Below are 49,474 nucleotides of genomic sequence, written 5' to 3'. Positions count from 1 at the left end.
AATATGCTTCGACGTATCCATTCCAATGCGGATAATCTGCGTCACGGACGGCTCCCTCGTTTGAGATTTCGACAACCTCATTCTGGCACAACTGATGCCGTAGGGGGCCGTCCACCCCATCAACCACCGATGCGGGTTGTGGCGCGAGCAAGCGGTTGCAGCTTTGCGCATCACATCCGCCTGTGGTTATGGGTCCCGGGTCAAGCCCGGGACGACACCGGTGTGCAGACAGCCTTCGCTACCACGCATCGACGCAGGGGCGCTTGCGGTGGGTGCGCGGCTGAGGCTTCGGCACCGAGCGCAGGCCGGACATGATCCAGTGGCGGGTTTGCGCGGGATCGATCACCTCGTCGATCTCGAGCACGGAAGCGATCGAGACCGCCTTGCCGTTGGCATAGAGCTCGGCGACCTTGGCCTGGTAATATTTTTCGCGTTCGACCGGATCCTCGATCGCTTCCATCTCCTTGCGGAAGCCGAGCCGCACGTAACCTTCCAGGCCCATGCCGCCGAACTCGCCGGTCGGCCACGCCACGGTGAAGAAGGAGGCATGGAAGCCGCCGCCGATCATGGATTGCGCCCCTAAGCCATAGCCTTTGCGCAGCACGATGCCGAACAACGGCACGGTGAGGCTCGCGCCAGTGACGAACATGCGCGAGACGTGACGCACGATCGCGGTCTTCTCGGCTTCAGGTCCCACCATGAAACCGGGCGTGTCGCAGAGCGAGATGATCGGGATGTCGAAGGCATCGCAAAGCTGCATGAAGCGCGCAGCCTTGTCGCCGGCCGGCGCATCGATCGCGCCGCCGAGATGTTTCGGATTGTTGGCGATCAGGCCGAAAGGCCTGCCTTCGATACGGATGAAAGCGGTGATCATCCCGACGCCGAAGTCGCGGCGGATCTCGAGCACCGAGCCCTCGTCGGAGAGCAGATCGATCACCTTGCGGATGTCGTAGACACGCAACCGGTTTTCCGGGATCGCGCGGCGGAGCAGCCGCTGGTCCGGCGCCTTCCAGTCGCTGACGGTGCCTTGGAAATAGGACAGATATTTTTGCGCGACAGTGGTCGCTTCCGCTTCATCTTCCACCAGGATGTCGATGACGCCGTTCGGCGCCTGGAACGACACCGGGCCGACCTCGGCCGGATGATAGATGCCGAGCCCGCCGCCTTCGATCATCGCCGGCCCGCCCATGCCGATCGACGCATTCTTCGTCGCGATGATGACATCGCAGCAGCCGAGCATCGCGGCGTTGCCGGCAAAGCAATAGCCGGAGACCACGCCGATGACGGGGACGAGGCCTGAGAGCCGCGCGAACTGCACGAAGGACGGGCCGTCGAGCCCAGTCATGCCGAGCCGGTCGGTATCACCAGGGCGCCCGCCGCCGCCCTCAGCGTAGAACACCAAGGGCAATCGCCACTGCTCGGTCAGCGAGAGCATGCGGTCGATCTTCTTGTGGTTCATATGACCCTGCGTGCCCGCGAGCACGGTGTAGTCGTAGGCGATCACCATGCAGCGCGCGGCTTCCGCGCCGAACTTGCCGGCGTTCACGGTGGCGACGCCGGTGATCAGGCCGTCGGCCGGCGTGTTGTGGATGAGATCGTCGATCTTGCGCCGGCGGCGCTGGGCGGCAATCGCGAGCGCGCCATATTCGACAAAGGAGCCTTCGTCGACGAGGTGGGCGACATTCTCGCGCGCGGTGCGCTGGTTGGTCTTGCGCCGGCGCTCGACCGAAGCCGGCCGGTTCTCATCCAGCGTGATCGCATGACGCGCAATTACTTCGGCGAGATCGGGGCGGATGTAGTCGAGGTCGATCTCCGCCTCCTCCGCGACATGGTGGATGTCGACCTCGGCGGGCTCGAGGAACAGGATCGCCTCGCCATGCATCAGCGTGACGCCGACGCCGCCCGCGACCTTGGTCACCCTGCCGCCATGCGGCGCGGTGACGAGATGCTCCATCTTCATGGATTCAAGCACGGCGATCTGCTGGCCGGGACGGACCAGATCGCCCTCGGCGACATCGATCGCGACGATGGTGCCCTGCAGCGGCGCCGGGACGGCGACCGAGCCTTCCGGGCCGGATTCGCTCGTCGACGGTCCAGCAACCGTACCGGCTCCGCCATTCACTTCGACCAGCACCGGTTCATCGGCCTCCTTCGCCGCGGCGACCAGCGAGCCGGCATGCGCATCAATGAAATTGGTGCTGACGCGGTTGGCGGCAAAATCCTGATGCGCAAGGATCGCACCGAGGAACGGGATATTGGTGGCGACGCCGCCGATGCGGAATTCACGCAGAGCGCGCAGCGCCTTCTGCACCACTTCGGCCCAGTTCGCGCTCGGCGAATGCACGATGACTTTTGCCAATAGTGAATCGAAAGCGGCGCTGGTCCTGTAGCCGGTGTAGCCGAAGGTATCGACCCGCACACCCGGGCCCGACGGCAGGTCGAACACCGACAGCGTCCCGCCGGTCGGCTTGGTCTCGCCCTTCTCGTTCATCACCTCCATGTTGACGCGGAGCTGCATCGCGTAGCCGCGCGGCGACGGAACCGCAGCCTGCGCGAGACCGAGCGAGGCCAGCGTCGCGCCCGAAGCGACGGCGAGTTGCGCCTTCACGAGATCGATGCCGAGCACCTCCTCGGTGACGGTGTGCTCGACCTGCAATCGCGGATTGGCCTCGATGAAGGCGAAGTCGCCCGCGCCTTCACGGGCGTCGTCGTCGACAAGGAATTCGAAAGTGCCGAGATTGTCGTAGCGCGCAGCGGCCGCGAGCCTCGCTGCGGCTTCGATGATGCGCGAGCGCAGCGCGTCACTCAGCGACGGGCTTGGCGCCACCTCGATCAGTTTCTGGTTGCGCCGCTGGATCGTGCATTCCCGCTCCCACAAATGGCTGATCTGGCCGGAGCGGTCGCCGATGATCTGCACCTCGATATGACGCGCTTTTCGGATCAATCGCTCGACATAGACGCCGTCATTGCCGAAGGCGGCCTTGGCCTCGGACTGGCAGCGCGCATAGGCCTGTTCGAGCTTGGCAGCGTCGTCGACGATGCGCATGCCGCGCCCGCCGCCGCCGGCGATCGCCTTGACCATGACGGCGCCGCCGGGGCCGAGTGAGGCGAAGAATGCCTTGGCCTCTTCAAGGCTGGTCGGGCCGCTGGTGCCCAAAATGATCGGCACGCCGCAGCTTTTCGCCAGCGCCTTGGCTTTCGCCTTGTCGCCGAACAGTTCCAGCGCTTCCGGCGACGGGCCGACAAACGTGATCCCCTCCTCCGCGCAGCGCCGCGCCAGCGCCGCGTTCTCGCTGAGGAAGCCGTAACCTGGATGCAGCGCGTCGCATTTCGCAGCCTTGGCGGCGCCGATCACCGCTTCGATATCGAGATAGGCGCGCGCGCCGCGGCCCGGAATCTCCTGCGCTTCGTCGGCCGCACGGACATGCCGCGACGTCGCATCATCGGCCGGATAGATAGCAACGGTGGCAAGCCCGCTTTCGCCTGCAGCGCGGGCGATACGGATGGCAATCTCGCCCCGATTGGCGATCAGCAATTTCTTGAAAGGCATGAACGTTTCCGTCGACAAAAGAGCTAGCGATCCTTCATGGTCGGATCGAGCACGATGCGCAAGGACTCTCCGAGCGCGTTGAAGGCCAGGGAGACCACCAGAATGGCGAGCCCGGGCGCATACATTTGCTCCGGCGCGATCTCCATATATTGGTAGGCGCGCGCCAGCATCGCGCCCCAGCTCGGGTTCGGCGGCTGGATGCCGAGGCCGAGAAAGCTGAGGCTGGCTTCCGCCAGCAGCGCGGCGGCCAGCAGCAGCGTCACCTGCACGATGACGGGCTGCAGCGTGTTCGGCAGCACGTGCCGCCACAGGATATGCCAGGCCGGCGCGCCGAAACACCTGGAGGCATCGACATAAAGTTCCTGCCGCACCACCAGCGTCCGCGCTCGGACGATGCGGGCCAGCGCCGGGAACATCACGATGCCGACCGCGATCATGCCGTTGGTGAGCCCGATACCGAGCGCACCGGTCACCGCAATCGCCAGCACGATCGCCGGGAACGACAGGAAGGTGTCGATGATCCGGCTGATGATGTCGTCGGTCCAACCGCCGAAGAAGCCGGTGACAAGCCCGACCGGCAGGCCGATCGCAACTGCGACACACACGGCCAGCACGCTGGCATAGACGGTCGCCGGCGCACCGTAGATTAGGCGGCTGAAGATGTCGCGGCCGAGATCGTCGGTGCCGAGCAGATGCGCCGGACCCGGCGGCGCCAGCATGTTGTTGACGTCCTGCGCGGTCGGCGAATAGGGCGCGATCCAGGGTGCGCCGATCGCGACGATGACGAGCACCAGCAGCACGAGGATCGCGAGCGCGGCCCGAAGATCACCGGCGAGCCAACGGAGGAAGCGCCGCGACCGGGTCGGCTTGGCGGGCAATCGCGGAGAGGCCAGCGCGAGGTCGGTCATTGCTCGATCCTCGGATCAATGGCGGCGCAGAGCAGATCGGTGATCAGGTTGACCAGGATCACCACGATCACCATCGTGAACACGACGCCCTGCACGATCGGAAAATCGCGCTGGATCGCGCCGCGCACGATCAGGCTGCCGAGACCGGGAATGGCGAACACCGCCTCGATGACGACGGTCGCGGCCAGCATCCGGTTCACGAGCAGGCTGATGATGGTGAAGAGGTTGACGCTGACATTCTTCAGCCCGTGCTGCCAGAGAATGCGGCTCATCGACAACCCCTTGGCGTGCAAGGTCCGCACATATTGCGACGACAGCACTTCCAGGAGCGAGCCGCGAAGCTGCCGCGCCACCTCGGCCATGCCGTAGGCCGCGATCGCAATCCCCGGCAACAGCGCGTGCCTGATCGCCTCGATCGGAGACGCGGTGAGGGATTTGGCGCCGGTCGCCGGCAGCCAGTTGAGCCTGAGCGAGATTTCGGCGACCAGGATCATCGCGAGCCAGAAACCGGGAATGGCGACGCCGAGCGAGGCGATCATACTGACGGCCTTGTCGACCCAGCCGTTGGGTTTGATCGCCGCGATCACGCCCATGGGGATGCCGGTCAAGAGCGCGACGAGCAGCGCGATCACCACGATCAGAAGCGTGTTCGGAAAGGCGCGGCCGATCGAGGTCGCGACCTGCTCGCCCGTCAACAGAGATTGCGAGAGGTCGCCCTGGATGACGTTGCCGAGCCAGACGCCATATTGCACCAGGAACGGCCGGTCGAGCCCGTAGATGTGGCGGATTTCGGTGATGCGCGCATCCGAGGCGTTGTCGCCCGCCAGCGTCACCGCGATGTCGCCCGGCACGAGCTTCAACAGCGCGAACACCATGAAGGTCGCGAGCACGATCACGGGCAGCGCCTGCAACAGGCGGCTGCCGACGACCTTGACCGGACTGCGTCGCGCCATCTCCCTCAGCTCTCCAGCCAGACGTCGTCGTATTTCGGCTTGCCGAGAAGGTTCGGCCGATAGCCCTGCACCTTCTTGTTCATCGCGACCAGCTCGTACTGGAAAGCGAGCGGTGCGACGAAGGCGTTCTCCATCACCAGCCGCTGCACGGTGGCAAAGGCCTTTCGGCGCTGCTCGATATCTTCCGACGCCCGCGATTCCTTGATCGCGGCCTCGAGCTCCGGCGGCACCGGCGCACGGCCGGCATTGTAATAGGCGTCCTTGGTGAACATCAGCGAATAAGTCAGGCTCGGGTCCGGCCGCCCGGTCCATGCCGACAGCAGGCCGGAGCCGCGCTTCTCGCTGGCGAAGAACGCGGCGGAGGCTTCCGCGATCGGCGCGTTGGCGAAGCGTGCAGTCATGCCCGCCTTCCTGAGCTGCTCGATCAGGATTTCCTGGCGCTGCACCGAGTCCTGATCGGGATAGCCGAGGAGATCGAGCGTGAGGCCATCCTTGAACCCGGCTTCCGCCAGCAGCTTGCGCGCCTTGTCGGGATCGTAGGGGTAGAGCGCGGCGACCGATTTGTCATAGGCCCAATGTGCCTTCGGCAGGTTCATGTAGGCGGGCTCCGCCAGCCCGGCGAGCGCCGCCTTCACGAAGGACACGCGATCAATCGCAAAGTTGAGGGCCTGGCGGACCTTTGGATTGTCGAAGGGCGGCTTGGCCCAGTTCAGGAAGATCTGCAGAACATAAAGCGTCGGCCCGTTCGCGACCTTGATGCTGCTTGCGCGCTCGATGATCGCCTTCTGGCGCGGCGGCAGTTGATAGATCAGGTCGTTCTGTCCGGCGGTGACGGAGCGCGCGCCGGTGGTCAGTTCCGGGATGATCGAAAACTCGATGCCGTCGGGAAGAGGACGGTTCGGCTTCCAGTATTTCTCGTTGCGCTTGACGACGATGCGCTCGCCGTCCGCCCAGCTCACGAACCCATAGGCGCCGGCGCCGACCGGCTTGCGCGCGACAGTACCGCCTTCGGCCGCCTTCAGCGCTGATGGCGAGACCATCATGCCGGCGCGGTCGGAGAGGATGAGAGGAAGCGCGGTGTCGGGCGTGCTCAGCTTCAGCGTGACCTGCGTCGGGCTGGTGACCTCGACCGAAGCCACGGAGCCAAGATCGGCCTTGATGTTGGATTTCTGGTCACTCTTGTTGCGCTCAAGATTGAATTTCACGGCTTCCGCATCGAGCGGCGTGCCATCATGGAAAGTGACTCCGGCACGGAGGTTGAGCACCAAGGTGTTCGGATCGGTGAACTTCCAGCTCTCGGCAAGGCCGGGTTTGGGCGCCAGCGTCTCGAAATCCCATTCGATCAGCGTGTCGTACATCGTGAACAGGAAGGCGTGGTCGGAGCCGGCGCCGCCGGTTGCCGGATCGAGGCTCGAAGGATTGGCGGGCGCCGAGATGCGCAAGGTGCCACCGCGCTTCGGGGCGACATCCGCCCATGCGCGGCCGCCGAGCGTCACGCCGGCAATCGCGGCCGATGTCAGCGCGATAGCCTCGCGTCGCGTCATCTCTGTCATGTGATCTCCTCCCGGCAATTCTTGTTAGTTTGGTGCAAAGTTTGGATGTTCGGCGAAGTGGCAGGCAACCCAATGGTCCGGTTGAAGCTCGCGCCAGTCCGGCGTCTTCTGGGCGCAGAGCGGCTGCGCGTAGGGGCAGCGGGTGCGGAAACGGCAGCCCGAGGGCGGATCGATCGGGCTCGGAATTTCTCCCTGCAGCATGATGCGGCCGCCCTCACGCAAGTGTGACGGCAATGGCCGCGGCTCGGCCGACAGCAGCGCCTGCGTATACGGATGCAGCGGATGCTCGGAGACGCGCTCGGTAGGCCCAAGCTCGACGAAGCGGCCGAGATACATCACGGCAATGCGCTCGCTGATGTGGGAGACCACCGCGAGGTCGTGGGTGATGAAGACATAGGTGAGGCCGAGTTCGCGCTGCAGGTCGGCGAAGAGGTTGAGCACGTCGCCGCGAATGGACATATCCAGCGCGGCCACCACCTCGTCGCAGACGATCAGCTTCGGCTTCAGCGTCAAAGCGCGGGCGATGACCACGCGCTGCTTCTGGCCGCCGGAAAGCTGGTGCGGGTAGCGCTCGCCGACGTCCTGCGGCAGGCCGACACGATCAAGCGCCTCCCTCGCCTGCCGCTCGCGCTCGGCGCTGGTGCCGGCGCGCGCGAGGTCGAGCGGTTCCAATACCGACGAGAGGATGGTCATGCGCGGATTAAGCGCCGCATTCGGATCCTGGAAAATGATCTGATAGTCGCGGCGGTGGCTCTGGAATTGCCTGCGCGGCAGCGTGAGCGGATCGATTCCGTCATGCCGGATGGCGCCCGCGCTCGGCTTCAGCAGGAACATCAGGGCGCGGCCGATGGTGGTCTTGCCCGATCCGGATTCGCCGATGATCCCAAAGGTCTCGCCGCGGCGGACGTCGAAATTGACGCCGTCGACCGCCTTCACGGTGGCGCGGCGGTCGCTGGTCTGAAAGCGCACTTCGAGGTCGCGCACCGAGACGATGGTGTCCTGCGTGATATCGGGAGCAAGCGGCATCATGGCGTTCCGGCCATCGCGGCGATCGGCGCTGACGCCGCGTGCTGCAGCGCGCCCGGCAGATCGAGCTCGCGGAAACGCCAGCAGCGCACCTTGCGTCCACCTCCCGCGTCGAGCAATTCCTGCTCGGCCTCGCAGCCCTGTGCCGCATGGGCGCAGCGCGCGCGAAAGCGGCAGCCGTTCGGCATGTCGACGATCGAGGGCACCCGGCCCGGGATCGACGGCAGCCGGCCGTGACGCGGGCTTAAGTGCGGCAGCGACCGCAAAAGGCCGGAGGTGTAGGGATGCAGCGGCCGCACCAGCGCCTCGTCGACCGGGGCGTCCTCGATCACCTCGCCGGCGTACATCGTGATCATCCGCGTGCAGGTCTCGGCGACCACGCCGAGATCATGGGTAATCAGCATCAGCGCGGTATTCGAGGTCTCGCTGAGCTCGCGCAACAATTCGAGGATCTGCGCCTGCACGGTGACATCGAGCGCCGTGGTCGGCTCGTCCGCGATCAGAAGCTGCGGGCCGCAGATCAAGGCGGCTGCGATCATCACGCGCTGGCGCATGCCGCCGGAAAGCTGGTGCGGGTAGTCGTCGATCCGACGCTCGGGCGAGGCGATGCCAACCCGGCGTAGCATCTCGAGCGTCTTCGCCCTCGCCTCCTCCTTGCCGACGCCGGTATGAACGCGCAGCGTCTCGGCGATCTGGTGGCCGACGGTGAAGACGGGATCGAGCGCGCTCATCGGCTCCTGGAAGATCATGGCGATCCGACGTCCGCGGATCGCGCGCATCGCCCGCGCGCTGCTGGAGACGAGATCTGTGCCATCGAACAGGATCGAGCCGTCGAGGCCGGCGAGATTGCCCGGCAAAAGCCGCAGGATCGAAAGGCCGGTGATGGTCTTGCCGCAGCCGCTCTCGCCGACGATGCCGACGCGCTCGCCGGGCGCGATATCGAAGTCGATCTTGCGCGTCGCCTGCCAGACGCCGAGCGAGGTCTTGAAGCGGATGCCGAGGCCGCGCACCGACATTAGCGGCGCAGAACCGCTGGCCGCGGCTTCCGATCGGCACTTTCTTGGTGCAGCCGCCGGCATCAACCCGCCGCCTGCTTCTTCTTCACGAGTTCTTCTTCCATCAGCATCTCGGTTCCGATGATGCCGTCGCGCTCAAGCTGGTCGATCTCGGCATCCGACAAGCCGAGCATGCCGGAAAGAATCTCGTAATTGTGCTCGCCGAGCGTCGGCGGTATCCGCCGGATCGGGAACGGGTGTGCGCTTTCACGAAACGGCATCGACGGCTGCGGATGCTTTCCGATGAAAGCGCGGTTGACCTCCTGGATGAAGCCGCGCGCCTGCAGTTGCGGATCGTGCAGGAGATCGATCGGCAGCCGCGCGACACCGGCGGCAACGCCCGCGGTCTGCAGCAGGTTCATCGCCTCTTCCGCACCGCGCCCGGCGGTCCAGGCTGCGATAGCCGCTTCGATTTCGCTTTCGACCCAGCGCCGGCCGGCGGCCGTCTTCAGCGTCTCGTCGCTGGCCCAGTCGGCGCGTCCGAGCAGCGTTGCGAGCCTCAGCCACATCGCATCGCTGGATACCGCGATCACGATCCAGTTGTCTTCGCCCGCAGAGCGGAAGCAGCCATGCGGCACGAAATCCGGATGGCGGTTGCCGTATTTGGTCGGCGGCTTGCCGTCGATCGAGTGCGCGATGATCCAGGGCGCGGCGAACGGCATCATGCACTCGATCTGCGCGAGATCGATGAACTGGCCCTCGCCGGTCAACTTCGCATGGATCAAGGCGGTGAGCACGGCGGCGCAACCATTGAGACCGCCGACGGCGTCGCCAAAGGCGGTATGGCTCATGACCGGCGGCCCGCCGGCGTCGCCGACCACACTCGGCAGCCCCGAGCCTTGCTCCAAGGTCGAGCCATAGGCGCGGCAATCGCGATGGACGCTGCCCGCGCCGAAGGCTGACATCGACATCATCACGAGCTTCGGGTTGAGTTTTCTCAGGACGTCATAGCTGAGGCCGAGTTTCGGCAGCACTTCGACAGAGTAATTGTCGACGACGAGGTCCGCATCCGCCAGCAGGCGCTTGGCAAGATTGAGCCCTTGCGGCCGCGTCAAATCCAGCGTGATGGCGCGCTTGTTGCGGTTCATGATGCAATAGCGCACCGACTTCTCGTACATCTTTTCCAGCACATAGGCCGGCCGCCGGTCGACGCCGCGCCACCAATCCGGATATTGGATCGCCTCGATCTTGATGACGTCGGCACCGAGATCGGCGAGCGTGCGGGTGCAGATCGGGCCGGCCCAGCCCATCGAGAAGTCGACAACGCGAATGCCTTCGAGCGGCAGGCGATTCGGTCCGCTCTGCTCCGGCAGCGGCACGCGCAGCGGGCCCTCGATCTGTTGCTGCTCACCGATGGCGGGAACCTTGCCGCCACGACGCGGCGGCGTGCCGGTCAATCGCTGCATGGAGCCGGCGGAAAAACCGCGCTCCTCGCCGACCGTGACGGGAACGATCGCGCCGCGCGCCTGCTTCTCCTCATCGGCGATCAGCTCGGCGATTTCGGGCACCGGCACGATCGGGGACTTTCGCTTCAGCCCTTCGGCAAACCATTCCTGCGCGGTGCGCTGCTTCAGGCGGGGCAAGAACTTGGCTTCGATTGCCTCGACATGCTGCAATCGATCGACGCCGAGGAACAGCTTTGGATCGTCGCGCAGCCCGAGCAGTCCGAGCATCTCGCAGAACGAGCGCCATTGCGCTGGTGTCACCGTGGTGACACCGAGCCAGCCCTGCTTGGTCTCATAGATGCCCACGGGAAAGGTCGGCCAGAAGCGATTGACGCCGATCCGCCGCATGACGTCGCCGCGCGAAAACGACTCGAACATGATGTATTCGGTCACGGCGATGGTGGATTCGAAGATGCTGAGGCGGCTCGCGCGCCCGCGCCCATCCTGCATCTGGCCGAGCACCGACGATGACGCAGCGATGAAACCCCAGAGCCCTGCCAAAATGCCGGTCTGGAAATCCGGCGCGTGCATCGGCGGCCCTTCGATCGGCCCCACCAATTTGATCAGGCCGGTCAGCGCGCGAATGGTCGAGTCGGTCGCGGCAAAGCCGGCGTAAGGGCCGACATCGCCGAACCAGTCAGCTTCGAGATGGATCAGGCCGGGATGCTTCTCCTTGATGGCGGCGAGATCGAGGGGCGGACAATCCGCCGCATCGATATCGCGGCCGTCGAGCAGGATGTCGCAGCACTCGATCAGTTCCGTGAGGCGGGAGGATGCGCTGGTATCCCAGCGATCCAGCATAACGCTCGACTTGTTGAAGTTGAGGAACGCAAACCAGGCGCTCTCGCCTTTCGGCGTCAGCGGCGCCGCGCGGCGAAGCGGATCGCCCGCCGGCGGCTCGACCTTCTGCACGGTGGCGCCGAAATCGGCGAACAAACGCGCGCAATAGCTGATCGCAGCCGCGCTCCCGATCTCGACAATCCGCAGATGCGACAACGCGCCCATCACGTTTCCTTAAGACCCCGCATGGCCGGCGCGAACGACACACCGGCTCAGTTTTTTGTTGCGAACATCAAACCTTGCGGGCGCGATGATGCAAGCGGAAAGTTCTCCCGCGTTGCGGAATTCGCTTTGAGGTGCTTGCGTTTAGCGACAGTCGAATTGCGCTTCGAACCAGTTTTCGAGCGAAGTCGAAAGCGGCTGCCACACGCGCTGGAAGTGCGAGAGTTTCGCGGCGCTGCCGCGATAGATCGCGCGCAACTCCTGTTCAATCGCAGGAAGATCGACACCGGTGACACGACCTTCGCTGACGATCGTGCGTCCATCGACAACGACGTCCTTGAGCAGCGACGCATTGCCGCGCGCGAACAAAAGATCGAGCGGATCGACCGGCAGAATCTGGTCGCGATCGAGACGATCGAGATCGAGCGTGACGAAATCGGCCGGCGCACCCGGCTTAAGCTCACCGCTTCCCGGCGCGCCGATCGCGTGGCGGCCGTTGCGGATGGCAAGCGCGAAGAACTCGGCCGGCGTCCAGGTCCGCTTGAAACCTATGCCGCCGTGCATCATCTGCACCAGCCGCATCTCGCGCAGCACGTCGTCGTCCTCATCGAGCGCGAGCCCATCGACACCGACGGTGACCGCGCAGCCGCATTTGTGTGCGGCGGCGATCGGCGCGAGGCCGGAACGCAGATGCATGTTGGAACTGAAATTGGTGACAATGCGCGCGCCGGAGGCTGCGATCATGTCCAGCTCGTCGAGGCGTGCATGGATGCAATGCGCGAGCGTCAAGCGTTCGGAGAGAAAGCCGATCTCGCGGAGATAGCGGACGATGCCATCAGGAAAGTTCTGGTCCGCCCACGCGCGCTGGTAGATCGTCTCCAACAGATGCATGTGAATGCGGCGGCCGGTCAGCGCGGAATTCTCGGCGACGGCCTCCAGCAGCGGTTTGGAGCACCATTGCACGCCGGCCGGGCCAAGCTGCACATCGATCTTGGGGCCGGCAATCGCCGCGGCAATCGCGTCGGTCAGTTCGATGTAGGCGTTCGGCGACATCGGCGCGCGGACGAACAGTTCCTCGATCGTCTTGCGATCGTCGCAGGACAGATTTGAGAGCACCGGCTCGGCATCGCCATAGACGACCGGATTCTGGTCGCGCACGGCGATCGCAAAGGCGATGCGGATGCCGACGTCTGAGGCCGCGCGCGCGATCTGCTTTGCTTCCTCCACCAGCGGCATGGTTCCGCTCGGGCGGGTGTAGTGCACCATCATCGCCGCGCAGCCGGCACGCGCCGAGCGCGCCAGCGCGGAAGTCGCCGTGAGATAGGGATCGACCGGCGAGCCCAATACGGAGCGCAGCAGCCAGCTCTCCAGGGGCATGCCGAGCGCGCCGAAGGACGATGCGGCCGGCCGCGCATGATCGTGGGCGTTGACGAAGGCGGGAAGCACGAAGGAGCGCGGCCCCGCCGGCGGCGCTCCTTGATCGATTTGATCGATGGAGGTGATGATGCCGTTGTCGTGCCGGAGCACGACGTCATGAAGCACGCCGCGGTCAGAGCCGGCGAATAGGCAGTGGGCCGGAACTTCGTTCGCCATGACCGCAAATTATCTCAGTTGGTGACGTAGACCAACTCCCGCTCGGCGCGCGGCGGCAGGAACTCGCGGGTGAAGATTTCGGACGGCGTCGGCGTGCGCGTGAGCTGATAGCCTTCGACGATGATGCCGATGGCGCGGGCCATGCGGTCATCCTTGACGTCGCCGACGCCGATCTCCTTCATCTCCGGCGAGACGATCAGCTTGTCGAAGGAATATTGCAGGCGGCGCTTCTCGACGTCGACATTGATCAGATTGTCGAAATTCACCGCGGCCTTCATGCCGGCGTTCTGATCCTTGGCGACCGCGATCAGGCCCTTGTTGATGGCGCGGACCAGGCCGGCGACGGCCTTCGGATTGGATGCGAGCAGTTTGCGCGAGACCATCACGCCGTTGGAATAGAGATCCATTCCGTAATCGCCGAACGAGAACCATTTGAAGTCTTTTTCCGGATCCTGGCGGTTCAGGACGAGGTTGAAATAGCTGGTGATGTTGAAGACGAGCGCGGCGTCGATGTCGCCCTTGATCAGCATCGGTTCCTGCAGGTTCGGCGCCATGTTGGAGATCTTGATCTTCTCGCCATCGAGCCCGTTCTTGTGCACGAACACCGGCAACAGCCGCGTGGTCGGCGTGCCCTGGGCGCCGCCGAGCGTGTGACCTTCGAAATCCTTGATGGTGTTGATGCCGCTCGACTTCTTCGCGACGATCGCGAACGGCGGCTGGTTCCAGATCATGTAGACCATCACAGGCGCATCCTGCGGCTTGGTCGCGGCATTCTGGATGATGGCGTTGACGTCGCCGAAGCCGGCGTCATAGGCGCCGGACATGATCCGCGTCACGGTCGCGCCGGAGCCTTCGCCCTGGTCGATGACGACGTTGAGGCCTTCCTCTTTGAAGTAGCCATGGTCCTTGGCGTAGAAGAAGGCGGCATCCGAGCCTTGCGTCTTCCAGCCGAGCGTGAACTTGATCGTGGTTTCCTCGGCCGACGCGGGTCCTGCGAACAGGGCCAATCCCAACAGCGCGGCGCTCACTTTCTTCAGCATGACGACCTCACAGACAATGGTTGACGAAATTCTTTCTCAGGTGGCAATCACGTCGTTCTTGCGCGTGGCCCAGCCGGTGACCTGGCCTTCGATCAGCGAGAACACCACGTAGAGCGCGACGCCGAGGCCGGCGAGCACGAACAGTCCGGCGAACACCAGCGGCACGTTGAAATTCGATGACGCGGTCATCATCACGTTGCCGATGCCGCGATTGGAGGCGACGGTCTCCGAGAGAACCGCACCGACAAAGGCGTAGGAGATCGCGACCTTCAGCGAGGCGAAGAAGAACGGCATCGTCCGCGGCAAACCGACATTCCAGAGGATGTCGAACTTGCTGGCGCCCAGCGCCTTGAGCACGTCCTCGAGCTCGGGCTCGGTGGTGGCGAGGCCAGTCGCGATGTTAACGACGATCGGAAAGAAGCAGATCGAGAGCGCAGTGAGAACCGCCGGCACCGTGCCGGAGCCGAACCACAGCACGAAGATCGGCACCACCGCGACCTTCGGGATCGAGGAGAAGCCGATCAATAGCGGATAGGCTGTGTCATAGGCGGTCTTCGAGACGCCAATGAATGCGCCGAGCACGACGCCGAGCGCGACGCCGAGTACGAAGCCGAACATCGTGGTCGCCAGCGTTTGGATGATGTGCGGCCACAGCACCCGAAAACGCTCGACCAGCGTCACCAGGACCTGCGAAGGCCGCGGCAGCACCAGGTCGGACATGCCGGTCATCAGGCAGAACAATTCCCAGGCGACGAAGAACAGCACGATCAGCGCCGCTGACCACGCCTTCTGCCTGATATCGAGTGCAGACATTTCAGGCCGTTCCTTCCTGCACCGCACTGCGCGCATCGACGATCATCGCGCGCAGCTTCTGGTTCAGCGCGACGAAATCAGGCTCGAAGGTCATCGCCACCGTGCGCGGCCGGGCAAAGCCGACATGGCTGTCGTCGAGGATGCGACCGGGACGCGCGCTCATCACGCAGATGCGGCTGGCGAGAAAGCCGGCCTCGCGCAGATCATGGGTGACCAGCAGCACCGTCGGTTTGTGCGTCATCCAGAGCCCTTGCAGGATCGACCACAATTCCTCGCGCGTGAACTGGTCGAGCGCGCCGAACGGCTCATCGAGCAGCAAGAGGCGCGGCTCATGGATCAGCGCGCGGCAGAGATTGGCGCGCTGGAGCATGCCGCCGGAGAGCTGCCAGGGGAAGCGACCGCCAAATCCCTTGAGGCCGACCTGCTCCAACAGCGCATTGGCCTTGTCGCGGAATTCGGTTTTTCGCAGTCTCCGGAATTTTGAGCGGAACGGCTCGACGATCTTGAGCGGCAGCATGATGTTCCGCTCAATCGTCATCCACGGCAGCATGGTCGGATTCTGGAAGGCCATGCCGACCCGCATCGCGCGTGCCGCCACCTCGCGGCCGCCGACGATGACGACACCAGTGGTCGGCTGCACCAGGCCGCTGACCAATCGCAGGATCGTCGATTTGCCGCAGCCGGACGGACCGACCAGCGCGACGAACTCGCCCTCACCGATCCGCAAGGTCGTCTTCGACAGCGCCGGCACCGCGCGGTCGCCGCGACCGAACGTCACCGAGGCATCGGACAGCTCAATGGCAATCGGCACGCTGTCGGAGGGAACCGGCTCGCCCGAGAAGTCGGAATTTGCTTGCATGCGCATCACGGCAGAAAGTGCATGCAAGCCAGATGCCAGCCGGACTTTTCCGCGGAATCAACGAGATCAGGGAAATCGACACCGCTCGAGCGGATTCAATTTAGGCAATCGGCCTATCAAAGTGCATGCAATTCGTGCGCACACTTATTGGACGCCTATGCTAAGAATGCGGCCGCAAGCACTTACGGGACCAACCGATGGCGCCGCGCGCGGCCAGCAAGACGGCAGAGACTTCCGACAAGGTCAGCGTGATCTGCCGTGCGCTCCGCCGCGCCATCATCGAGCAGGCGCTGGAGCCGGGCGCGAAATTGCCGGAGGATTCGCTCGGCGAGCGCTTCGGCGTCAGCCGCACGATCGCGCGCCACGCGCTCGGGCAATTGGCGGCCGAGGGGCTGGTCGAATTGCGCCGCAACCGCATCGCGGTGGTGGCGACGCCGAGCTGGCAGGATGCGCGCGACGCCTTCGATGTCCGCATTCAGTTGGAGCGCCTCGTGGTGCGCCAGCTCGCCGGCAAGCTCACCAAGGCGCAGATCGCGGAATTGAATGCCCATGTCGATGCCGAGGACCGCGCCCGCGGCGGCTCGGACCCGGTCTCGATCCGGCTCGCGACCGAATTCCACATCCTGCTCGCGCACATGACGAACAGCCCGATCCTGATCCGTTATGTCAGCGAGATCGCCTATCGCTGCTGCCTGACGCTGTCGCTGTTCAGCCGGCCGCATTCCTCGGAATGCGCGATCAACGAACATCGCGCGATCATCGCGGCGCTGGTCAGGGGCGACGAGAACAAGGTGATGAGCCTGATGCACAGCCATCTGGACTCGGTGGCGGGCCGCGCGCTGGTCGCTCCCGTCCCGCAGCGCGGCCGCGACCTGCTCGACATTCTCGCGCCCTATGCCGAAGAGGCGGAGAGTGGCCGCGTCGTGAAACTGCCGAAGGCGGCGCGCGGACGCTAGCGACGATGCGAACTGCCTTCGATCTCATCTTCCGTAACGCGCGCACGCGAAATGCGAGCACGCCGGTCGATATCGGCATCGCCGGCGGCCGGATCGCAGCGATCGAAGCGCGCCTCATCTGCGAGGCGGCGGAAATCGATCTCGGCGGCAGACTGGTGCTGTCAGGATTCGTCGACACCCATATCCATCTCGACAAGGCTTGCCTGCTGGGCCGCTGCGCCCATGACCATGGCAGCGTCAGCGAAGCGATCCGCGCGGTGGCGGCGATGAAGCGCGATTTCACCGTCGAGGACATCTATGCCCGCGGCGCGCGTGTGATCGAGCGCGCGATCACCTTCGGCACGACGCGGATGCGCACGCATGTGGAGATCGATCCGCGCATTGGCCTGCGTGGCTTCGAGGCGATCAAGGCGTTGAAGCGCGATTATGCCTGGGCGATCGATATTTCCCCGTGCGTGTTCCCGCAGGAAGGGCTGATCAACGATCCCGGCGCGGAGGAATTGCTGATCGCGGCGCTCCGTGACGGCGGCGAGGCGATCGGCGGCTGTCCCTATGTTGACACCGATCCGACCGCGCATATCGAGAAGATCTTCGATCTGGCGCAGGAGTTCGACGTCGACGTCGACCTGCATCTCGACTTCGACCTCGATCCGTCATGGTGGCATATGGAAGAGGTGTGCCGCCAGACCGAACGCCGGAATTATCAAGGCCGGGTCGCCATCGGCCACGCGACCAAACTATCGGCGCTGCCACCGGATCGGTTGAAGGCGGCGACCGAACGATTGGCAGGGGCCGGCGTTGCGGTCACCGTGCTGCCCGCGACGGACCTCTATCTGCTGGCACGCGACGCGACGCATAACGCGCCGCGTGGCCTCACCGTCGCGCACAAACTCGTCGCCGATGGTGTGCTGTGTTCGGTGGCGACCAACAACGTGCAAAATCCGTTCACACCGTTCGGCGATGCTTCGCTGCTGCGGATGGCCAATTTCTACGCCAACATCGCCCATGCCGCTGTCAACGAGTTCGACGCCTGCCTCGATCTGGTGACGGACCTCCCTGCGCGCCTGATGAACCTGCGCGATTACGGCATCAGCGTCGGCAATCCCGCCGACATCATCGTGCTCGATACCGATAGCGGCCGCGGCGCGATCGCGGAATTGCCTGACGTCCTCATGGGTTTCAAGAGCGGACGCCAGACCTTCGCGCGGCAGCGGCCGATGCTGTTTCCGCCAAAGAGCTAGTCGCGACCTGCCGATCTGGATTGCCTCGACCGTGATTGACGCGCCGGCCGTTCCATTGTTGTTATCGATCTCAACAAAACAACAGCGCCGGGCAGGAAACCATGAGCAAATCATCCAACATCAGAAGCATCGAAACGCTCGCCTGCGATGCCGGCTGGCGGAATTACCATTTCGTCAAGATCATGACCGAGGACGGCATCGTCGGCTGGAGCGAGTTCGACGAAGGTTTTGGCGCGCCCGGCGTCACCGCCGCGATCGAGCGGCTGTCGACGCGGATCATCGGCAAGAACGCGCTGCAGCATGAGCGCATCTATGCGGAATTGTTCTCCGCCACCCGACCGGCCGCCGGCGGCGTAGTGGCGCTGGCGCTCGGCGCGATCGAGAACGCACTGCTCGACGTCAAGGCGAAGGCGCTCGGCGTACCCTGCTATGAGCTGCTCGGCGGAAAAATCCGCGACCGTATCCGGGTCTACTGGTCGCATTGCGCGACCTGGCGCATCAACCATCCCGACTGGTACAAGCCCGCCATCACCGATATCGACGGGGTGAAGGCGATCGGCCGCGAGGTGCGCGAGAAGCGCTTCACCGCGCTGAAGACCAACATCTTCGTCTATACCGACGGCAAGCCACAGGGCTGGCGGCCGGGCTTCGGCGCGCCGTTCGAGCCCGAGATCAATGTCGACCGCAAGGTGCTGCGCAATCTCTGCATGCATTTGGAGGCGATCCGCGACGGCGCCGGGCCCGATGTCGATCTCCTGCTCGACCTCAACTTCAATGCCAAGACCGAAGGCTATCTCAAGATCCTGCGGGCGATCGAGAAGATGGACATGTTCTGGGTCGCGATCGACACCTTCAACCCGCAGGCGCTCGGCTATATCCGCCGCCAGAGCCCGCATCCGATCTCATCCTGCGAGACGCTATTGGGCCTGCGCGAATTCCTGCCCTACTTCACCGAACAGGCGATGGACGTCGCGATCATCGACACGCCCTGGAACGGCGTCTGGCAATCGATGAAGATCGCGAACGCCGCCGAGCATTTCGAGGTCAACGTCGCCCCGCACAATTTCTACGGCCACCTCTGCACCATGATGAACGCGCATTTCTCCGCGGCAGTGCCGAATTTGCGGATCATGGAAACCGACATCGACCGGCTCGCCTGGGATCATGAGCTGTTCACTCATGTCCCTGAAATCGTCGACGGCCACCTCGTGATTCCGAACCGGCCGGGCTGGGGCACCGAGCCGAACGAAGAAGGCCTGCGCGCGCATCCGCCGAAGAGCAAGGGCGGATTGCTGAATTACGGACAGGCTGGGAAGAAATAGGCCGCCGCTCTTCGTGACCCGAGCAGCCGGCCTCTTAGGGTTCGATCGGAAGATCGGCCTCGAACAGGCGATTGAGATCGCCGATCAATGCAAGACCATTTTCGCGCGCTCTAACCGCTGAATTGATCCGCTCTGACGCAGCCGCCTGGAACGCCATATAACCATGGTATCGCGGCCGAACATAGGATTCCTCGAGCGTCGCACGTGTGCTCCGATAGAATTCCGCGGTCGCGCTGTTGACGACCGGATCGTCCCAGGCGCTTGCATGTCCGGGCTGGCCGCCGGCAGCGGCGTAAGGTCCGCGCTGTACCTCTGCGCTCGCGACCCAATAGGCAAAATCGATGGCGTGCATCGCGTGCGGCGTCTTGGCGGAAACGGCAATTCCGGTACCGCCAAGCGCGGCGCCAATCGGCTTGCGCGAGCCGATCGTCGGGATGTTGGCGAAACGGATCAGTCGTCGGCGAAAGGCAGTCTGGGCGTAGGACACGTAACCGTAGATGAACGGAGCACAGTCGATTTCCGAGGCATCATCGACCATCCTTTCGAACACCGCGATCGGATCGCGCTCGAGGTCCGCGGGATCGATCAATTCGGCGAGTTCGCGAATCCTGCGCCACACTTCGAGGCCCGTCTCGGCATCCACGAACCGGGAACGTTCAATGCCGCATGGCTGGCCGAGATGCGCTGCGAGCGTATAGAACACCATGAGGGAATGCGGCGGCCGGAGCGGGAGGGCCACTCGCCCGCGCCGCGCCAGTTCCATCACTTCGGTGAATTCCGACGGAGCTTGCGCCAGCCGGTCCGGTCGAAACGCCTGGACTTGGGTGGCCGCGTCGATCGGAAATGCCCATTGTCTTCCATTCCACCTATATGAAAGGTACGACGGGCCGACGGATGCGGCCTCGAGCACAGTCCGCTCCGTCGCGCGGCCCGTGACATCCAGCGGCAGCAGGCACTTCTCCTCGGTGACTTGCCCGACATGCGGATGATCGATCACGATCAGGTCATAGCGGTTGGCGAGCTCCATCACCGGGAAGCTTTCGAAGTCCTGAAGCGAACGCTGCTCCCAGGTGATGTTCACTCCGCTGCGCCGTCGCCATATCTCCGAGCACGCGACCAGCGGATCGTAGCCGCGCGGATGGCTCCACGTCATGCCCTTGAGATGGATCACAGCCCGAACTCCCGGCGAAGCGCGGTCGAATGCTCGCCGATCTTCGGCGCCGCCTGATCGCCCTTCGGCCTGAAGCCGTCGAGACGCAGCGGCACGCGCGTGGTCCGGATGCTGACATCCTCGCGCGACACGGTTTGCAGCATATCAAGCGACTTGAAGCCCTCACTCTCCAGCAATTCAGGCCAGGTCAGGACCTTCGCGCACCAGATGTCGGCGGGCTCGAGGATCGAGAGCCAGTCGTTACTGGTTCGCTCGGCCAGCCGATGGGCGATGATGGTCTTGATAGCGTCCCGGTCATTGAACCAGCTCGCCGGGTCGTCGCGATAGGGAGCGAGCGCATCCAAGCCGAGCAAGTCGGCGAGCTTCGGGATCGGCGCCATCGCGATCGCCAGGAACCCGTCCTTGGTTGGATACACACCATATGGCGCGGCCAAATAGGCATGAGCGCTGCGACGCGCGGAGCGGCTGGGCAGTCGTCCGCCGTCATTCAGATGTACCGTAAGCACCTCGAGCTGGAAGTCGATGAGCGCTTCAAGCAAGCTTGTCTCCACATGAGCGCCCTCACCAGTCACGCCGCGTCGGACCAGGGCAGCAAGAACACCCTGGGCCATCGTCGCGCCAGCCATCATGTCGGCAACCGCAAGCCCGAAAGGGACCGGCCCTTGGGCATCGTCGCCATTCAGCCACATCACGCCGGACCGGGACTGTGCCAGCAGGTCCTGGCCCGGGCGTTGCACCCACGGCCCCTCCTTGCCGTAACCCGTGATGGACGCGTAGACGATGCGCGGATTGAGCGCTCTCACGGCATTGTAGTCGAGCCCAATCCGCTCGATGACGCCAGGACGGAAATTCTGAACCACAACGTCCGCGCGCGCGAGGAGCGTGCGCAGCGCTGCCAGATCGTTCGGATCCTTGAGATCGAGGGCCAGGCTTTCCTTGCCGCGGTTGATCGCGTGGAAGATCGTGGAGTCACCGCCGATCTCTGCATCGCTGAGATACAGGCGACGGGACAGGTCGCCGCTCTCCGGCCGTTCGACCTTGATCACCCGTGCTCCAAGGTCGAGCAGACGGAGGCAGCAATAGGGACCGGATAGAAACTGGCTCAAGTCGACGACCAGAAGACCTTCGAGGGGGAGCGTCGTTTCGGACATCGGGCCACCTTCTGACGGACAAGTTCTCGCTCGCAGCGCCGGACTGCAGAAGCGCCCCTGCGGTTGATCCGCTCCGGGGCTATCATTCTTATATGAATATGGTACTTATAAGTGAATGGCAACTCCGACGTGACGAATACCGGGTGGACACCCGCAACCTGAGAATCACTGGCAGGGCACTAGGTCGGCGGACTTCAGGCTACGCCCGCGGCAGCGGAAATCTCGCCTGCCGTCGTGAGCAGCATCGCGAGAATATCGTCTCGTAGTGGCGCATCGTCGCGGTCGAGGCGACGAATATGTGGGCAGGTAAGCGCCGCGAGCGGGACTCCGGTCGAACTGAGAATGGGAACGGAAATATTGGTGACTCCGGCCGTTTGCTGGCTTGGACGAACCTCGTAGCCTCGCTGTCGCACCTTTGCGATGATTTGCTCGAACCTTTCCGGTGAAGTCTCGCCGGGAATAGGCACTCGCTCGTCGAGCATCAGCTTGCGCTCTGTCTCAGTCACGAAGGCGAGCAAGACGTGGCCCGATCCGGTGTTCAGCAGGCTGATATGCGAACCCACCCGTATCGAGAGCCCCCAATATCCCGGAGCATCGGTCTGTGCGATCACCACTCCGCTGCCCCGGTCATAAACCACCATGTGGCAGGCCTGCTCCGCCTTGCGCGTGAAGCGGCGCATCGCAGGGAGCGCGAGACTTACGAGGCGCCGCATGGGTGGATGCCGATGAGCCAGCCCAAACAGCTTCAGGGACAGTTCGTAGCGATCTTCGCTGGTCCGCACGATGTAGTACCGCCGCACCAGCCGATCCAGCATCCGGTAGATCTCGTTGGGTGAACGGTCGAGTGCCTTTGCGATTTCGGCCTGCGAGAGCCCCTCATCGGTACTCGACAAGAGTTCGATGATGTCGAGGCCCTTGTCCAGCGCAGGCGCCTTGTAAAGCTCTTCCGTCGTCTCATGTGTCTTCGTCATCGCTCACCCGCGGCCCGTGATGGGCGGCGACAATAGCACACGACCGGATTGCCGCCGGACTGCGCCGCCGACGTTTTCGACGGCTTTTTCGGGACGCTTGACATTCTTCCATATATGAAAATACTTTCCATATTTGAATAATGGCGCGCAGGAGCCTTCGAGGCGTCGCTTGCTGCGTCGGGAGGACGTCAAGGAGTTTCACGCATGATCGTGAGCGAGCTTTTTTTCGAGGATTACCAGATCGGCTTCAGCCGCCGCACCCTCGGCCGCACGATCACGGAAGCCGACATTGTGATCCACGCCGGACAGACTGGCGACAATTTCCCGCATCATATGGACGCCGAGTGGTGCGCCAAGCAGGATTTCAAGCAGCGGATCGCACACGGAACGCTGGTCTTCAGCGTCGGCATCGGCATGACGGCGTCCACGATCAACCCGCATGCAATGTCCTACGGCTACGACCGATTGCGGTTCATTCGCCCGGTCTTCATCGGTGACACCATCACCGTCAACGCAAGCATCACGACCAAGCGCGACCACGCCAAGCGCGCCGATGTGGGTGTGGTCGTCGAAACGGTTGAGATGCTGAATCAGTCCGACGAAACCGTGCTCGTTTGCGAGCACCTCTATCTCGTCAAGCGAAGGCGGCCCGGCGACGAGTGCCGCAAACCGCATTGAGACATTGCGGAAGACAACAAAGCTTAAACAAAGGGAGGTCCGATGATGCTGCAGAATACCCAGGATTCGCCGCTAGAGAGCGCGATCCAGCGATCCGCATGGCGCTTGCTGCCGTTCCTCATGCTGATGCTTGTCCTCGCATTCCTCGATCGGGTCAATATAGGCTTCGTCAGGCTCGCCTATCAGGCCGATACGGGTATCGGGGACGCTGCCTATGCTTTCGGAGCAGGCATTTTCTTTATCGGTTATGCCCTGTTCGAGGTGCCCAGCAATCTCATCATGACGCGTGTCGGCGCACGCACCTGGCTCGCGCGCATCATGGTGAGCTGGGGACTGATCTCCGCCGCGATGATATTCGCGCGTTCGGACACCGTCTTTTATGTCCTGCGCTTTCTCCTCGGAGTCGCGGAGGCTGGCTTTTACCCGGGAGTGCTGCTCTATCTGACCTACTGGTTTCCGGCCAAGCAACGAGCGCGTGCGACCGGCCTGTTCTATCTCGGCGTCCCCCTCTCACTCGTATTCGGGAGCCCGCTCAGCGGTTTGTTGCTGCAATTCGATGGGGTGTTGGGTCTAAAGGACTGGCAGTTCGTTCTTGCAGTCGAGGGGATGGCCGCAGTCGTTGTTGGCTTTATTGCCTTCTTCTATCTTTGCGACCGGCCCGCGGAAGCGGCCTGGTTGACGCCGGCAGAGCGCAAGGCGCTGTCCGACGAAATCGCGCGGGAGGAAGCTCTCAAGGCGGGGCAGGTGAAACACTCAGCCCTCGGTGTGCTCAGGGATGTGCGGGTTATCGCCTTTATCGTGGTCTACTTCTGCTTCCAAATCGGCACCTCGCCGTTCTCTTTCTACTTCCCTTCAAAGCTCGCCTCGGCCATGGGGGGCAAAGTCGACTTTACGATCGGCCTCCTGCTGGCACTTCCCTGGCTGTGCTCGGCGATCGTCACGCTGCTTGCGACCGCATACGCCGATCAGCATGAGAATCACCGCCAAGTCGCTGTCGTGCTGATCATCACCGGCGTTCTGGCATCCGCTGCCGTCGGATTCACCAACAATCCGGTTCTGCTGATGATCGCCTTCTGTATTGCCGTCCCGGGGCTGACCTCGTCGCAGCCGGTCTTTTGGAGTCTGCCGACGCAATATCTGAGCGGCATCGGCGCGGCGAGCGGGATCGCCTTCATCGTATCCCTGGGCAATCTGGGCGGGTTCTTTTCGCCACAGATCAAGACCTATGCCGAGCAGGCCCTTGGCAATAGCAGCGTCGGCTACTTGGTCCTGTCGGTGATTGCCGCCGGTGCCGCAGTCATCCTGCTGGGTCTGCCGCAAAATGAACCGCGCACCCGCTTTGCGCCGCCGCTCGCCAAATTAGACGCCGCAGCCAGGAAGGATCCTGCCTAGAGCATTTTCGGTTCTGATGGAATCAGAACCGAAGCTCTAGATTCTTGTTGTGACGCGTTTTCTTCACGCGAACCGGTGTCCACTTCGCTCGAAAACGCTCTAACCGGTTCGGAGCAATGCGAAGGCAGATCGGGAAATCAAAGGATCGGCTGAGAATGCCGGCCGTTCGGAAGAGGGCAAGATGAGCAAACGTCTTGGTGGAAAGACCGCCGTTGTGACCGCGGCCGGAAATGGTATCGGGCGCGCGTCCGCAATGATGCTTGCCGCAGAAGGGGCGATGGTGTGGGCGACGGATATCGACCAAGTCGCGCTCGACGAGCTGAGAAGAGATGCAGATCCCGGCTTGCTTCTCCGAACTCATCGCCTGGATGTGCTCGATCCGGTCGAGGTAAGGCAATTCGCCGAATCGCTCAGACCGATCGACGTTTTGTTCAACTGTGCAGGCTACGTGCACGCAGGAGATATTCTGCATTGCGAGGAGAGCGCTTGGGATCTGAGCTTCGAATTGAACGTGAAAGCGATGTATCGCACCATCCGGGCGTTTCTTCCCGCGATGATCGAAGCTGGCCGCGGCGGCTCCATCATAAACATGGCGTCCGTTGCTTCGAGCGTGAAAGGTGTCTCGAGCCGTTGCGCCTACGGCGCCTCCAAGGCGGCCGTGATCGGTCTGACGAAATCCGTTGCGGCAGACTTCGTATCCCATCAGATTCGTTGCAACGCCATTTGCCCTGGCACTATCGAGTCACCTTCTCTGCAAGCGCGCATAAAGGCACAGGCGCTGAAGGATGGGCTGGACGATGCTGCAGCACGTCAGAGCTTTACGTCGCGGCAGCCGCTCGGGAGACTTGGTCGACCCGACGAGGTCGCGGCTCTCGTCACATATCTTGCTTCGGATGAGTCGGCGTTTACAACAGGAGCGATCCACATCATCGATGGCGGCTGGTCAACTTGAGTAGCTCGACTGGCTCGGTAGTTAGAGCGTTTTCGAGCGAAGTGGACACCGGTTCGCGTGAAGAAAACGCGTCAAAACAAAAACCTAGAGCTTCGGTTCTGATTCCATCAGAACCGAAAATGCTCTAGGCTCCGGCTCCAGACCGGGACGACGGAGCGGCATTTTGTCCCGCGCAATCACTTATCCCCCGGCCCGTTCAAGAATGCGCTTTCGACGACGTCGCCGATCGGTTGCCAGACATTGCCGTCGAACTGCACCAGTCGCATCTGCTTGATCGGGCGGAAATCGGTCGGGCCGGTGTTGATCGCGATGCCCGGCAGCGCGACCGGGTTGAGATAATTCTTCAAGGACGCAGCCTGGCGCATGATGTTCTCGCGCGACAGATCATCGCCGCACTGGTTCAGCACCTGGACCAGGGTCTCCGCCGCGGCGTAGCCGAAGATGGCGTAGCTGTCCTCCTTGTCGCCGTCGGGATAGTACTTGTCCATGAAGGCCGACCATGCCTTGATCGGCGGGTCTTCCTTCCATGCAGCATCGTCGGCGTCCTTCAGGAAGGATGTCGAGATCACGCCGAGCGCATTCTGCAGCCCCGCCGGCCGCAGCGCGCTGGCGATCGAGGCCGAGGCATTGTCGAGGATGAAGACCGGATGCCAATCCAGGTCGGCGGCAATGCGGATGGCGCGGGCGGCGATCGCCGGTGCCCCGTTGAAGACCAATATGTCGGCACCGGAATCCTTCAATATCTTGATCTGCACCTGGATCGAGGTCTCGGACGCATCAAAGGCGAGATCGGCGACGATCATGCCGGCGGTATCCCCGAGCCCTTCCTGCAATCCCCTGAACAGATCGCGCCCGAACTGATCGTTTTGCCAGAGCACGGCGATCTTGCGGTCGGGATAGGACGCCTGGATGTAATTCGCATAGATCTGGCCCTCGGCGCGGAAGGTCGGCTGCCAGCCCATGCTCCACGGAAATTTCTTCGGATTTGCCCATTCCTCGTCGCCCGAAGCGACGAACAATTGCGGGATCTTCTTGTCGTTGAGATAGGTCCGGGTCGCGAGATTGCTCGGCGTGCCGAATGAGCCGAACATCAGCAGCACGTTCTCCTTCTCGACCAGGTCGCGCGTCTGCTGAAGTGCGGTGCGCGGATTGGAGCTGTCGTCGACGGAGATGAACTTGATCTTCCGTCCGTTGACGCCGCCGCGCTCGTTGACCATGTCGAAATAGGCGGCCTCTGCCCTGCCGATGGTCGCGAAGGCCGCCAGCGGGCCGGTGTAGGGCATGACGTTGCCGATACGGATTTCATTATCTGCGGCGCCTCCCTCGGACGCCTGCTGTGCGCTGGACGGCGCCCACGCGAGAAGCAGTGCGGCGACGAGGGACAGCGACAATCTTGCTTTTGTTCGTTGCATCAGCATCGCCTCAAACCTGCTCTGATAGCAGCCTGCTGCGTTTTCCCCACCCACAACAATAGCGCGTAAATATGGGCAGAGAAATGAAATGGTGCGTTGCAGCGATCGAGCGATCATGGACGGCCGGCGCCGAAAGGAACTTCCATCGACGCCAACAAAGCGGAGAACATCGGCTATTTTATCGCCGCCGCCCGGGACGTATAGATCAAAAACACCACCGTGCCGGCCAGCAGGGCCGCGGCCATGAACATCATCACCGCCGGCAATCCGTAGAGCGCCGCCACCGCGCCGGTTATGGACTGCATCAGCGCCGCGCCGAGGAAGAAGGAGAGATTGATCGCCGAAAGCGCTTTGCCGGCGCTCTGGGCGTCAACGAGCTGCCTGGTCATGCCGTAGAGCAGCGGCTGTGCCGAGACGGCAAGACCGATCAGGACGAACAGGACCAGATCATATTGCGGCGGCATGACGGCGACGCCAAACAGACCAGATACCGGGTAACCCGGCGCTCCCAGGGCCAGCAGGAGAAGCAGCAGCGCCGATGCGAAATGGGTCGCCGCAACCACGGTGCGCCGGTGGCCGAGCCTGCGATCGACCATGCCGATGCAGACCGGCCCGACGATCAGCGCCAGCGTGAACAGTCCGAGTTGGTTGCCGGCTTCGATGCGCGTGAGCCCCTTGACCTCCATCAGCCACGGGCCGCCCCACAATCCCCTCAGCACCAGCGACGCCGCCAGCGAGACCAGCGACAAGGCGACGAGGCCCCGGAGCTGATGGGACAGGCCAAGGCGCAAGACTTCCATCATTTGCGAAAGCGGCGACGAATCGTCCTTGTGCTCGGCCGGCTGTTTCGGCACCAGCGCGAACACCGCGAGCAGCACCGCGACGCCGCCAACGGCCGATATCCAGAACCCCGCCCGCCAGCCAAAACGGTCGACCACGAAGGCCAATGGGCTCGACGACAGCAGCATGCCGATGTTGCCGATCGACAGGATCGCACCCGACCACAGGCCAAACTGCATCGGGGAAAGCTGTTTCGCAGCCAGCGTCATCGGGCACATCAGCATGCCTGATGTCGCGATCCCCAGCATGAGCTGGCCAACGAGGAAGCTCCCCGGTCCGGTCGCGAACGCGGATGCCATCGCCCCGAAGATGGTTCCGACGAGCAGGCTGAGCGAGACCGGGCGAACGCCGAAGCGATCCATCGCGGCGCCGACGGGAACCTGCGATGCGGCAAAGGCGAAATGGTAGATCGAGGTCAGACTCGCGAGCGTCTGCGGCGGCGTCGCGAAATCGGCGGCCATCAGGTCGAGGCTGATGGCCGGGATCGTCCGCAGTAGGGTCGATAGCATATGGCCGCAAGCCAAGGCCAACAGAGCAAAAATCAGCGTGCGGGTACTGGACCCCGCATCTTCTTTGGTAACGCCGCCCACGAATCGTCTCGTCTCCGAGGAATTTCGGGACGGCGTATCACCAATAGGCCGGGAACGCCAATCTGTGCCTAGGTATTAGGCAGTCTCGATCATGACCCGATTAGACGAAATCGGATCATGATCTCATCTCTTTGTTTGAGCATGATCTTTTCGGAAAACCGGTCTCCACTTTTCCGGATCATGCTCTAGGCTTGTGGAACACCAGTGTCCGGACTTCGATGCTTTCGCGAGGCTCGGCATCAGTCGGGGTTGTGGGATCGATGAAGGCCGTATGCGGCGCGAAGCGCGTGCGGCCGTCGGTTGCGGAATCGTAGCACTTGAGCAGCAGCGCTTCGTCCGGCGTCATCTCCGGGAAATAGAACCAGCGATGGTTCGCGTTATATTTCACCGAATAGGTCTCGCCCTGGCGGTTCGGATAGATCAGGTCGGAGGCGATCAGATCGCCCGGCGCCACCGACTGGCCGTCACACATCGCCAGCGGCGCATCGCGCAGCGGCCCGCGAATCGGCCGCCACAGGTTGATCACCTGCACGCGGCCCTTGACGAGTTCATTGGCCTCATCCGGCAGATGTTCGAACACACGGTTGCGGCCGGACAGATCAGTCTGGTCGACATGAACCCGCGTCGCCGGCTGTCGCGGCGTGCCGTCACGCACATCAGGTGCGCCCTCGACGCGCTTGCGCACAGTGTGGTCGAAGATGACGACGCGATCGGCCTTCAACGTCGCCTTCAGGAAGGCTTCGACGGCGGGATAGTAGACGCGCCTGATTTCGTTATCGTCGTAATAGTTCCTCACCGCGGTCGGATGCTTGACCAGCGCGAAGCCTTCGCGGTCGAGCGAAAACTGGTTGGCGATCAGACGGCCGTCGAAGATCGGAACGTTGTGGGGTTCGGGGAGCGCCGTCGACTTGGGCTCGCCGGGTGGCGGATCAAAGGCGTAGGTACGTGGCTTGCCCGCTACCGGGGCGAGATAGTTGAGCTCGGCAGTGACGAAGGGAAGCGACTCGATTTTGGTTTCATGCAGGCCCATGGTGGTCTCCCGGACTCCCTATTGTTCGTTCTGCATCATTTTGGCCGGGTGAACCGCCCCGGCAAGGGAGCCGAAGAAATAGCAACGTTGACATTCTTGCGAGGATGAAACGTGGAAAATCCTTTTCGACGCTCTCAACTCGCCAAGCGAATTATTTCCGCTGATCACACTTTTGGGAGGTGCGGCCCACGCGTCATTGCGAGCCACCGCTCTCTCCCCGTCATTGCGAGCGCAGCTAAGCAATCCATTTCTCGGCTTGTGGAGGCATGGATTGCTTCGCTTCGCTCGCAATGACGGTTGGGGCGAGCGGTCGAGGTCGAACACTGACGCGGGCTCACAAGCCCGTGCCCTTGCCGATCGCCGTCGCGAACGAGCGGTCGACGATCTCAGCGGCGTTGAGCTGCTGCTTGATCAAGCCCCAGCGGTGATAGAGATCGATGGTCTTCTGCTCATCGCTCACGACATTGTCATCGATCGGCGTGATCTGGATCTTGGCCCGCGAAAGCCAGTTCAACGGCACCGAGGTCGGGATGTTCATCAGCTTGCCCCAGGTCTCGGCATAGCCGGCCACATTGTTCTGCGACCATGCCCGTGCCGCGGCGAGACGGCGGACGAAATCCTGCAATTGCTCGTGCTTGTCCTTGATCGCGTTTGGCGTTGCGACCTGAAAGCCGAGGCCGGGCGTGATACCCTCCGCGGTGATTACACGGCGCGACTTGAACAGCACCTCTTCCTGGCTGACATAGGGCTCCCAGGTCGACCAGGCATCGACCGATCCTTGCGTGTAGGCGACCTTGGCGTCCGACGGCGCGAGGAAGACGATCTGGACGTCGCTCGCCTGCCAGCCCCTGGATTCGAGCGCGGCTAGGATCAACTGGTGACCGATCGAGCCGCGGCCGGTCGCGATCTCCTTGCCGCGCAAATCGTCAAAACTCTTGATCGCGGATTTCTCGGGCACCAGGATCGCGAGCCCTTCGCGCGACTGCCGGACGGCAGCGATCGCCTTCACCGGCACGCCTGCCGCGGCGGCAAAGGTGAAGGGCGCATCGCCGACAAGGCCGGTATCGATCGCGCCGGCGCTGAGCGCTTCCAACAGCGGCGCGGCTGCCGCGAACTCCTTCCACTCGATCTTGTAGGGCACGTCCTTCAGCACGCCGGCGGCTTCCATCACCGCCTGCGAATTGCCCTTTTGATCGCCGACGCGCAGCGTGGTTTGCGCGGACGCGATGCTCGCGCCGCCGAGCGCGAGCAGAATAGCGAGAGCGAACCGGATCATTCGGCGGCAATCCCACGCGTCGCATCGCGCTCAGCGATCAGCTTGCGCGTCAGCGGAATCAGCTCGCGGCCATAGTCGATCGCATCGATCAGCGGATCGAAGCCGCGGATCAGGAAGTGGCTGACGCCGAGGTCGTAATAATCGGCGAACACCTCGGCGACCTGCTCAGGCGTGCCGACCAGCGCTGTGGTGTTGCTGTTGGCGCCGGTCAGCTTGGCGATCTCGGTCCACAGCCGCTTGTCGATGCGCGTGCCCTGGTCGGCAAGCGCAAGCAGCCGCTTCGCGCCCGCGGTGGCATGACCATCCGCCGGCTTGCGATAGCCGGTCTGATCCTGCAACTCGGTGGCACGCTCGAGGATCGCCTGTGCCTTGGCCCACGCCTTCTCCTCGGTGTCGGCGAGGATCGGCCGCACCGAGAGGCTGAAGCGCGGCACCGGTCGGCCATGCCTGGCGGCAGCAGTGCGTACGCGCGCGGTGACGTCGCGCACCTGCGCGTAAGATTCGCCCCACAGCGCGAAGGTGTCGGCGTGCTTGCCCGCGACCTCGATCGCGGCATCCGATCCGCCGCCGATGAAAGTGTAGATGCCACCCTTCTGATGCGGCTTGACCTGCGAAAAGCCCCGCTCGACCTGGTAGTACTTGCCGCGATAATCGAACGGCTTCTCGCTGGTCCATTCCAGTCGGACGATGTCGAGGAATTCGCTGGTGCGCGCGTAGCGCTCGTCCTTGTCGTCGAGCGTATTGCCGTCCTGGCGCAGTTCGGTGGCGTTGCCGCCGGTGATGACGTGCAGCGAGACGCGGTCGGGGTAGAACTGGTCGAGCGTGGCGAGCTGGCGCGCCAGCAGCGTCGGCGCCGTAAAGCCCGGCCGCTGCGCGATCATCACTTTCAACTTCCTGGTGATGCCGAGCACGTGCTGGGCAACCTGCAGCGCATCCGGTGTCGTCGAGTGAAACGCGAGCAGCGCACGGTCGAAGCCGGCAAGCTCATGCGCCTTGGCCACAGTCTCGATATAGGGCGGATCGAGCACAGGACCGGAGCGGACGATGGTCTCCGACGCATTGTTGTTGGTGATGAAGCCGATGAACTCGACGGACATGGGGAAGCTCCGATCTTGTTGGCTGTTGTTCAGATGCCTAGCGCCAGGCGTCCGGCGGCGATGCGGGTGGAGTCATCCTGCGGGGTGTGGACGCGGCCGCACAGCACATCGCGAAAATGCCGCTCCAGCGGATTGTGTCGCGACAGGCCGTGATTGCTGGCAAGTGACAGCGCGTCCTCCACCACGGCGACGGCATTGTTGGTCACCGTCAGCTTGACGATATTGGACTCGGTCGCACTGAGCGGCAAGCCGGCATCGAACTCGCCGGCAAAACTGTCGATCAGGCGCGCGTTGACGGCAAGCCGGGCCTCGATGGCGCCGAGTATCTCCTGGGCCCGCGGCAATGTCGCGAGCGGCGCGCCCAGATTGGCCGGAACACGCTCGCGCAGGAACTTGATCAGCCAGTCGCGCGCGGCGCGGGCGACGCCGTCATAGATCGCGGCCACGAAGATGGCGTGCACAGTCGCCTGCGTGACATCAGGCGCGGTCCACTCCTCCGGCTTGCGGACGTCAACCTCGTAATCGAGCGGGAACACGACGTCCTCGAAGATCACGTCGTGACTGCCGCTGGCGCGCAGGCCGAGGTGGTTCCAGGATTCTTCGATCCTCGTTCCGGGCAAGCCCGCGGGCACCAGGAACTGGCCGACGCGCGTTTCCGGCTCGTCGGTTTTGGCCCACACCAGATACCATTTCAGGATCGGCGCGCCGGTCGAATAGATCTTGCGGCCGCTCAGCCGCCAGCCGGTCTCGGTGCGGCGCGCAATCGTCGCCGGCAACCCACCTCGCGCAGGCGATCCCAGTTCGGGTTCGACACGCAGCGCGTTGATCAACGCGACGCCTTCGACCGTCTCCTTGGCAAGCTTGCGCGACAGACGTGTGGGCCAGCGCGGGCTGCGCGCCATCACCAGATGGTTGATGTAATGCATCGACAGCACCAGCGCGGTCGACGGATCGGCCTTGCCTATGATGGTAAGGATGCGCGCAGCGTCGCGCGCACCCGCCCCTGCCCCGCCGAGCGCGGCCGGGACGGTCAGCGCGAGCAGACCCGCTTTCGCGAGGTCCGCGAAATTCTCGAACGGAAAGCTGGCATCGCGGTCGTGCGCCGCCGCCCGCTCGGCGATGCCCTCGGCAAGCTGCGAGGCGCGCGCAACATGGTCCGGCGTTTCCGACGGCAGCCGCTCTTTCGCCGCCGTCGTCACCATGTCGCGTCGAGCCCAAGCAGGCTGAGAATCTGCCGGCGCAGATCGGCGAGATAGGGATCGCCGCGATGACGCGGATACGGCCGATCCACCCTGATGTCGGCCTTGACGCGCGCCGGGCGGTCGCTGAGGACGATGACGCGGTTGGCGAGGAACAGCGCCTCCTCCGCATCATGCGTGACGAGCAGCGTGGTAAAACCCTTGCGCTGCCAGAGCGAGACGATCTCGGCCTGCATGGTGATCCGCGTCAGCGAATCCAGTTTGCCGAGCGGCTCATCGAGAATGAGCACTTTCGGATCGTTGACCAGCGCACGCGCGAGCGCGACGCGCTGCGCCATGCCGCCGGAAAGCTGGTGCGGATAGGCTTTCCTGAAAGCGGAGAGGCCGACGAGATCGATCGCCGCGTCGACCCGCTGGCGCTGGCTCTTCAGGATGCCCTGCGCCTCCAGCCCAAGCGCGACATTGTCCCAGACCGAGCGCCAGGGAAACAGCGTCGGATCCTGGAACACGACGACGCGCGACGGGTGCGGTCCTGCGATGCGGATGTCGTCCTCGCGCAGCACGCCGCTGCGCGGCTTCTCCAGTCCCGCGACCAGCCGGAGCAGCGTGGACTTGCCGCAGCCGGACGGGCCGAGCAGCGCAACGAACTCGCCGGGCTCGATCGCAAGGGTGACGTCATCCAGCACCGGCAGCACCGCGCCATCGATATCGAAGGCATGATTGACGTGCTCGATATCGAGCGCAGCGCCGACCGCGGGAGTGGTGACGGCTTCAGCCAAGGCAGGCGCTACCATTTGACGACGCCCTTCTGCCAGACCAGCAGCCGGTCTCGCGTCTTGAACAGCAGCGTGATCGCGCCGGAGCAGAGCAGCGACATCACGATCAGCGCGGCATACATGTTGGCATAGGCCGCCCAGCCCTGCGCCCACTGCAGATACCAGCCAAGGCCGGCCTTGACGCCGATCATCTCGGCGACGACCAGCACGGCGAACGATGCCCCGAGCCCCATGAACAGGCCGACGAAGACATGCGGCAGCGCCGCGGGGATCGCCACTTTCAGCACCAGGAAGGACGGCTTTGCACCCAGCGTCCGCGCGACGTCGTAGTAAGCGTTCGGCACGCTCGCAACGCCGGACCAGGTCAGGACCGTCACCGGGAAGCCGGTGGCAAGCGCGATCAGGAAGGTGCTCGCGCTCCAGCTCGAGGGGAAAGTGAAGAACGCGATCGGCAGCCAGGCTGTGGCCGGCAACGGGCCGATGAACCGCAGCACCGGATGCACCCAGTAGCCGACCTTCTGCGACCAGCCGATCGACACGCCGGTCAGGAAGCCGATGGCCGCGCCGATGATATAGCCGCCAAGTTGCAGCTTCACGGACGCAATGACGCTGTCGAGCAGTTTTGGCAGGTCGTCGGTATAGACCTCCAGGATCGCCTGCGGCGGCGGGAAGAACGGCAGCGGCAGCCAGCCGAATTTTGCAGTCGCGATCTCCCACAACGTGAAGAATATCCCGAGCGCCACGAGCCACGGCGCGCGGCGGCGCAGCGCAACCCCGGCCCCGCCGAGGAAGTCGGCGCCAAGCGTACCGAGCACCGCAAGCGCTGCGATCACGAACGCGCCGATCGCGAGCCCATGCGTCCGCGACCAGTCGCCAAGATCTTCCCAATAGAGGCAGGACGCACCGAACGCCAGCCACGCGACGCCGGCGGCGAGGCCGGCGCCGTAACCGCCACTGCGGAGTCTTTCGAGCCAGGCCGGGCTGGCACCTGCTGCTGCCTGTCCGGCCGTGGCCGATGCGTCAGACACTGAATACGTCGACATAGATCCGGTCCGCGAATTTCGCCGTATCGGTGCTCTGCTTGAACACCGAGACGGTCTTCAGATCGTCGGCGTAACCCTTCAGCTCGCGCTTCAGAACTTCGCCAACAGGGTGATGGTGATGGGTGTGATAGCGCACCATCGCCTCGAGATCGGCGAGCGAAGCGGCCTTCGGCGCATAGGGCTGGAACGACTTCGCGGCCTTCTCCGGATTCTGCGAGGTGAACATGGCGGCGTCGAGCAGCGCCTGCGTGATCGCGCGCGCGACATGCGGCTCGTTGCGCACGAGAGAGCCGCGCAGCCCGACGATGCAGCAGGTCTTGTCGCGATATTCGCCGTCGAGATTGGAGGCGACTTCCTTGTACTGGCTGTCCTTCAGCCAGAGATAGGCGAGCGGATCGGAGGCGAGGAACGCCTGAACTTCGCCCTTCTCGACCGCGACGTTGAGGAGGTTGCCGGGATAGGCGCGCCAGTCGACGTCCTTGTTCGGATCAAAGCCCTGCTTGGCAAGCTGGATCGAGAAGAAGTTCTTGTCGGGGCCGGCGAGATCGCCGACAGCGACGATCTTGCCCTTGAGGTCGGCGAGCTTGTCGACGCCGGAGCCTACGCGGGTCAGCACGCGCATGCAGCCGCCATGGGTGCCGGCGGCGATCTTGACGTCAAAGCCCTGCTCCAGCGGCTTGAGCCAGCGCAAGGCCATGCCGAGCCCGGCATCGCTCTTGCCGGTGGCGATCGCCTCCAGCAACTGATCGGTCGAGCCGCTGTAATTGACGAGCTCAATGTCGAGGTTCTGCTTCTGGAAGAAGCCGTAGTCGATCGCGACCGGCAGCGGCGCCAGGCACACCGCGCCCGCATTCCATGACAGCTTCAATTTGCGCGGCGCACCGGTCAGCGGCGGCACATCGGATGCCGTCTTGCAGATGGGAAACTCGGAGAAGTCGATCGCCGGTACCACACCACGCGCGGAAAACGCTTGCGCACCAAAGGCCCCGATCGGCGCGGCAAAGGCTGCGGCCGCACCGGCGCGCAACAGCGTCCGCCGATCCATCGCCAATCTATTCTTCTTCTCTTCAATCGACATCTTCACCCCTGCATTCGACGTGGCTCCGCCGTTCGCGCGAGCCACTCGGCGCGCACGCATTTCGTTCAGAGCTATTGCTGTAAAAAGGCGGATTTCTCCGGCGCCATTCGCACTCAAAGCAACGCACAAATGATGCGGTGCGATCGTGTCATCGTCAATGAAATGGAATTTCGAATGTTGCGCGGGCGAAAGGGATTATCTCCACGATCCCAGCGGCAGACGATGAAACGATTTCGTCGTGACACGATTGTCGACAGCCTGCGCGCTACCCCCCAATCGCATGGGTATTTAGCCGACTTGCAACGGCGCGCGTTGCGCTTTCTCCGCGGAGGAAAGCGGCGAGACATTCTTTGTCGCGCGCCTCGCTAATACAGATTTCCGTTTCGTTGACTGCGAGAGCTTCGCTCATAGACTCGATGGAAAGCCCACGCGTTCTCTACGCAATGGGCTAGCGAAATTAAAAAAGGGATAGACATGAGCAGACCCACTCGCCTTCGCTCTGTTACGCGCAAGCTATCGAGTCTGAACTAGCTGGGAGTGTCACCTCCCCTTGAAAAGGGGAGGTCGGTTTGCGCTGCAAGCGCAAACCGGGTGGGGTTTCTCTCTCCACGAACGCCAGCGCCCGTGGCTGACCCTCACCCCGCCCTCCCCTTGCAGAGGGAGGGAGTCGACGGTCCCGAGCCAATAGAGGAGACGTGCGGTGCCCGGTCCTCTTCATCTCGCGCTCATCGTCGCCAGCCACCTGGCCTGCATGGCCTTGCTCGTGGGGCTTTCGCTTTGATGGCTTGTTCCCACGAGCGCTGATTGCCGCGCCCCGCGTTGCGGAGGATAGAGGGTCAGGCCTCACGCGAACCGGGCGCGCTTCATAGCAAAAAGGCCCCCGCTTCCGGAGGCCTTTTGCCTTAGACCGCGTCCTTGGCGGCCTTGACCGGGCGAGCCCGGACGACCTTGCGGGCCGGCTTGGCCTTGAACACCGTCTCTTCGCCGGTGAAGGGGTTGGTGCCCTTGCGCGCCTTGGTCGCGGGCTTCTTGATCACCACGAACTTCGCGAAGCCGGGGACGAGGAACACGCCGTTCTTCTTCAGCTCCTTATGACCGACATCCGTGAGGGTATCCATCACGTTCTTGACGTCGCGCTTGGAGAGTTCGGTGGTGGTCGCGATCTTCTCGATCAGTTGCGACTTCGACAATTGGGTAGCCATGGTTGCTCCATTGATTCTGGAAACGGCACGTTATGGCGGAAACTGGCTAAAAAAACAGGGTTTTCAGCATTCTTCACAGCTATATCGCCGCTGATACACCGGAATCCTGCGTTTTTCCCGGGTTTTTTCGCTGGTCGAGGCCCTCCGTCGCCTCAAACAGCCCTTTCAGCGGGCCATCCGACACCCCGCCGCCCCCTATTTTTCCGCTGCAGATTCGCACTCAGTGATTCGCGGTCCCTGCCGAAGCCTGCCTCATTGAGCCGCGGCCGATAGCGCCCGCCCGGTGTGGGGTCAGGAGAATGATCGTTCAGATTGCGCGGCAATTAAGAAAATGACCTGGGGTTCCCCTCCCCGCATAACATCGGCTAAAGACGGCCTGCGGCCCCCATGCCGTGCGCTGCCCGACGCTACTCCTGGAGACCTTGTATGGATTTCACCCGCCTCGAGATCAACCGCCGCACCGCGCTTCTGACGTCGGCCGCCATCGCCGCCAACGTCATCAACCCGATGCGGGCATTTGCGCAGGAGACCCCGCGCAAGGGCGGCGTGTTCAACGTCCATTACGGCGCCGAGCAGCGCCAGCTCAATCCCAGCCTGCAGGCCTCGACCGGCGTCTACATCATCGGCGGCAAGATCCAGGAGAACCTGGTCGACCTCGACGCCGACGGCAAGCCGGTCGGCGTGCTCGCCGAGAGCTGGGAAGCCACCCCCGACGGCAAGACCGTCACCTTCAAACTGCGCAAGGGCATCACCTGGCACGACGGCAAGCCGTTCACCTCCGACGACGTCGCGTTCACCGCGATGAACATGTGGAAGAAGATCCTGAACTACGGCTCGACGCTGCAACTGTTCCTCACCGCCGTCGACACGCCGGACCCGCAGACCGCGATCTTCCGCTACGAGCGGCCGATGCCGCTCAATCTCTTGCTGCGCGCCCTGCCCGATCTCGGCTACGTCTCCGCCAAGCACCTCTACGAGAATGGCGACATCCGCCAGAATCCGACCAACCTGGCGCCGGTCGGCACCGGCCCGTTCAAGTTCGTCAAATATGAGCGCGGGCAATACATCATCGCCGACCGCAACCCGGACTACTGGCGGCCGAATGCGCCCTATCTCGACCGCATCGTCTGGAAGGTGATCACCGACCGCGCCGCCGCCGCGGCACAGATGGAAGCCGGCGAGCTGCACTACAGCCCGTTCTCCGGACTCACGATCTCGGACATGGCGCGGCTCGGCAAGGACAAGCGCTTCATCGTCTCCACCAAGGGCAACGAAGGCAACGCGCGCACCAATACGATCGAGTTCAACTTCCGCCGCAAGGAGCTTTCCGACATCCGCGTCCGCCGCGCCATCGCGCACGCGATCAACGTGCCGTTCTTCATCGAGAACTTCCTCGGTGACTTCGCCAAGCTCGGCACCGGCCCGATCCCCTCGACCTCGACCGACTTCTATCCGGGCGCGGACACGCCGCAATATCCCTACGACAAGGCCAAGGCGGTCGCGCTGCTCAATGAAGCCGGCTACAAGCCGGGCAGCGGCGGCACGCGCTTCTCCCTCCGGCTGCTGCCCGCGCCCTGGGGTGAGGACATCTCGCTGTGGTCGACCTTCGTCCAGCAGTCGCTGCAGGAGGTCGGCATTCCCGTGGAGATCGTGCGCAATGATGGCGGCGGGTTCCTGAAGCAGGTCTACGACGAGCACGCCTTCGACCTCGCCACCGGCTGGCACCAGTACCGCAACGATCCCGCGGTCTCGACCACGGTCTGGTATCGTTCCGGCCAGCCCAAGGGCGCGCCCTGGACCAACCAGTGGGGCTGGGAAGACAAGACGGTCGACAAGACCATCGACGATGCGGCCACCGAGGTCGATCCGGTCAAGCGCAAGGCGCTCTATGCCGAGTTCGTCAAGGAGGTGAACACGGAACTGCCGGTCTGGATGCCGATCGAGCAGATCTTCGTCACCGTCATCACGGCGAAAGCTCGCAACCACTCCAATACGCCCCGCTGGGGCTCGACGAGCTGGCACGATCTTTGGCTTTCCGCGTAGAGCATGATCCGGAAAAGTGGGAACCGGTTTTCCGAAGAAATCATGCTCAAACAAGAGAAAGATAGAGCGGGATGACAAAGTCATCGCGCTCTAGCACCATATCCGTCAAAATGAGAGCATGCGCATCTTGAGCCTTGCGGGGCGGCGGCTCGCCGCCTCGATCCCGACACTTATCCTGATCCTGATTGGCGTCTTCCTGCTGCTGCAGATGGCGCCCGGCGACACCGTGGACGCGCTGATGGCGCAAATGGGCGGCGGTGACGCCGCGACCGCGCGCGAGCTGCGACAGTTCTACGGGCTCGACCTGTCGGTCCCGATGCAGCTTGCGAACTATCTCTGGCGGCTGGTGCGGCTCGACCTCGGCTTCTCCTCGATCTACAGCAAGCCGGTCGCCTCCGTAATCCTGGAGCGGCTGCCGCCGACGATCCTGCTGATGACGGCGTCGCTGTCGTTTGCGTTCTTCTTCGGCCTCGTGTTCGGCGTGATCGCCGCGCGCGGCGTCAACCGCTGGCCGGATACGCTGATCTCGACGCTCGGATTGATCTTCTATGCGACGCCGTCGTTCTGGTTTGGCCTGATGGCGATCGTGGTGTTCTCGGTCTACCTGCAATGGCTGCCGTCGGGCGGTTTCGAGGATATCGGCACCATCCAGAGCGGCATCTGGCGCGTGCTCGATATCGCAAGACACCTCGTGCTGCCGACCTTGACGCTCGGGCTGATCTTCCTTGCCATTTACCTCCGCATCATGCGCGCCTCGATGCTGGAGGTGCTGAACCTCGATTTCGTCCGCACCGCCCGCGCCAAGGGCCTGGACGAGACCCATGTCGTAACGCGGCACGTGCTGCGCAACGCGCTGCTGCCGATGGTGACGCTGATCGGGCTACAGGCCGGAACCATGCTCGGCGGCTCAGTGGTGGTCGAAAGCGTGTTCTCGCTGCCTGGGCTTGGGCGGTTGGCTTACGAGTCCGTGGTGCAGCGCGACCTCAACACGTTGCTCGGCATCGTCTTCGTCTCGGCCCTGCTCGTGATCGTGGTCAACTTCGTGACCGACCTCCTCTATGCGCGGCTCGATCCGCGGATCGCGGCGGATAGCTGACATGGATGCGCTGAAACGCTATTTCCGCAGCCCCGCCGCGGTGATCGGCCTGATCCTGCTGCTCGTCGTGATCGCGATGGCGATCAGCGCCGGATTCCTCTATCCACGCGATCCGCTGTCGCTCGCGGGACGTCCGCTGATCTGGCCGTTCTCCAATCCGCGTTTCCTGCTCGGCACCGACAATTCCGGGCGCGACATCGCCGCGCAGATCTTCTACGGCGCGCGGATATCGCTTCTGATCGGCGGCGTCGCGACCGCGATCGCGATCCTGATCGGGATCCTGGTCGGCGCCTTTGCCGGCTACTATGGCGGCTGGGTCGACAATGTCCTGATGCGGATCACGGAGGCATTCCAGACCCTGCCGAATTTCGTGCTGCTGCTGGTGCTGGTCGCGGTGTTCGGCTCGACACTGACGACCGTTACCATCGCGGTCGGCGTCGTATCCTGGCCGGCGCCAGCGCGATTGACCCGCGCCGAGTTCCTCTCCTTGCGCAACCGCGAATTCGTCCAGGCCGGCAAGACGCTGGGGATGCGCGACATCAAGATCATGCTCGGCGAGATCCTGCCCAATGCCCTGCCGCCGGTCATCGTCTATGCCAGCGTCGTGATGGCGGTCGCGATCCTCTTGGAGAGCGCGCTCGCCTTCCTTAGGCTGTCCGATCCCAACGTCGCCTCCTGGGGCAATTTGATCGGGCTCGGCCGCGACGTATTGCGCGTGCAGTGGTACGTCTCGGCGATCCCCGGCATCGCCATTCTCATCACCGTGCTCGCGGTATCGCTGGTCGGCCAGGGGCTCAACGACGCACTCAATCCGAGGCTGAAGAGCCGATGAGCGAGACCATCCTTTCGCTCGAGACGTTGAGCGTGCGCCTGCCTGACGGCGCCGACCGGCCCCATGCGCTGTCGAATGTTTCGCTTTCGATCGCCTCGAACGAGATCCTCTGCGTGGTCGGCGAATCCGGTTCCGGCAAGTCGATGATGGCGAACGCCATCATGCGGCTGTTGCCGAACGAGGTTAAAATCGAGAATGGCCGGATGCTGTTCGAGAGCCGCGATCTCTGCGCCGCGGATACGGCCGAGATGCGCGAGGTGCGCGGCGCGGGCATCGCCATGATCTTCCAGGAGCCGATGACCGCGCTCAATCCGCTGCGCACCATCGGCGACCAGATCGGCGAGATGTTCTCGATCCACACGGAACTATCGAAAGCGGAGATCAACGCGCGCGTGCTGGCGCTGCTCGGCGACGTCCGCATTCCCGATCCCAAACTGGCCGCAAAGGCCTATCCGCATGAGCTCTCCGGCGGCCAGCGCCAACGCGCCATGATCGCGATGGCGCTCGCGCTCGATCCAAAACTCCTGATCGCGGACGAGCCGACCACCGCACTCGACGTCACCACGCAGGCGCAGATATTGAAGCTGATCCGCGACCTGCAGCAGCGCAAGAAGACGGCGGTGCTGTTCATCACCCACGATTTCGGCGTCGTCGCCGAGATCGCCGATCGCGTCGTGGTGATGCAGCATGGCAGGATCGTCGAGCAAGGCACGGCTCACCAGGTGCTGAGCCACCCGGCGCACCCCTACACCAGGCAGCTCATCGCCGCCGTACCGCCGCTGAAAGCACCGCCGCCACGGCTGCTGTCGAGCGAGAACATCCTGACGATTGCCAACGTCTCAAAGACCTATCGCACCGGCGGCTTCCTCGGACGTGGCGCGCGCGTCACGGCCGCGGTCAAGGAGACCTCTCTCGATCTGCCCAAGGGCGCAACGCTTGGCATCGTCGGCGAATCCGGCTCGGGCAAGTCGACCTTGGCGCGCTGCATCGTACGCCTGATCGATCCCGACTCCGGATCGATCGTGCTCAATGGCAAGGACTGGGCAAAACTGTCGCGCGAGGAAGTCCGCCGCCAGACCCGGCATATCCAGATGGTGTTCCAGGATCCGTTTGCCTCGCTCAATCCGCGCCGCAAGGCCGCCGAGCTGGTGGCGCAAGGCCCCATCGTCCATGGCACGCCGCGCGCGACGGCGGTTGCCGAAGCCAGGAAACTGTTCGAGCTTGTCGGGCTTGATCCATCCGCCGGCGACCGCTACCCGCACGAATTCTCCGGCGGCCAACGCCAGCGCATCGGGCTGGCGCGGGCACTGGCGCTGAAGCCCGACGTGCTGGTCGCGGACGAGCCGGTCTCCGCGCTCGACGTCTCCGTGCAGGCGCAGGTGCTGAGGCTGCTGGCCGATCTGCGCCAGCAGCTCGGCCTCTCCATCATCTTCATCACTCACGATCTGCGCGTCGCCGCGCAGATCTGCGATCTCGTCGCCGTCATGAAGGACGGCGCGGTCGTCGAACAGGGATTGGCCGCCGAAGTGTTCGGCAGCCCGAAGCATCCCTACACAAAGGCGCTGCTGGATTCGATTCCCGGCGGCGAGTTCGCGCGCGAGCACGAAACAGCGAGTATGCTCTAGGCGGCGCGCCGTTCGATAGTCTGAGCCATGCGCTTTGCGGTATCGTCCGCGGCCTTGAGCGACATGTCGGCCATCCGCCGGCCGCATCCCACAGCATTCTCCACGGTTTCTCGCATGAAGTCAGTTTGGACCGCGACAACATCCTGAGGAGTTCGGCAGCGCCACAATTCGTTCATGCGGTTCATACTGCACTCCATTTGGTGCCGGACGAACGCGAGGTACTCTTGCGACATGCCACTCATCCCTCTGGCAATTGCGGTGGTGGACTGAAGGACGCTGGCGGCGCTGTGAGCCGACCTTTCGGCTGCACGTTGCGCTTCCTCCGATAGTCCTAGTACACCACCAAGTTGATCGGTAGAGCGACCCATGAGCGCCGTCGTCATGTCCAGGCCGAACCGCAGGGCGCTCTGTACCGCCTCGGCATTTTGCCGCAGCAGATCGGCGCTGGCCCGAGCCATCTCTTGACTGGTCTCAGCCGTGGTTTCTCCGATCCGTCTGGTCTGCTCAGCAGTTCTCTCGCTTACGCGCCGAACTGCATCTTCGGCGGCTTGAGTAGACTTATCCTCTTGGCGTGGATTTGCCATCTTTGTTGCCTCCTCGTTATTGATTGTAGTTGAATGATTGTAGTCGGGATTCCTGTGCAACTGGCTCGCTGAATAGAGGTGGAATCCTTCGCAACCAAACGCGGTGACTCTAGAACCGTTCCGGTATTTCTTCAGCTTTCGAGATGCTCAGGCGCTGACTCCAAACTCTGATTTTCCGGCCCGGAACCCGGGGCAGCCAGTCGCACGTCAAGCCGGGCGATTGCGGTCTGTTAGGCCGAGGTTTGGAACAGCTTGCGGCGAGCTGCTTGTGTCTTCGAGTGAACCCTGCGGGACATTGAACCACATCCGAGTTAAGTCAGGAATGCGCTCTTAACGGATACCGCTCTCGGCACGGCTTGGTATCTTGGCGAATGCTCTTACTGAACTGATCTCCAATTGCCCCAGCGCTTCATGCTCTAGATCTCGCGGGCATCCCTACGGCGGTAGACCAGCAGCATCAACGGCGCGAGCTTTCGCAGCAGTCCATGCGCAGCAATCGGCTGCGGTTCGGTGAATGGCAGCGCCAATTCCTTCACCGGCACCCCGCGCACCGCCTTTGCAAACTCGGCGCCGATCGCGATCGTCAGCGCCACCGCGCGGCCGTTGCAGCCGGTCCAGCCATAGGCGTCTGGGCCGAGCTGATGGAAGCGCGGCAGGAAATCGGTGGTCATGCCGACATAGCCGTTCCAGACATGATCGAAGGAGACTTCGCCGATCTGCGGCCACAGACGCTGCAGCCGCTCGGTCACCCTCGCCTTCAACCGCGCGGCCTTGTCGCCCGGGCCGATCACGGCGCCACCGGTGACGAGCCGGTTGCGCGCGTCGTAGCGCGCGAAATAAAGCTCGCCATGGGTATCGGACATCGCCTGCCGGCCCGGGATGATGGACTTGCGGACATTGTCCGACAATGGCTGCGTCGCCATCTGCCAGGACAGCACCGGCATCACCTCGGTCGCGATCTCCGGGACCAGTGATTTCACGATCTCCCCGCTATAGGCATTGGTCGCAACCACCAGCGCGCGGCCCGAGATCTCGCCCTTGGCGGTCTTCAGCACCCAGCGGTTATTCCGGCGTTCGAAACCCTCCACCGGCGAGCGCGCATAGATACGACCGCCGAGATCGAGAACAGCGCGTGTGAGCTCCCGCGCCAGCGCCAGCGGATTGATGTGGCCACCACTCCTGTTCCAGAAACCGCCGTACCACGCATCCGAGCCCAGCATGTCGCGGACCTGATCGCGCGTGAGCAACTCGACGGGCGCGCGGAATTTCGACCACTGCCGCACCCGCCGCTCCGCGATCTTGATGCGGCCGGGCGAATGCACTGGCTGCACCCAACCGGCCTGCTCCTGCTCGGCCTGGATATTGTATCGCCCGGCGACGTCGAACAGCGTTGAAGCGCTGTCGCGCAAGAGGCTGACGAAGCGCTCGCCGGCTGCGCGATGCTTGGCGACGATGTCCTCCGGATCGGGCCTCGACAAGGTCGGGATCACCTGGCCGTTGTTGCGCCCCGAGGCGCCCCAGCCCGGCTCCATCGCCTCGACAATCGCCACGTCGACGCCGGCCTCGCGCAGATGCAGCGCGGTCGAGAGCCCCGTGAAACCGCTGCCGATCACGACCACGTCGGCCTGCCGGGTGCCGGTCAATTCGGGCAGATCAGGTCCAGCGGGCGTCACCGCTGCCCATAGGGAATCGGGCCAGTGGACATCTAGTCTTTCCATCATCAATCTCTTCACGATCATTCCTCGGCGGCGCCGCATCCATGGGAACGTCGGCTTGCGGCCGCCGGATCGATCTGTTTAGTGTAGTACGCCACCTATCCATGCCGGGGAAACAACAGAGTGTCACTCAAGAACGTCATCGGAATCGATCACGCCGTGATCATGGTGAAGGATCTCGACCGGGCTGCCGACAACTGGAAGCATCTCGGCTTCACCGTTTCGCCGCGCGGCACCCATAGCGCGCATATGGGGTCCGGCAATTACACCATCATGCTCGACCCCGACTACGTCGAACTGCTCGGCGTGCTCACCCCGACCGAGCACAACGCGCCGGCGCGGGCATTCCTGGAGAAGCGCGGCGAAGGCATCGAGCGCATTGCATTCACCGCGGTCGATTCGGCTGAAGGCGCCGAGGAGATTCGCGCGCGTGGTTACACGCCGATCGGCCCGACCGATTTCGAGCGGCCGGTGACGATGCCTGATGGCACGGTCTCAGCAGCCAAATTCCGCACCTTCCAATGGCCGACCGAGGAGGCGCCGGGCGGCGTGCGCATCTTCGCCTGCCAACACAAGACCCGCGAGACGGTGTGGATTCCCGAATTAATGACGCATGCCAATGGTGCAAGGCGCCTGAGGCAGGTGCTGATCGTGACACCCGAGCCCGCCAAGGATGCTGCGCATCTGTCCAAAATGATTGATGTCGCAGTGAGGAACGAAGCCGACGGCGCCGTCACTGTCCCCTCGGGCTCTGACCGCGCCGACTTCCTGTTCGCAACCACGGATCAACTCGGCAAGCGCTATCCCGGCGTTTCGCTCGCCGCCCTGCCCGAGCGCGGCGGCGCGGGCCTTGTGATCGCGGCCGATCTTGCCGCCGCGGAAAAGGCGCTGGGCTCGATCGGCGTGCACAGTGCGGGCGCGATCTGCGTACCGCCGGCAGCAAGCAACGGGACGCTGCTTGCCTTCGTCAAGGCATAACTCACCACCAGCTCGCGCGACAATTGTAGTGTATTGTCGCGCACATTAGGGCTAGGCAGAGCCCGCGCAGACAGATCGTGATCATCGGATCACGATCTCATTTTTTTAAGCATGATCTTTCGGAAAACCGGTTTCCACTTTTCCGGATCATGCTCTAGTATCTCTCCCAAACAAAAAACGACCAGGGAGAGATACATGACGGATCACCAGATCTCGCGCCGGCAGCTTTTGGCCGGCACGGCTGCGGCCGGCGCGCTCGGCCTCACCGGATTTCCGGCGCGCGCCGACATCGACTGGAAGAAATATAACGGCACCAAGCTCGAGGTGATCCTCGCCAAGGGACCGCGCGGCGACAATCTGCAAAAATACATCAAGGAATTCACCGCGCTCACCGGCATCCAGGTCGAGTCCGAGCAGATCCCAGAGCAGCAGCAGCGCCAGAAATGCGTCATCGAGCTCGCCTCGGGCAAGCCGAGCTTCGACGTCGTCCATCTGAGCTATCATGTGCAGAAGCGGCAGTTCGAGAAGGGCGGCTGGCTCGCCGATATCTCCGGCTACCTGAAGGACCCGAATTTCACGCCGCCTGACCTGGTCGAGAGCGACTTCTCCGCCGCCGGACAGCAATACGCCAAGAACGACAAGGGCCAGATGCTGTCGCTGCCGTGGTCGGTCGACTACTTCATCCTCTATTACAACAAGGAGCTATTCCAGAAGAAAGGCGTCGAGGTGCCGAAGACGCTGGACGAGATGGTGGTCGCCGCCGAGAAGCTCACCGACCCCAAGGAAGGCACTTTTGGTTTTGTCGGGCGCGGCCTGCGCAACGCCAACATGGCGATGTGGACCAACTTCTACCTGAACTATGGCGGCGAATTCCTCGACAGCAAGGGCAACATCCTGACCGACGGCCCCGAGGCGATCGAAGCGACCAAGCTGTACCAGCGGCTGTTGACCAAATCGGCGCCGCCCGGCGTCGCCGGCTTCAACTGGATGGAGTCGATGGCATCATTCACGCAAGGCAGATCGGCGATGTGGATCGACGCCGACGGCTGGGCGCCGCCGCTGGAAGATCCAACCGCCTCGCGCGTCGTCGGCAAGGTCGGCTACACCCTCGTGCCGGCCGGACCGAAGGGCGCGTTTTCCTCGACCTATGGCGACGGCATCGGCATCGCCGCGGCAAGCAAGAACAAGGAAGCCGCTTACCTCCTCTGCCAATGGGTCGTTTCCAGGACGCAAGCCGCACGATTGCTGCAGGCCGGCGGCGGCGTGCCGTTCCGCAATTCGATCGTGAACGACCCGGAAGTCGCCAAGGGCGTGAAGACGCAGGAATGGCTGAAGTCCGTCGTCGACTCCGCCAAGATCAGCAAGCTCGGACTGCCCGTCATCATCCCTGTCGCCGAATTCCGCGACATCGTCGGCGCCGCGCTGACCGCAACGCTCTCGGGCGCCGATCCCGCGACCGAACTGAAGAAAGCACACGAGCAATTCCGGCCCATCCTGGAACGCAGCGAAAAAGCGTGAGCACGATAACGGAAACTAGCCCGGCCGCGGCGGAAACCTCGGCCGCGCCGGAGCAGCAATGGCATCGCCCCACCTACTGGCCTTTCGTGCTGCCGGCGCTGATCGTCGTGCTGGCCGTGATTGTGTTCCCCTGGCTGTTCACGATCTGGATGAGCTTCAACGAGTGGAAAGTCGGTTCGCCCACGACCTTCGTCGGCTTTGCCAACTATCTGCGATTGCCGAACGATCCGCGTTTCGTCGAGGCGGTCGGACACACCATCGTCTACACCGCGCTATCGGTGATATTGCCGCTGATCTTCGGCACGCTCGCGGCCGTCGTGTTCCACCAGCGCTTTGCCGGGCGCGGCTTTTTGCGCGGCGTCTTCATCATGCCGATGATGGCCACGCCCGTGGCGATCGCGCTGGTCTGGACCATGATGTTCCACCCGCAGCTCGGCGTGCTCAACTACCTCTTGTCGCTGGTCGGCCTGCCGCCGCAGCTCTGGGTGTTCAATCCCGCGACCGTCATTCCATCGCTGGTGCTGGTCGAGACCTGGCAATGGACGCCACTGGTGATGCTGATCGTGCTGGGCGGCCTCACCGCGATTCCGACCGAACCTTACGAGAGCGCGGAGATCGACGGCGCCGGCTTCTGGCAGATGTTCCGCTACATCACGCTGCCGTTGATCATGCCGTTCCTGTTCATCGCCGGCATGATCCGCATGATCGATGCGGTGAAGAGTTTCGACATCATCTTCGCGATCACGCAAGGCGGCCCCGGCTCGGCGTCGGAGACCATCAACCTCTACCTCTACAGCGTCGCCTTCGTCTATTACGACCTCGGCTATGGCTCGGCGATTGCGGTGGTATTCTTCCTGCTGATCGTCCTGCTCGCCGCGGTGCTGCTCTACTTGCGCAAGCGGATGCTGTGGACCGAGATCGGAGGCGGCGCATGAGCCCGCGTCAACTGCTGGGCCGGATCGGCCTCTGGTTCTCGGTGTTCGTCATCGTGTCGCCGGCGATCCTGTTCTTCCTCTGGATGATCTCGCTGTCGCTGAAGTACGAGATCGACAACGCCGCCTATCCGCCCGTGTTCATCCCCGAGCAGTTTGCCTGGAAGAACTATGCCGACGTGCTCGCCTCCAACCGCTTTCTGACTTATTTCGTCAACAGCCTGGTCGTGACCGGCAGCGCGACATTGCTCGCGATGCTGGTCGGCGTGCCGGCCGGCTACGGCATCGCGCGGATGGCGGCGCATAAATCCGCGATCGTGATCCTGATCGCGCGAATCACGCCGGGGTTGTCGTATCTGATTCCGCTGTTCCTGCTGTTCCAATGGCTGGGGCTGCTCGGCACGCTGGTGCCGCAGATCATCATCCATCTCGTGGTCACCGTGCCGATCGTGATCTGGATCATGATCGGCTATTTCGAGACCACGCCGCTGGAATTGGAGGAAGCCGCACGGATCGATGGCGCCACGCGGTGGCAGGTGTTCCGTCACGTCGCGCTGCCGATCGCGCGCCCGGGACTTGCGGTCGCCTTCATCCTCGCGGTGATCTTCTCCTGGAACAATTTCGTGTTCGGCATCGTGCTGGCGGGACGCGAGACGCGGACGTTACCTGTCGCCGTCTACAACATGATCTCGTTCGACCAGTTGAGCTGGGGGCCGCTGGCTGCGGCGGCGTTGCTCGTGACCTTCCCGGTGCTGCTGCTCACGGTGTTCGCCCAGCGCCAGATCGTCGCCGGGCTCACGGCGGGTGCAGTCAAAGGCGGGTAGGTAGCTTGGCCGCACGACCGCTGTCTCCCCTTGTATCTGCACGGGCATGATTTGTGCGATGGAAGCGATTTAGCGTCTTGGCCGGTGGCCACCGGCCAAGACGCGTGGCGAAGTCGCCCGTTACCCCCTCCGGCCACAACCGTGGATGAGCTT

At 63.4% G+C, this 49,474-nt stretch carries 40 protein-coding genes; 14 read left to right on the top strand and 26 right to left on the bottom strand.

What is annotated here, in order from left to right; all coding sequences use genetic code 11:
- Positions 1-238: 238 nt before the first annotated feature.
- The 11 genes from ACZYOF_RS20515 to ACZYOF_RS20465 all read right to left on the bottom strand — a co-directional run bounded on the left by ACZYOF_RS20515 (position 239) and on the right by ACZYOF_RS20465 (position 15,797).
- A complete protein-coding gene (locus tag ACZYOF_RS20515) occupies positions 239-3,550 on the bottom strand; it encodes a carboxyl transferase domain-containing protein (RefSeq protein ID WP_463716924.1) in 3,312 nt (1,103 codons plus the stop codon).
- A gap of 23 nt (positions 3,551-3,573) precedes the next feature.
- Positions 3,574-4,458: an ABC transporter permease gene (locus ACZYOF_RS20510; RefSeq protein ID WP_130581501.1), complete on the bottom strand. Its 885-nt coding sequence runs from the start codon at positions 4,456-4,458 to the stop codon at positions 3,574-3,576.
- On the bottom strand, positions 4,455-5,411 hold the full coding sequence (locus tag ACZYOF_RS20505) for an ABC transporter permease (RefSeq protein ID WP_463716923.1): 957 nt from the start codon (positions 5,409-5,411) through the stop codon (positions 4,455-4,457). Before ACZYOF_RS20505 ends, ACZYOF_RS20510 begins: the two co-directional genes overlap by 4 nt.
- Positions 5,412-5,416: 5 nt before the next feature.
- Positions 5,417-6,964 (bottom strand): ABC transporter substrate-binding protein, encoded by a 1,548-nt coding sequence (locus ACZYOF_RS20500; RefSeq protein WP_463716922.1) that lies wholly within the window; start codon positions 6,962-6,964, stop codon positions 5,417-5,419.
- Between the two features lie 24 nt (positions 6,965-6,988).
- On the bottom strand, positions 6,989-7,990 hold the full coding sequence (locus ACZYOF_RS20495; protein ID WP_463716921.1) for an ABC transporter ATP-binding protein: 1,002 nt from the start codon (positions 7,988-7,990) through the stop codon (positions 6,989-6,991).
- Complete coding sequence (locus ACZYOF_RS20490; RefSeq protein ID WP_463716920.1) at positions 7,990-9,069, bottom strand: ABC transporter ATP-binding protein; 1,080 nt, start codon at positions 9,067-9,069, stop codon at positions 7,990-7,992. Before ACZYOF_RS20490 ends, ACZYOF_RS20495 begins: the two co-directional genes overlap by 1 nt.
- The gene (locus tag ACZYOF_RS20485; RefSeq protein ID WP_463716919.1) at positions 9,069-11,495 is read right to left on the bottom strand and encodes a CaiB/BaiF CoA-transferase family protein; all 2,427 of its coding nucleotides are present in this window, start codon (positions 11,493-11,495) and stop codon (positions 9,069-9,071) included. Before ACZYOF_RS20485 ends, ACZYOF_RS20490 begins: the two co-directional genes overlap by 1 nt.
- Before the next feature lie 141 nt (positions 11,496-11,636).
- Positions 11,637-13,085, bottom strand: coding sequence for an amidohydrolase family protein (locus ACZYOF_RS20480; protein ID WP_463716918.1), 1,449 nt, complete (start codon positions 13,083-13,085; stop codon positions 11,637-11,639).
- A gap of 14 nt (positions 13,086-13,099) precedes the next feature.
- Positions 13,100-14,125: an ABC transporter substrate-binding protein gene (locus ACZYOF_RS20475; protein WP_463716917.1), complete on the bottom strand. Its 1,026-nt coding sequence runs from the start codon at positions 14,123-14,125 to the stop codon at positions 13,100-13,102.
- Positions 14,126-14,161: 36 nt separating this feature from the next.
- A complete protein-coding gene (locus ACZYOF_RS20470) occupies positions 14,162-14,938 on the bottom strand; it encodes an ABC transporter permease (protein ID WP_463716916.1) in 777 nt (258 codons plus the stop codon).
- A gap of 1 nt (position 14,939) precedes the next feature.
- Positions 14,940-15,797 (bottom strand): ABC transporter ATP-binding protein, encoded by an 858-nt coding sequence (locus ACZYOF_RS20465; protein WP_463716915.1) that lies wholly within the window; start codon positions 15,795-15,797, stop codon positions 14,940-14,942.
- Between the two features lie 197 nt (positions 15,798-15,994).
- Here ACZYOF_RS20465 and ACZYOF_RS20460 point away from each other — a divergent pair, with 197 nt between their 5' ends.
- From ACZYOF_RS20460 to ACZYOF_RS20450, 3 genes are all read left to right on the top strand, one after another.
- On the top strand, positions 15,995-16,753 hold the full coding sequence (locus tag ACZYOF_RS20460; protein WP_130581118.1) for a GntR family transcriptional regulator: 759 nt from the start codon (positions 15,995-15,997) through the stop codon (positions 16,751-16,753).
- 5 nt (positions 16,754-16,758) lie between these two features.
- Positions 16,759-17,994, top strand: coding sequence for an amidohydrolase family protein (locus tag ACZYOF_RS20455; RefSeq protein ID WP_463716914.1), 1,236 nt, complete (start codon positions 16,759-16,761; stop codon positions 17,992-17,994).
- Positions 17,995-18,095: 101 nt separating this feature from the next.
- A complete protein-coding gene (locus ACZYOF_RS20450; RefSeq protein WP_463716913.1) occupies positions 18,096-19,316 on the top strand; it encodes a mandelate racemase/muconate lactonizing enzyme family protein in 1,221 nt (406 codons plus the stop codon).
- 34 nt (positions 19,317-19,350) lie between these two features.
- On the opposite strand, the gene ACZYOF_RS20445 is transcribed toward ACZYOF_RS20450, so the two are convergent.
- From ACZYOF_RS20445 to ACZYOF_RS20435, 3 genes are all read right to left on the bottom strand, one after another.
- Positions 19,351-20,469, bottom strand: a complete 1,119-nt coding sequence (locus ACZYOF_RS20445; protein ID WP_463716925.1) for a carbohydrate ABC transporter substrate-binding protein — start codon at positions 20,467-20,469, stop codon at positions 19,351-19,353.
- 14 nt (positions 20,470-20,483) lie between these two features.
- A complete protein-coding gene (locus tag ACZYOF_RS20440; RefSeq protein ID WP_463716912.1) occupies positions 20,484-21,638 on the bottom strand; it encodes a CaiB/BaiF CoA transferase family protein in 1,155 nt (384 codons plus the stop codon).
- 194 nt (positions 21,639-21,832) lie between these two features.
- On the bottom strand, positions 21,833-22,609 hold the full coding sequence (locus ACZYOF_RS20435; protein ID WP_463716911.1) for an IclR family transcriptional regulator: 777 nt from the start codon (positions 22,607-22,609) through the stop codon (positions 21,833-21,835).
- Between the two features lie 204 nt (positions 22,610-22,813).
- Between ACZYOF_RS20435 and ACZYOF_RS20430 the strand changes: the two genes are divergently transcribed.
- The 3 genes from ACZYOF_RS20430 (at position 22,814) to ACZYOF_RS20420 (ending at position 25,631) form a co-directional block, all read left to right on the top strand.
- Positions 22,814-23,287, top strand: a complete 474-nt coding sequence (locus ACZYOF_RS20430; protein WP_207234550.1) for a MaoC family dehydratase — start codon at positions 22,814-22,816, stop codon at positions 23,285-23,287.
- A 45-nt stretch (positions 23,288-23,332) separates the two neighbouring features.
- On the top strand, positions 23,333-24,679 hold the full coding sequence (locus ACZYOF_RS20425) for an MFS transporter (protein ID WP_463716910.1): 1,347 nt from the start codon (positions 23,333-23,335) through the stop codon (positions 24,677-24,679).
- A 181-nt stretch (positions 24,680-24,860) separates the two neighbouring features.
- Positions 24,861-25,631, top strand: coding sequence for an SDR family oxidoreductase (locus tag ACZYOF_RS20420; protein WP_130581124.1), 771 nt, complete (start codon positions 24,861-24,863; stop codon positions 25,629-25,631).
- A gap of 176 nt (positions 25,632-25,807) precedes the next feature.
- Here ACZYOF_RS20420 and ACZYOF_RS20415 read toward each other — a convergent pair whose 3' ends face one another.
- From ACZYOF_RS20415 to ACZYOF_RS20370, 10 genes are all read right to left on the bottom strand, one after another.
- On the bottom strand, positions 25,808-27,043 hold the full coding sequence (locus ACZYOF_RS20415; protein ID WP_463716909.1) for an ABC transporter substrate-binding protein: 1,236 nt from the start codon (positions 27,041-27,043) through the stop codon (positions 25,808-25,810).
- Positions 27,044-27,216: 173 nt separating this feature from the next.
- Entirely contained in the window at positions 27,217-28,473 is a 1,257-nt protein-coding gene (locus tag ACZYOF_RS20410) for an MFS transporter (RefSeq protein WP_463716908.1), read from the bottom strand.
- Positions 28,474-28,651: 178 nt separating this feature from the next.
- Complete coding sequence (locus tag ACZYOF_RS20405) at positions 28,652-29,503, bottom strand: CmcJ/NvfI family oxidoreductase (protein ID WP_463716907.1); 852 nt, start codon at positions 29,501-29,503, stop codon at positions 28,652-28,654.
- A 334-nt stretch (positions 29,504-29,837) separates the two neighbouring features.
- The gene (locus ACZYOF_RS20400) at positions 29,838-30,779 is read right to left on the bottom strand and encodes an ABC transporter substrate-binding protein (protein ID WP_463716906.1); all 942 of its coding nucleotides are present in this window, start codon (positions 30,777-30,779) and stop codon (positions 29,838-29,840) included.
- On the bottom strand, positions 30,776-31,876 hold the full coding sequence (locus tag ACZYOF_RS20395; protein WP_463716905.1) for an LLM class flavin-dependent oxidoreductase: 1,101 nt from the start codon (positions 31,874-31,876) through the stop codon (positions 30,776-30,778). Before ACZYOF_RS20395 ends, ACZYOF_RS20400 begins: the two co-directional genes overlap by 4 nt.
- 29 nt (positions 31,877-31,905) lie before the next feature.
- The gene (locus ACZYOF_RS20390; RefSeq protein ID WP_463716904.1) at positions 31,906-33,078 is read right to left on the bottom strand and encodes an acyl-CoA dehydrogenase family protein; all 1,173 of its coding nucleotides are present in this window, start codon (positions 33,076-33,078) and stop codon (positions 31,906-31,908) included.
- A complete protein-coding gene (locus tag ACZYOF_RS20385) occupies positions 33,072-33,869 on the bottom strand; it encodes an ABC transporter ATP-binding protein (RefSeq protein ID WP_463716903.1) in 798 nt (265 codons plus the stop codon). The genes ACZYOF_RS20390 and ACZYOF_RS20385 overlap by 7 nt, the downstream gene beginning before the upstream one ends.
- Positions 33,863-34,894: an ABC transporter permease gene (locus tag ACZYOF_RS20380; protein WP_463716902.1), complete on the bottom strand. Its 1,032-nt coding sequence runs from the start codon at positions 34,892-34,894 to the stop codon at positions 33,863-33,865. Before ACZYOF_RS20380 ends, ACZYOF_RS20385 begins: the two co-directional genes overlap by 7 nt.
- Positions 34,872-35,972, bottom strand: a complete 1,101-nt coding sequence (locus ACZYOF_RS20375) for an ABC transporter substrate-binding protein (protein WP_463716901.1) — start codon at positions 35,970-35,972, stop codon at positions 34,872-34,874. The genes ACZYOF_RS20380 and ACZYOF_RS20375 overlap by 23 nt, the downstream gene beginning before the upstream one ends.
- Before the next feature lie 902 nt (positions 35,973-36,874).
- Positions 36,875-37,174 carry an HU family DNA-binding protein gene (locus ACZYOF_RS20370; RefSeq protein ID WP_027579467.1) on the bottom strand — a complete coding sequence of 100 codons (300 nt, stop codon included), beginning with the start codon at positions 37,172-37,174 and terminating at the stop codon, positions 36,875-36,877.
- A gap of 426 nt (positions 37,175-37,600) precedes the next feature.
- On the opposite strand from ACZYOF_RS20370, the gene ACZYOF_RS20365 reads away from it, so the two are divergent.
- The 4 genes from ACZYOF_RS20365 to ACZYOF_RS20350 all read left to right on the top strand — a co-directional run bounded on the left by ACZYOF_RS20365 (position 37,601) and on the right by ACZYOF_RS20350 (position 42,770).
- The gene (locus ACZYOF_RS20365) at positions 37,601-39,217 is read left to right on the top strand and encodes an ABC transporter substrate-binding protein (RefSeq protein WP_463716900.1); all 1,617 of its coding nucleotides are present in this window, start codon (positions 37,601-37,603) and stop codon (positions 39,215-39,217) included.
- Between the two features lie 118 nt (positions 39,218-39,335).
- Positions 39,336-40,313, top strand: a complete 978-nt coding sequence (locus ACZYOF_RS20360) for an ABC transporter permease (protein ID WP_463716899.1) — start codon at positions 39,336-39,338, stop codon at positions 40,311-40,313.
- A gap of 1 nt (position 40,314) precedes the next feature.
- Positions 40,315-41,145, top strand: coding sequence for an ABC transporter permease (locus ACZYOF_RS20355; RefSeq protein ID WP_282529842.1), 831 nt, complete (start codon positions 40,315-40,317; stop codon positions 41,143-41,145).
- On the top strand, positions 41,142-42,770 hold the full coding sequence (locus ACZYOF_RS20350) for an ABC transporter ATP-binding protein (protein ID WP_463716898.1): 1,629 nt from the start codon (positions 41,142-41,144) through the stop codon (positions 42,768-42,770). The genes ACZYOF_RS20355 and ACZYOF_RS20350 overlap by 4 nt, the downstream gene beginning before the upstream one ends.
- On the opposite strand, the gene ACZYOF_RS20345 is transcribed toward ACZYOF_RS20350, so the two are convergent.
- Both ACZYOF_RS20345 and ACZYOF_RS20340 read right to left on the bottom strand, forming a co-directional pair.
- The gene (locus tag ACZYOF_RS20345) at positions 42,767-43,354 is read right to left on the bottom strand and encodes a phasin family protein (RefSeq protein ID WP_463716897.1); all 588 of its coding nucleotides are present in this window, start codon (positions 43,352-43,354) and stop codon (positions 42,767-42,769) included. The genes ACZYOF_RS20350 and ACZYOF_RS20345 overlap by 4 nt on opposite strands.
- Positions 43,355-43,770: 416 nt before the next feature.
- Positions 43,771-45,072 carry an NAD(P)/FAD-dependent oxidoreductase gene (locus ACZYOF_RS20340; RefSeq protein ID WP_463716896.1) on the bottom strand — a complete coding sequence of 434 codons (1,302 nt, stop codon included), beginning with the start codon at positions 45,070-45,072 and terminating at the stop codon, positions 43,771-43,773.
- A gap of 120 nt (positions 45,073-45,192) precedes the next feature.
- On the opposite strand from ACZYOF_RS20340, the gene ACZYOF_RS20335 reads away from it, so the two are divergent.
- From ACZYOF_RS20335 to ACZYOF_RS20320, 4 genes are all read left to right on the top strand, one after another.
- On the top strand, positions 45,193-46,047 hold the full coding sequence (locus tag ACZYOF_RS20335; RefSeq protein WP_463716895.1) for a VOC family protein: 855 nt from the start codon (positions 45,193-45,195) through the stop codon (positions 46,045-46,047).
- Positions 46,048-46,242: 195 nt separating this feature from the next.
- A complete protein-coding gene (locus ACZYOF_RS20330; RefSeq protein WP_463716894.1) occupies positions 46,243-47,565 on the top strand; it encodes an ABC transporter substrate-binding protein in 1,323 nt (440 codons plus the stop codon).
- Positions 47,562-48,500 carry a carbohydrate ABC transporter permease gene (locus ACZYOF_RS20325; protein ID WP_463716893.1) on the top strand — a complete coding sequence of 313 codons (939 nt, stop codon included), beginning with the start codon at positions 47,562-47,564 and terminating at the stop codon, positions 48,498-48,500. Before ACZYOF_RS20330 ends, ACZYOF_RS20325 begins: the two co-directional genes overlap by 4 nt.
- Positions 48,497-49,321 carry a carbohydrate ABC transporter permease gene (locus tag ACZYOF_RS20320; RefSeq protein ID WP_463716892.1) on the top strand — a complete coding sequence of 275 codons (825 nt, stop codon included), beginning with the start codon at positions 48,497-48,499 and terminating at the stop codon, positions 49,319-49,321. The genes ACZYOF_RS20325 and ACZYOF_RS20320 overlap by 4 nt, the downstream gene beginning before the upstream one ends.
- Positions 49,322-49,474: the final 153 nt, after the last annotated feature.

Source organism: Bradyrhizobium sp. LeoA1Lang, assembly GCF_055413685.1.
The sequence above is the reverse complement of the archived record's forward strand: the minus strand, read 5'-3'. Positions and strand labels throughout refer to the sequence as shown.

Bases quoted from the DNA above. Each gene is read 5' to 3' on its own strand.
- ACZYOF_RS20455 (WP_463716914.1), top strand. From the start codon at position 16,759: ATGCGAACTGCCTTCGATCTCATCTTCCGTAACGCGCGCACGCGAAAT.
- ACZYOF_RS20485 (WP_463716919.1), bottom strand. From the start codon at position 11,495: ATGGGCGCGTTGTCGCATCTGCGGATTGTCGAGATCGGGAGCGCGGCT.
- ACZYOF_RS20470 (WP_463716916.1), bottom strand. From the start codon at position 14,938: ATGTCTGCACTCGATATCAGGCAGAAGGCGTGGTCAGCGGCGCTGATC.
- ACZYOF_RS20420 (WP_130581124.1), top strand. From the start codon at position 24,861: ATGAGCAAACGTCTTGGTGGAAAGACCGCCGTTGTGACCGCGGCCGGA.
- ACZYOF_RS20510 (WP_130581501.1), bottom strand. From the start codon at position 4,458: ATGACCGACCTCGCGCTGGCCTCTCCGCGATTGCCCGCCAAGCCGACC.
- ACZYOF_RS20425 (WP_463716910.1), top strand. From the start codon at position 23,333: ATGCTGCAGAATACCCAGGATTCGCCGCTAGAGAGCGCGATCCAGCGA.
- ACZYOF_RS20365 (WP_463716900.1), top strand. From the start codon at position 37,601: ATGGATTTCACCCGCCTCGAGATCAACCGCCGCACCGCGCTTCTGACG.
- ACZYOF_RS20505 (WP_463716923.1), bottom strand. From the start codon at position 5,411: ATGGCGCGACGCAGTCCGGTCAAGGTCGTCGGCAGCCGCCTGTTGCAG.
- ACZYOF_RS20495 (WP_463716921.1), bottom strand. From the start codon at position 7,990: ATGCCGCTTGCTCCCGATATCACGCAGGACACCATCGTCTCGGTGCGC.
- ACZYOF_RS20330 (WP_463716894.1), top strand. From the start codon at position 46,243: ATGACGGATCACCAGATCTCGCGCCGGCAGCTTTTGGCCGGCACGGCT.
- ACZYOF_RS20345 (WP_463716897.1), bottom strand. From the start codon at position 43,354: ATGGCAAATCCACGCCAAGAGGATAAGTCTACTCAAGCCGCCGAAGAT.
- ACZYOF_RS20370 (WP_027579467.1), bottom strand. From the start codon at position 37,174: ATGGCTACCCAATTGTCGAAGTCGCAACTGATCGAGAAGATCGCGACC.
- ACZYOF_RS20460 (WP_130581118.1), top strand. From the start codon at position 15,995: ATGGCGCCGCGCGCGGCCAGCAAGACGGCAGAGACTTCCGACAAGGTC.
- ACZYOF_RS20390 (WP_463716904.1), bottom strand. From the start codon at position 33,078: ATGGTGACGACGGCGGCGAAAGAGCGGCTGCCGTCGGAAACGCCGGAC.
- ACZYOF_RS20320 (WP_463716892.1), top strand. From the start codon at position 48,497: ATGAGCCCGCGTCAACTGCTGGGCCGGATCGGCCTCTGGTTCTCGGTG.
- ACZYOF_RS20405 (WP_463716907.1), bottom strand. From the start codon at position 29,503: ATGGGCCTGCATGAAACCAAAATCGAGTCGCTTCCCTTCGTCACTGCC.
- ACZYOF_RS20515 (WP_463716924.1), bottom strand. From the start codon at position 3,550: ATGCCTTTCAAGAAATTGCTGATCGCCAATCGGGGCGAGATTGCCATC.
- ACZYOF_RS20430 (WP_207234550.1), top strand. From the start codon at position 22,814: ATGATCGTGAGCGAGCTTTTTTTCGAGGATTACCAGATCGGCTTCAGC.
- ACZYOF_RS20415 (WP_463716909.1), bottom strand. From the start codon at position 27,043: ATGCAACGAACAAAAGCAAGATTGTCGCTGTCCCTCGTCGCCGCACTG.
- ACZYOF_RS20480 (WP_463716918.1), bottom strand. From the start codon at position 13,085: ATGGCGAACGAAGTTCCGGCCCACTGCCTATTCGCCGGCTCTGACCGC.
- ACZYOF_RS20385 (WP_463716903.1), bottom strand. From the start codon at position 33,869: ATGGTAGCGCCTGCCTTGGCTGAAGCCGTCACCACTCCCGCGGTCGGC.
- ACZYOF_RS20375 (WP_463716901.1), bottom strand. From the start codon at position 35,972: ATGTCGATTGAAGAGAAGAAGAATAGATTGGCGATGGATCGGCGGACG.
- ACZYOF_RS20350 (WP_463716898.1), top strand. From the start codon at position 41,142: ATGAGCGAGACCATCCTTTCGCTCGAGACGTTGAGCGTGCGCCTGCCT.
- ACZYOF_RS20475 (WP_463716917.1), bottom strand. From the start codon at position 14,125: ATGCTGAAGAAAGTGAGCGCCGCGCTGTTGGGATTGGCCCTGTTCGCA.
- ACZYOF_RS20440 (WP_463716912.1), bottom strand. From the start codon at position 21,638: ATGTCCGAAACGACGCTCCCCCTCGAAGGTCTTCTGGTCGTCGACTTG.
- ACZYOF_RS20450 (WP_463716913.1), top strand. From the start codon at position 18,096: ATGAGCAAATCATCCAACATCAGAAGCATCGAAACGCTCGCCTGCGAT.
- ACZYOF_RS20400 (WP_463716906.1), bottom strand. From the start codon at position 30,779: ATGATCCGGTTCGCTCTCGCTATTCTGCTCGCGCTCGGCGGCGCGAGC.
- ACZYOF_RS20340 (WP_463716896.1), bottom strand. From the start codon at position 45,072: ATGGAAAGACTAGATGTCCACTGGCCCGATTCCCTATGGGCAGCGGTG.
- ACZYOF_RS20395 (WP_463716905.1), bottom strand. From the start codon at position 31,876: ATGTCCGTCGAGTTCATCGGCTTCATCACCAACAACAATGCGTCGGAG.
- ACZYOF_RS20465 (WP_463716915.1), bottom strand. From the start codon at position 15,797: ATGCAAGCAAATTCCGACTTCTCGGGCGAGCCGGTTCCCTCCGACAGC.
- ACZYOF_RS20435 (WP_463716911.1), bottom strand. From the start codon at position 22,609: ATGACGAAGACACATGAGACGACGGAAGAGCTTTACAAGGCGCCTGCG.
- ACZYOF_RS20490 (WP_463716920.1), bottom strand. From the start codon at position 9,069: ATGCCGGCGGCTGCACCAAGAAAGTGCCGATCGGAAGCCGCGGCCAGC.
- ACZYOF_RS20360 (WP_463716899.1), top strand. From the start codon at position 39,336: ATGCGCATCTTGAGCCTTGCGGGGCGGCGGCTCGCCGCCTCGATCCCG.
- ACZYOF_RS20445 (WP_463716925.1), bottom strand. From the start codon at position 20,469: ATGACGTGGAGCCATCCGCGCGGCTACGATCCGCTGGTCGCGTGCTCG.
- ACZYOF_RS20500 (WP_463716922.1), bottom strand. From the start codon at position 6,964: ATGACAGAGATGACGCGACGCGAGGCTATCGCGCTGACATCGGCCGCG.
- ACZYOF_RS20355 (WP_282529842.1), top strand. From the start codon at position 40,315: ATGGATGCGCTGAAACGCTATTTCCGCAGCCCCGCCGCGGTGATCGGC.
- ACZYOF_RS20380 (WP_463716902.1), bottom strand. From the start codon at position 34,894: ATGTCGACGTATTCAGTGTCTGACGCATCGGCCACGGCCGGACAGGCA.